55 protein-coding genes (1 of these 55 running past the window's edge) are annotated in these 57671 nt (G+C 67.6%); 29 read left to right on the top strand and 26 right to left on the bottom strand.

What is annotated here, in order from left to right:
• The 13 genes from OK17_RS16755 to OK17_RS16695 all read right to left on the bottom strand — a co-directional run.
• On the bottom strand, positions 1-1259 hold the 5' portion of the coding sequence (locus OK17_RS16755; protein WP_461418124.1) for a sigma-54-dependent Fis family transcriptional regulator. Its footprint begins 535 nt before the window's first position; only the first 1259 of its 1794 coding nucleotides appear in the window; the start codon lies at positions 1257-1259; its stop codon lies off the left edge, out of view.
• A 239-nt stretch (positions 1260-1498) separates the two neighbouring features.
• Positions 1499-3151 carry a chaperonin GroEL gene (groL, locus tag OK17_RS16750; protein WP_232718771.1) on the bottom strand — a complete coding sequence of 551 codons (1653 nt, stop codon included), beginning with the start codon at positions 3149-3151 and terminating at the stop codon, positions 1499-1501.
• Positions 3152-3289: 138 nt separating this feature from the next.
• Positions 3290-4315 carry an NAD(P)-dependent alcohol dehydrogenase gene (locus tag OK17_RS16745; RefSeq protein ID WP_461418123.1) on the bottom strand — a complete coding sequence of 342 codons (1026 nt, stop codon included), beginning with the start codon at positions 4313-4315 and terminating at the stop codon, positions 3290-3292.
• Positions 4316-4318: 3 nt separating this feature from the next.
• On the bottom strand, positions 4319-5113 hold the full coding sequence (locus tag OK17_RS16740; RefSeq protein ID WP_461418122.1) for an iron-sulfur cluster assembly protein: 795 nt from the start codon (positions 5111-5113) through the stop codon (positions 4319-4321).
• Positions 5110-6156 (bottom strand): amidohydrolase family protein, encoded by a 1047-nt coding sequence (locus OK17_RS16735; RefSeq protein ID WP_154882474.1) that lies wholly within the window; start codon positions 6154-6156, stop codon positions 5110-5112. The genes OK17_RS16740 and OK17_RS16735 overlap by 4 nt, the downstream gene beginning before the upstream one ends.
• 158 nt (positions 6157-6314) lie before the next feature.
• On the bottom strand, positions 6315-6662 hold the full coding sequence (gene mimD, locus OK17_RS16730) for a propane 2-monooxygenase effector subunit MimD (RefSeq protein ID WP_006866951.1): 348 nt from the start codon (positions 6660-6662) through the stop codon (positions 6315-6317).
• Entirely contained in the window at positions 6659-7777 is a 1119-nt protein-coding gene (locus OK17_RS16725; protein ID WP_461418121.1) for an aromatic/alkene monooxygenase hydroxylase subunit beta, read from the bottom strand. The genes mimD and OK17_RS16725 overlap by 4 nt, the downstream gene beginning before the upstream one ends.
• A gap of 29 nt (positions 7778-7806) precedes the next feature.
• Positions 7807-8847, bottom strand: coding sequence for a 2Fe-2S iron-sulfur cluster-binding protein (locus OK17_RS16720; protein WP_461418120.1), 1041 nt, complete (start codon positions 8845-8847; stop codon positions 7807-7809).
• Between the two features lie 165 nt (positions 8848-9012).
• A complete protein-coding gene (locus OK17_RS16715; protein ID WP_040536196.1) occupies positions 9013-10650 on the bottom strand; it encodes an aromatic/alkene/methane monooxygenase hydroxylase/oxygenase subunit alpha in 1638 nt (545 codons plus the stop codon).
• A gap of 189 nt (positions 10651-10839) precedes the next feature.
• Positions 10840-11979, bottom strand: a complete 1140-nt coding sequence (locus OK17_RS16710) for a LuxR C-terminal-related transcriptional regulator (protein ID WP_461418119.1) — start codon at positions 11977-11979, stop codon at positions 10840-10842.
• A 32-nt stretch (positions 11980-12011) separates the two neighbouring features.
• On the bottom strand, positions 12012-13394 hold the full coding sequence (locus tag OK17_RS16705; RefSeq protein ID WP_461418118.1) for an FAD-binding oxidoreductase: 1383 nt from the start codon (positions 13392-13394) through the stop codon (positions 12012-12014).
• A gap of 213 nt (positions 13395-13607) precedes the next feature.
• A complete protein-coding gene (gene acmB / locus OK17_RS16700; protein ID WP_461418117.1) occupies positions 13608-14819 on the bottom strand; it encodes a methyl acetate hydrolase AcmB in 1212 nt (403 codons plus the stop codon).
• Positions 14820-14888: 69 nt separating this feature from the next.
• A complete protein-coding gene (locus OK17_RS16695; protein ID WP_461418116.1) occupies positions 14889-16082 on the bottom strand; it encodes an aminotransferase class I/II-fold pyridoxal phosphate-dependent enzyme in 1194 nt (397 codons plus the stop codon).
• A gap of 60 nt (positions 16083-16142) precedes the next feature.
• Here OK17_RS16695 and OK17_RS16690 point away from each other — a divergent pair, with 60 nt between their 5' ends.
• Positions 16143-16616: an NUDIX hydrolase gene (locus tag OK17_RS16690; protein ID WP_461418115.1), complete on the top strand. Its 474-nt coding sequence runs from the start codon at positions 16143-16145 to the stop codon at positions 16614-16616.
• Between the two features lie 87 nt (positions 16617-16703).
• Positions 16704-16898 carry a hypothetical protein gene (locus tag OK17_RS16685; RefSeq protein WP_461418114.1) on the top strand — a complete coding sequence of 65 codons (195 nt, stop codon included), beginning with the start codon at positions 16704-16706 and terminating at the stop codon, positions 16896-16898.
• 18 nt (positions 16899-16916) lie between these two features.
• Here the strand turns inward: OK17_RS16685 and OK17_RS16680 are convergent, their stop codons facing one another.
• Entirely contained in the window at positions 16917-17564 is a 648-nt protein-coding gene (locus OK17_RS16680) for a hypothetical protein (protein ID WP_461418113.1), read from the bottom strand.
• Positions 17565-17958: 394 nt separating this feature from the next.
• Between OK17_RS16680 and OK17_RS16675 the strand changes: the two genes are divergently transcribed.
• The 7 genes from OK17_RS16675 (at position 17959) to malQ (ending at position 25721) form a co-directional block, all read left to right on the top strand.
• A complete protein-coding gene (locus tag OK17_RS16675) occupies positions 17959-19332 on the top strand; it encodes an oxygenase MpaB family protein (RefSeq protein ID WP_232716306.1) in 1374 nt (457 codons plus the stop codon).
• A 74-nt stretch (positions 19333-19406) separates the two neighbouring features.
• Positions 19407-20273: a ParA family protein gene (locus OK17_RS16670; RefSeq protein ID WP_461418112.1), complete on the top strand. Its 867-nt coding sequence runs from the start codon at positions 19407-19409 to the stop codon at positions 20271-20273.
• A 123-nt stretch (positions 20274-20396) separates the two neighbouring features.
• Entirely contained in the window at positions 20397-20837 is a 441-nt protein-coding gene (locus OK17_RS16665; RefSeq protein ID WP_461418111.1) for a lipoprotein LpqH, read from the top strand.
• 206 nt (positions 20838-21043) lie between these two features.
• Positions 21044-21313 (top strand): GlsB/YeaQ/YmgE family stress response membrane protein, encoded by a 270-nt coding sequence (locus OK17_RS16660; RefSeq protein WP_461418110.1) that lies wholly within the window; start codon positions 21044-21046, stop codon positions 21311-21313.
• A 127-nt stretch (positions 21314-21440) separates the two neighbouring features.
• The gene (locus tag OK17_RS16655) at positions 21441-22094 is read left to right on the top strand and encodes an NAD(P)H-binding protein (protein ID WP_006360113.1); all 654 of its coding nucleotides are present in this window, start codon (positions 21441-21443) and stop codon (positions 22092-22094) included.
• Positions 22095-22098: 4 nt separating this feature from the next.
• Positions 22099-23496, top strand: a complete 1398-nt coding sequence (locus tag OK17_RS16650; RefSeq protein ID WP_461418109.1) for an FAD-binding oxidoreductase — start codon at positions 22099-22101, stop codon at positions 23494-23496.
• Positions 23497-23570: 74 nt separating this feature from the next.
• On the top strand, positions 23571-25721 hold the full coding sequence (gene malQ / locus OK17_RS16645) for a 4-alpha-glucanotransferase (protein ID WP_461418108.1): 2151 nt from the start codon (positions 23571-23573) through the stop codon (positions 25719-25721).
• Here malQ and OK17_RS16640 read toward each other — a convergent pair.
• On the bottom strand, positions 25684-26934 hold the full coding sequence (locus tag OK17_RS16640) for an MFS transporter (protein ID WP_461418107.1): 1251 nt from the start codon (positions 26932-26934) through the stop codon (positions 25684-25686). The two genes, malQ and OK17_RS16640, sit on opposite strands and share 38 nt — an antisense overlap.
• 113 nt (positions 26935-27047) lie before the next feature.
• Between OK17_RS16640 and OK17_RS16635 the strand changes: the two genes are divergently transcribed.
• Positions 27048-28238 (top strand): ATP-grasp domain-containing protein, encoded by a 1191-nt coding sequence (locus tag OK17_RS16635; RefSeq protein ID WP_461418106.1) that lies wholly within the window; start codon positions 27048-27050, stop codon positions 28236-28238.
• Between the two features lie 72 nt (positions 28239-28310).
• The gene (locus OK17_RS16630; RefSeq protein ID WP_461418105.1) at positions 28311-29807 is read left to right on the top strand and encodes a flavin-containing monooxygenase; all 1497 of its coding nucleotides are present in this window, start codon (positions 28311-28313) and stop codon (positions 29805-29807) included.
• 21 nt (positions 29808-29828) lie between these two features.
• On the opposite strand, the gene OK17_RS16625 is transcribed toward OK17_RS16630, so the two are convergent.
• Genes OK17_RS16625 through OK17_RS16615 form a run of 3 tightly spaced genes read right to left on the bottom strand, consistent with a single transcriptional unit; the run spans position 29829 to position 32265 of the window.
• A complete protein-coding gene (locus OK17_RS16625; protein ID WP_461418104.1) occupies positions 29829-30443 on the bottom strand; it encodes a TetR/AcrR family transcriptional regulator in 615 nt (204 codons plus the stop codon).
• Between the two features lie 17 nt (positions 30444-30460).
• Positions 30461-31141, bottom strand: coding sequence for an ABC transporter ATP-binding protein (locus OK17_RS16620; RefSeq protein ID WP_232716291.1), 681 nt, complete (start codon positions 31139-31141; stop codon positions 30461-30463).
• Entirely contained in the window at positions 31138-32265 is a 1128-nt protein-coding gene (locus tag OK17_RS16615; RefSeq protein ID WP_461418103.1) for an ABC transporter permease, read from the bottom strand. The genes OK17_RS16620 and OK17_RS16615 overlap by 4 nt, the downstream gene beginning before the upstream one ends.
• Before the next feature lie 139 nt (positions 32266-32404).
• On the opposite strand from OK17_RS16615, the gene OK17_RS16610 reads away from it, so the two are divergent.
• On the top strand, positions 32405-33433 hold the full coding sequence (locus tag OK17_RS16610; RefSeq protein WP_461418102.1) for a zinc-binding alcohol dehydrogenase family protein: 1029 nt from the start codon (positions 32405-32407) through the stop codon (positions 33431-33433).
• 1 nt (position 33434) lies between these two features.
• Here OK17_RS16610 and OK17_RS16605 read toward each other — a convergent pair whose 3' ends face one another.
• Complete coding sequence (locus tag OK17_RS16605) at positions 33435-34211, bottom strand: SOS response-associated peptidase (RefSeq protein WP_461418101.1); 777 nt, start codon at positions 34209-34211, stop codon at positions 33435-33437.
• Between the two features lie 37 nt (positions 34212-34248).
• Positions 34249-34743, bottom strand: coding sequence for a Cys-tRNA(Pro) deacylase (gene ybaK, locus OK17_RS16600; RefSeq protein WP_461418100.1), 495 nt, complete (start codon positions 34741-34743; stop codon positions 34249-34251).
• A 266-nt stretch (positions 34744-35009) separates the two neighbouring features.
• Here ybaK and OK17_RS16595 point away from each other — a divergent pair, with 266 nt between their 5' ends.
• Positions 35010-35720 carry a sigma-70 family RNA polymerase sigma factor gene (locus OK17_RS16595; RefSeq protein ID WP_406566971.1) on the top strand — a complete coding sequence of 237 codons (711 nt, stop codon included), beginning with the start codon at positions 35010-35012 and terminating at the stop codon, positions 35718-35720.
• Positions 35717-36004, top strand: coding sequence for a mycothiol system anti-sigma-R factor (gene rsrA / locus OK17_RS16590; RefSeq protein WP_005195223.1), 288 nt, complete (start codon positions 35717-35719; stop codon positions 36002-36004). Before OK17_RS16595 ends, rsrA begins: the two co-directional genes overlap by 4 nt.
• 122 nt (positions 36005-36126) lie before the next feature.
• Here the strand turns inward: rsrA and OK17_RS16585 are convergent, their stop codons facing one another.
• On the bottom strand, positions 36127-36201 hold the full coding sequence (locus OK17_RS16585; RefSeq protein ID WP_369758845.1) for a 50S ribosomal protein bL37: 75 nt from the start codon (positions 36199-36201) through the stop codon (positions 36127-36129).
• Positions 36202-36354: 153 nt separating this feature from the next.
• On the opposite strand from OK17_RS16585, the gene OK17_RS16580 reads away from it, so the two are divergent.
• Both OK17_RS16580 and OK17_RS16575 read left to right on the top strand, forming a co-directional pair.
• Positions 36355-36570, top strand: coding sequence for a biotin/lipoyl-binding carrier protein (locus OK17_RS16580; RefSeq protein WP_461418099.1), 216 nt, complete (start codon positions 36355-36357; stop codon positions 36568-36570).
• Positions 36571-36615: 45 nt separating this feature from the next.
• Positions 36616-38121, top strand: coding sequence for a sensor histidine kinase (locus OK17_RS16575; protein ID WP_461418098.1), 1506 nt, complete (start codon positions 36616-36618; stop codon positions 38119-38121).
• 115 nt (positions 38122-38236) lie between these two features.
• Here OK17_RS16575 and OK17_RS16570 read toward each other — a convergent pair whose 3' ends face one another.
• Positions 38237-38491, bottom strand: a complete 255-nt coding sequence (locus OK17_RS16570; RefSeq protein WP_004023450.1) for a WhiB family transcriptional regulator — start codon at positions 38489-38491, stop codon at positions 38237-38239.
• A 496-nt stretch (positions 38492-38987) separates the two neighbouring features.
• Here OK17_RS16570 and OK17_RS16565 point away from each other — a divergent pair, with 496 nt between their 5' ends.
• Entirely contained in the window at positions 38988-40169 is a 1182-nt protein-coding gene (locus tag OK17_RS16565) for an MFS transporter (protein WP_461418135.1), read from the top strand.
• Here OK17_RS16565 and OK17_RS16560 read toward each other — a convergent pair.
• Positions 40088-41023: a diacylglycerol/lipid kinase family protein gene (locus tag OK17_RS16560; RefSeq protein ID WP_461418134.1), complete on the bottom strand. Its 936-nt coding sequence runs from the start codon at positions 41021-41023 to the stop codon at positions 40088-40090. The genes OK17_RS16565 and OK17_RS16560 overlap by 82 nt on opposite strands.
• 129 nt (positions 41024-41152) lie before the next feature.
• On the opposite strand from OK17_RS16560, the gene OK17_RS16555 reads away from it, so the two are divergent.
• Entirely contained in the window at positions 41153-41599 is a 447-nt protein-coding gene (locus OK17_RS16555; protein ID WP_461418097.1) for a hypothetical protein, read from the top strand.
• Positions 41600-41708: 109 nt separating this feature from the next.
• Positions 41709-42497, top strand: a complete 789-nt coding sequence (locus OK17_RS16550) for a ParA family protein (protein ID WP_461418096.1) — start codon at positions 41709-41711, stop codon at positions 42495-42497.
• Between the two features lie 18 nt (positions 42498-42515).
• Here OK17_RS16550 and OK17_RS16545 read toward each other — a convergent pair whose 3' ends face one another.
• Positions 42516-43790, bottom strand: a complete 1275-nt coding sequence (locus OK17_RS16545; protein WP_461418095.1) for an Rv3212 family protein — start codon at positions 43788-43790, stop codon at positions 42516-42518.
• Between the two features lie 18 nt (positions 43791-43808).
• Complete coding sequence (locus tag OK17_RS16540; RefSeq protein WP_461418094.1) at positions 43809-45431, bottom strand: DEAD/DEAH box helicase; 1623 nt, start codon at positions 45429-45431, stop codon at positions 43809-43811.
• Positions 45432-45769: 338 nt separating this feature from the next.
• On the opposite strand from OK17_RS16540, the gene OK17_RS16535 reads away from it, so the two are divergent.
• Together OK17_RS16535 and OK17_RS16530 are read left to right on the top strand one after the other, a co-directional pair.
• Positions 45770-46462 carry a ferritin-like fold-containing protein gene (locus OK17_RS16535; protein WP_006866914.1) on the top strand — a complete coding sequence of 231 codons (693 nt, stop codon included), beginning with the start codon at positions 45770-45772 and terminating at the stop codon, positions 46460-46462.
• Between the two features lie 112 nt (positions 46463-46574).
• On the top strand, positions 46575-46805 hold the full coding sequence (locus tag OK17_RS16530) for a DUF3107 domain-containing protein (RefSeq protein WP_232716270.1): 231 nt from the start codon (positions 46575-46577) through the stop codon (positions 46803-46805).
• A 105-nt stretch (positions 46806-46910) separates the two neighbouring features.
• On the opposite strand, the gene OK17_RS16525 is transcribed toward OK17_RS16530, so the two are convergent.
• Positions 46911-47591: a TetR/AcrR family transcriptional regulator gene (locus OK17_RS16525; protein WP_232716269.1), complete on the bottom strand. Its 681-nt coding sequence runs from the start codon at positions 47589-47591 to the stop codon at positions 46911-46913.
• A gap of 66 nt (positions 47592-47657) precedes the next feature.
• Here OK17_RS16525 and OK17_RS16520 point away from each other — a divergent pair, with 66 nt between their 5' ends.
• The 8 genes from OK17_RS16520 (at position 47658) to OK17_RS16485 (ending at position 57626) form a co-directional block, all read left to right on the top strand.
• On the top strand, positions 47658-48701 hold the full coding sequence (locus OK17_RS16520) for a DUF3152 domain-containing protein (protein ID WP_232716267.1): 1044 nt from the start codon (positions 47658-47660) through the stop codon (positions 48699-48701).
• Positions 48702-48773: 72 nt separating this feature from the next.
• The gene (moeZ, locus tag OK17_RS16515; protein WP_232716265.1) at positions 48774-49970 is read left to right on the top strand and encodes an adenylyltransferase/sulfurtransferase MoeZ; all 1197 of its coding nucleotides are present in this window, start codon (positions 48774-48776) and stop codon (positions 49968-49970) included.
• Positions 49971-50062: 92 nt separating this feature from the next.
• Complete coding sequence (locus OK17_RS16510; RefSeq protein WP_232716263.1) at positions 50063-50917, top strand: TIGR02569 family protein; 855 nt, start codon at positions 50063-50065, stop codon at positions 50915-50917.
• Positions 50918-51156: 239 nt separating this feature from the next.
• Positions 51157-52620 (top strand): nitrate/nitrite transporter, encoded by a 1464-nt coding sequence (locus tag OK17_RS16505; RefSeq protein ID WP_461418093.1) that lies wholly within the window; start codon positions 51157-51159, stop codon positions 52618-52620.
• A gap of 50 nt (positions 52621-52670) precedes the next feature.
• Positions 52671-55253, top strand: coding sequence for a nitrite reductase large subunit NirB (gene nirB, locus OK17_RS16500; RefSeq protein WP_461418092.1), 2583 nt, complete (start codon positions 52671-52673; stop codon positions 55251-55253).
• Positions 55250-55675, top strand: a complete 426-nt coding sequence (locus OK17_RS16495; protein ID WP_232716257.1) for a nitrite reductase (NAD(P)H) small subunit — start codon at positions 55250-55252, stop codon at positions 55673-55675. The genes nirB and OK17_RS16495 overlap by 4 nt, the downstream gene beginning before the upstream one ends.
• Positions 55672-56847, top strand: coding sequence for a uroporphyrinogen-III synthase (locus OK17_RS16490; protein ID WP_232716255.1), 1176 nt, complete (start codon positions 55672-55674; stop codon positions 56845-56847). Before OK17_RS16495 ends, OK17_RS16490 begins: the two co-directional genes overlap by 4 nt.
• Before the next feature lie 20 nt (positions 56848-56867).
• Positions 56868-57626 (top strand): sirohydrochlorin chelatase, encoded by a 759-nt coding sequence (locus OK17_RS16485; protein WP_461418091.1) that lies wholly within the window; start codon positions 56868-56870, stop codon positions 57624-57626.
• Positions 57627-57671 lie beyond the last annotated feature (45 nt).

Here is a 57671-nt window from a genome sequence, read left to right as displayed (position 1 = left end):
AACTCGTCGACGTCGCGCAGGATGATCGCGAAACCGTCCGTGTCGAGCTCGGCTGCGAAGCTGTCGAGCGTGTCGGCGTCCTGGAAGTCCTCGGCGGCGTACACGCGGATCGTCCCGCGCCGGCACCGTCCCGCCGCCGCGCGGAGAACCGCGGACCGGCCCGAACCCCGTTCGCCCGAGACCGCGATCCAGTGACCGTCCCCGATGTGCTGGACGATGCGGTCGCATGCCTGACGCCACGATGAGCTGCGTCCGACGATCCCGGGCAGCACCGAGGGCTTCGACGGTCGACGCTGTGGTGGGGCCGCGGTGGCCGAATCCATCAGGTGGACATGGAAGATCGCGATACCGTCCTGGGCGTCGGAGAACTCCGTGACCGGTGCCAGCCGTACCGAACGCCCGCTGGGCAGCGTGTTCACCCGACGTCCCGCGGCCACCTCGAGGCTCTGATCGACGGCGTGCTCGAGCATCGACACCTGATCCTGCGGGTCGATGCTCTGCCGGAGGCGCCGGTTCATCAGAACGACGTCGGCGGCGATGGCGAGGACCATCATCTGGGGCGCGCGCCGGCAGGTTGCGAGATAGGCCGACAGGAGCCGGGATTCGCGTTCGCTGGCGTTCGCCAGCATCTGCTGTTCGATCTGCACGGTCGCCGACTTGGCCAGCGACAGCAGCAGGGAGCCGCCCTCCTGGACCCACCCGGTGAGATCGAGGGCGCCGACGAGTCCGCCGGAGAAGGGATTTCGGATGGGCACGCCGGCGCAGCTGAGCCGGGCGAGGCACCCCGCGTAGTGCTCGGCACCGGTGACGAGGGTGGCCTGGCGGGTTTCGAGGGCGGTCCCGATCCCGTTGGTGCCGGCGTGCTCTTCGCTGTAGCTGTAGCCGGGGGCGAGTGACACGGCGTCGAGCTGGCCGAGGAGCTCGCCGCAGCCGGCGGCGCGGGACAGCACCACGCCGTCCGGCGAGGTGAGGATGATGCTCACCGGCTCGGCCGACAGGTCCGCGGCGAGTTGGTCGAGCACCGGCCGGGCGGCTGTCATCAAAGGGCTGTCCGTGTTCGGCTCGCGCACGAACGGGAGTTCCAGTCGGTCGGTCTGCACCTTGAACGAGCGCGAGCGGCGCCACGAGGTGGAGATCGCGTCGCGGACGGCGCCGGACAGGCGATCGTCGACGACGCCGTCGTCGCTGAGGAACCTCTCCCGCGCCCGGGCGACGTGGGCGACGGGTTCTCGGGTGTGGTCTGTTGGCTTCGGCTTCACCGGGACCGTATCTCCCTACTGTGATGTAGGTCTCATTCCAGGGCAGTGTAACGGACACAGCAACGTTCACGCGTGTGAACGAACAGGTGTTTTCGTCCGAATTCGTACTGGTCAGGGCTCGATACAGGCAGCCGGAAGTGGGCCGGTCGCGATCCACGCCGAGAACGAATCTGCAATCGCGACCGGCCCCCGTCGCCGCTGCAGCGACGACGTCCCCGCCGGGGTCTGGGAGGGGTGGGCTAGTAGATGTTGGAGGGCCGCACCATCCCCTCGGCGAGATCACCGAATCCGGGGGCCTCGATCGCACCCGGGTGCGTGAAGACCTCCTCGACGACCGCGGTCTCGGTGGTGATCAACAAGGCGGCGATCGAGGCGGCGCTCTCCAGCGCGGCCTTGGTGACCTTGGCCGGGTCGATGACGCCCTCGTCGAACATGTCGCCGTAATCGCCTGTCATCGCGTTGAATCCGTGACCCAGGGGCAGGCCGCTGACGACCTTGACCACTTCTTCGCCGTCGAAGCCGGCGTTGGTGGCGATCCAGAACAGCGGTTCGGCCATCGACCTACGGACGACGCCGATTCCGGCGCCTTCGTCACCAGCCACGTCGCCGAGCGCGTCGAGAGCCCGATGAGCCTGTGCCAGAGCGGTTCCGCCGCCGGAGACGATGCCGTCCTCCACCGCCGCCCGCGTCGCGGCCAGGGCGTCCTCCACCCGGAGCATGCGTTCTTTCAGTTCGACGCTGGTCACGCCGCCGACGCGGATGACCGCCACTCGGCCGGTGAGGCGCGCGATCCTCAGCTCCAGGCTGTCCCGGTCGGCGTCGATCCGCGCACGTGCGTGCTGCGCCTCGAGTTGCGCGACGCGGGCGTCGACGAGGGTCTGGTCGCCCCGTGCACCGACGATCGTGGTGAAGTCCTCGGTGACGGTCACTCGGTCGCACTGTCCGAGGTGTTCGAGGGAGACCTCGTGAAGTTCGAGGCCGGTGTCCTTCGCGATCACGTGACCGCCGAGGGCCACGGCGAGATCCTCGAGTTCGGCGACGCGGCGATGACCGAAGCCGGGTGCCCGGACGACCACCGACTGCATCGTCTTGTGCATGTTGCCGCCGACGAGCAGCTGCAGGGCGGGACCGTCGACGTCCTCGGCGAGCACGAGGAGCGGACGGTCGGCGCGTTTGGCCGCCTCGACGCTCGGCATGATCTCCTGCACCGAGGTGATCTTCTTGTTGGTCAGCAACACCACCGGGTTGTCCAGAACCGCTTCCATCCGTTCGGGATTGGTGACCATGTATCCGGAGATGTAGCCGTGGTCGAACTCGATGCCGTCGACGACATCCACCGACAGGCCGAGCGTGTCGCTCTCCTCGGTGGTGATGACACCGTTGCGGCCGACGTATTCGACCGCGGCGGCGATGGCCGAACCGATGACCTCGTCGTCACTCGCGGCCAGGGTCGCGATGCGTTCGAGATCGCTGCGGCCCCCGAGCGCGACGGACTGTTCCGACAGCGCGTCGATCACCGTCGCGATGGCCCGTTCGATACCGCGGCGCACCCGCATGGGATTGGCACCCTGCTCGACGGCGCGCAGACCTTCGCGAACCATGGCCTGCGCCAACACGGTTGCGGTGGTGGTGCCGTCACCGACGACCCCGTTGGTCTTCATCGCCACTTCCTTGACCAGCTGTGCGCCCATGTTGGCGAACGGATCGCGCAACTGGATCTCGCGGGCGATGGTCACCCCGTCGTTGGTGATGGTCGGTGGGCCGGTGAGCTTCTCGAGGACCGCGTTGCGGCCCTTCGGTCCCAATGTCACCTTGACCGCGTCGGCGAGTGCGTTCACTCCTCGCTCGAGCCGCAGTCGCGCTTCGGCGTTGTAGCGCAACTCCTTGGCCATGGTTGTCCTGCCTTTCTGTGGTGTTCTCGGCTGGGTAATACGGAGGCTCCTACCGCTCCCTGAGGTGCGAGGAGCGAGGGCGGCGGCCCGCCGTTCGCTCCCTGAGGTGCGAGGAGCGAAGCGACGAGCCTCGAAGGGTCAGGGCACAAGAATCGCTCGACCGCGTACGCGGCCGGCGTCGAGATCGTCCAGTGCCTGCTGGAAATCGGCGAGGGCGTAGGTGCTGGTGTGCAGCGTGACCTTTCCCCGGGCGGCGAGGTCCATCAACTCACCGAGGTCGTTGTAGGAACCGACCAGGTTGCCGATGAAGTTGATCTCGGTGGAGATCACGTCGATGGTGGGGACGTCGATGTTCTCGCCGTAGCCGACCACGAAGAAGCTGCCGGCGCGGCGCAGCATCGCTGTCCCTTCGGCGGTCGCCCCGCCCTCGCCGACGAAGTCGAGCACGGCCTCGGCGCCGTGTCCGCCCGTCAGGTCGAGGACCTGTTGCACATGTGTTCCGTCGGCGACGATGCCGATCTCGGCACCGACCTGTTTGGCGAGTTCCACCGCATCCGGGTTCCGGTCGACGACGACGATCCGCAGGGCGGAGATGGCCGCGAGGACCTGGATTCCGATGTGCCCCAGACCTCCTGCGCCGATGACCACGCAGGTGTCGCCGGGTCGCGTCATCCGTGCGACCTTGGCGGCCGCGTGGTACGCGGTCAGACCCGCGTCGGCGAGTGCCGCCACGTCGGCGGGTTCGAGGGAGTCGTCGATCTTCACGACGCTGCGCGCCGTGGTCTTGAGGAACTCCGCGTAACCGCCGTCGGTGTCGATGCCGGGGAACTGGCTGTTCTCGCAGTGGACGTCGTCGCCGAACCGGCAGGCCCGGCAGAGTCCGCAGGTGATCAGCGGATGCAGGATCACCTTGTCCCCGACGGCGACGTTGGTGACCGCGTCGCCGATGGCCTCCACCCAGCCTGCGTTCTCGTGACCGATCGTGTAGGGAAGTGCGACACCGCTCTTCGCCTCCCACTGGCCCTCGAGGATGTGCAGGTCGGTGCGGCAGACACCGGCGCCGCCGATCCGGACGATGACGTCGTGCGGCCCGGTGATCTCGGGGGCCGGGACCTCGTTGAGTTGCAGTTTGTCGTGGTAGCCGACGACCTGGACTGCGCGCATGGCTTACTCCTGTTCGCTTCGGGGGTGTGCGCGAGGGGTTTCGCGGAGGTTGGTGATGACCGGGCCGCTGGCCCCGTCGCATTGGTCGTCGTCGGCGTAGCGGGTGGCGAGCAGTCCGCGGCAGAAGTGGCTGTTGCCCTCCATCGAGATGCGCACGGACCGTGCGAATCTCAGCCGCATCGGGATCTGGTCGGCCGGCAGCGCGTGCCCCTCCTCGTCGACGACGACGAGGCTGTTGGGGCAGATGCTGAGACCCAGCTCCATCCGCCGTCGCAGGAGCGCCGCCTTGTGGTGCCCGCGTGGCAGGTCGCGGAGCGCCAGCCGATCGACGTCGGCGACCGTGACCCGCCCGGCGGCGATCTCGGCGGCCACACAGCGTTCCATCGCGGCGGTGTGGGCCTTGCGCTGGAAGGTCAGACGCAGCTCGTCGAGGCTGTCGAGGGCTTCGACGCCGAAGGTGCCCTTGTACCCGGCGCGGGCGTCGAGTCCGGCGTTGATCTTGTCGCTGTCGTGGTGATCGTCGAGCAGCACCCGGACCTGGCCGACGCCGTTGACGTCCTCGAGCGCATCGAGTGCGTCCGATCCCATCAGGTAGGCGAAGTTGGGCGAACAGAACGACGTCGGGAGCCGTAGGTGCACGGTCACCCCCGACTCGTCGATCAGGATCGATCGCACGAACTTCAGTTCGGTGATCGGCTGGTCGAGTTCGGGATCGAGGACGGTGTCGAGTGCGGCGAGGACGTCGTGCTCGAGTGCCGTGTCGGTGACGTACCCGGGATGGGGAGCGACCGCGGTCATGCCGTCACCGCATCCTTCGCGCCGGCGGCCACCTCGACCTCCGGATCGGCCGCGCTGGTCGGGAGCTTGAGTTCCTCGGGGACCTCGATGTGCGGGTACAGGGCCGCCGCGTTGAGACCGAGGATCTTCTTCTTCTGTTCCACGGTGATCGGCGCGTATTCGGTCATGTCCTCCGGGATCTGGAAGTCGACGAACCGCTCGACGAGCCACTGGGGCGTCCACAGCGCGTAGTCGCTGGCGAACAGGATCTTGTCCTCACCGATCCAGTACAGGAGTTCGCCGATGATCTGGGCGAAGTAGCGGGGCCGGGTGTGGATGAAGGGGAGGGCCACGGCCAGACCGCCGAACACGTTGGACTCCTGGGTGGCGATCCAGCAGAAGTCCTCGAGCCGCGGCAGGCCGACGTGCTCGATGATGAAGTTCAGATCGGTGTAGTCGGTGGCCACCTTGTCGACGTCGGCCACATCGAAGGCGTCGCGGTCGAGTGGTCGGATGGTGGGGCCCTTGTGGATGTGGACGTTCTTGATGCCCAGCTTGATGCACTCCTCGAGGTAGCGGCGAGACCATGCATCGTCGAGCTTGTAACCCCGTGAGTCTCCGAACCATTCGGCGGTGTAGAGCTTCACGCCCTTGAGGTTCATGATGTCGGCGTCCTTGCGGAGCTGCTCCAGGCCGGCCTCACCGTGACGCGGATCGTAGGCGTGGTTGTAGGTGAGCAGCCCCGGGTTGTCCTCGCACAGCTTGAGCGAGTCGTCGACCTGGGCGAAACCGTTGACGTAGAAGTCCTTCAGGATCGTCGCCTGGAAGATCGCGTGGTCGGCCGGGCCCTCCTCGAACAGGTCACGCATCAGCCGGTCGGGACCGTAGTAGGTGTAGGTGTCGTAGTCCCAGACCTCTTCCTCGGGACTGAGATTGCGGTGGTAGTCGTAGAAACAATCGATGAACTGCTTGCCGTGGATGTTGCGCTGATTGGATTCACGGGCGTCCCAGAGGTGGACGTGTGCGTCGACGATGAAGTACTTGTCGCCATTCTTCTCGTACATCGATGACTCCTTGATCGTTCTCGGTGGAAGCGGGCTGCATCCGATGGGGTTGGCGGGGATCGAGAGTTGTTGTCGGCGGGGGATTCCTGGGGTGCGTCGTGGCCGCCGGGGGGGTGCTCGCCGGCGGCCACGACGCAGATCGGGGGTCGGGCCTGCGCTCAGCTCGACGCGGTGAGATCGAACCCGATGAACTCGGCGGCGTCCTCGGGGCTCGCGAACAGGTAGGTCCGGTCGTCGAGGTGCACCATCCGCCCGTAGTGGGTGGAGCTGATCTCCTCGAAGACCGATCCGTCGAACTCCTGACCCAGGGCGTCGGTGAGCTCGTCGTAGTCGAACTCGAGCCGATTGACGCCGTCGACACGGATCATCGACGGGTACTCGGTGAGTTCGACACCTTCCTTTGCGCCCATGACGTCGGCGACGACGCGGCCGACAGGCGTGTTCATCAGGGTGACGCCGCACATGTTGGAGAACTCGGTCTGTGCGCCGAATTGCATGGAGGTCATCGGTTCAGCTCCTCGGGGATGTCGACTTCGATGGCTTTGAGTACGTCGCGGAACTTCTCGGTCGCCGCGTCGAGGCTCGTGGCGAAGGTGACCGACTTGTCCGCCGGCTGCGACCAGATCGGTTGCAGCCCACGCGCCGCGTCGAGGCAGCGCGGCACCCACTCCGAGAGCCACTCGCCGAACAGTGCGCGGTTCTGCGCGCCGTACTGTTCGTCGCGGGAGAGCATCAGGAACAGGGCCCGGGTGTAGTTCAGGTCGCGGTCGTAGTCGTACTCACCGGTGCCCACGATCGTCGGGGTGATGTAATCGCCGTTACGCGCCGCGACCTGCATGATCAGCTCGGTCCGGAACAGCGACCCGACGAGCTGCTCGAAGACGATGTTGGTGCAGAACAACAACTTCGCCCAGTCGCCGATCGCGGTCAGCCGCTCAACGGCCTCGCGGGTCGGCTGCCATTCCGGCGCCGACTGCCAGACCTCCTTGTGTGCCGAGCCGTCGAAGGCCTCCTCGGCCTCGGCGAGATCGAGGTTGAACAACGCGAGATCCTGGGCGAAACGCAGCTTGTGCGCCGCGCTGACCGCGACCGCGTTGTTGATCATGTTGGTCGGGGCCGACCGCTGGATCGAGGTGAACACGTGCAGGCCCATGCCGCTCTCGGCATGCATCCAGGCGCCGAGGTTGCGCTCGATGAACTTGAGCCACGAGGGATTCCAGCCGTCGTACACGCGGGCACGCTTGGCATTCTGCAGACACAGATTGACCTGGTGGACCACCGCCGAGTTGTTGCGGAAGATGGTTTGTTCCCACTCCTCGTTGGGATCGAGGAAGGCATGCCAGTTGCTCGATCTCGCGGCCGTCCACTCCTGCGGATAACCGCCGGGACCGTTGCCGAAGCCGTAGATCCAGCCCTGGGTCAGGTGGCGTTCCGGGTCGGGCTGCACGTCGACGGTGACGTCCTCGTAGACCGTCGCCCGCTTCTTGGCCGGCTGATAGTAGTTGTACTTGCGGCTCTTGCTGCTCGGGAATTCCTTGGCGCCGGCCTCGGCGTCGGTGAATTCGATGCTCGGGAAACTGCGTTCGCGCTGTGGTGATTTCGGCGCGGTGGGGGCGGACATACCTGTCGTTCCTCCTCGTTCGGCGACTTCTAGTCGAAAGCCGGGCTGGTGAACTTGTCGTAGAAGGTCTGGTCCCGGGGGACCGAATGCTGGTCGGCGAGAGCGAGAGCCGCATCGACCATGGGCGGGGGGCCGCAGAAATACACCTCCGTTCGGGCGAGATCGGATTCGTGTGAGTTGACGATGTCGGTGACGTTCCCCTCGGCGACCTCGACGCCGTCCGGGGCGCCGTCGGCCGACTCCGACAGGCAGGCGACGAACCGGAAGTCGGCGATCTTCTCGCCCAGTGCGGCGATCTCGTCGAGGTAGAACAGATCCGCCGCGGTCCGGGCCCCGTAGTAGAAACGCACCGGCCTGTTCAGACCGGTCTCGCTGATGTGGCGCAGCAGCGAGAGCAGCGGGGCCATTCCGGCCCCGCCGCCGATGCAGACGATCGGCAGTACATGGCCGTTGCGCAGGGTGCACGACCCGTACGGGCCGTTGATCATGATCTCGTCGCCGGGGGAGAGGCCGTCGGAGAGAAGGCCGGCGAACAGGCCTCCCGGGTACTTCTTGATCAGGAACTCCAGCTTGTCCGGAGTGGCCTGGGTGGTCGCGATCGAGAACGAACGCTTCTCCTCGGTGCCGGGGACCGAGAGATCCACGTACTGACCGGGTTTGAACTCGAAGGTCTCCGGTTCGACGACGTCGAGACGAAGTGACACGATGTCGGCCGTCACCGGCTCGATCGCGGTGACCCGGGTGCGCACGTCCTGTATCGGTGCGCCGCCGAGCAATTCGTCCTCGTCGAAGTTGAGGAGCTCGATCTCACAGTCGCTGTAGGCGTAGGACCGGCACAGCAGCACATAGCCCTCGGCCTCCTCCGCCTCGTTGCAGGCGAAGGTGGAGTAGTTGTCCATCTGGACATCCCCATCGAGCATGTACGACTTGCAGGCCGAACACCGGCCCTCGCGACACCCGTGCATGAGGTGGATGCCCTGTCGGAACGCTGCGTCGAGGATCGATTCGTCCTCGGCGACCTCCATCTCGATGTCGACCGGGACGAAGTTGATGTGATGTGTGTCGGCCACGGAAACTCCTGTCTGGAAAAGGGAGGTGCTGCGCTCCTCAGGGAGCTGGGGGAGGCGATGGCTTGCGGTCATCACCGCTCCCTGAGGAGCGAGCTCGCGAGCGTCTCCTGCTCCCTGAGGAGCGAGTTGCGAACAACTCGGAAGGGGGCGCCCACCGGCGTGCCGTCAGGCCGGCACGGCCCCGTTGGGATTGGCGCGATACGCCGCGATGTGCGCGTCCCGCTCGGTGTCGGACATCTCGTTGAGCAGCACGTTGGGACTGTTGAAGACGTTGCCGCGGACGTCGTCGAGCGTCCACATCTTCTTCGGGTCCAGGTTGAGGTGCGGCTGCGGGATGAGGGTCTTGCCGTCGTCTCGGACGTAACCCAGATCCTTGATGATGTCGGCGAGATCCTTGCCGTGATGCAGGGTCTCCCATTCGCGGAACCCGGTGAGGCGTCCCATGTTCGGGGTGTCCCGGCCGTCGTACTGATCGCGGAAGGCGACCGCGTCGGTCCAGTGGCAGGTCTCCGAGCAGTAGGTGCGCCACTGGTCGTCGACCTTGTCCACGATCATGTCCTCACGGACGAGGCACGGCACCATGCAGGTCCAGCAACGGTGCGGGTACTCGTAGTCGACGTCCTCGAAGGCGATCGGCTTGTTGCGGCCCGGGTAGGCGAGACGGTTGTAGTTCTCCCACCACTTGCCGAACTTGTTGTACCACCCGGGGTACTTCTCCTCGAACCACTCGAAGTCCTTGTCGGTCATGGCGTCGATGCGCCAGTAGTTGACCGGCCAGCCGGTGGCGAAGAAGCGCGCCACCTCGTGGACGTAGTGCTTGTTGGTGATCCGGTTCCAAGCCTCCTCGACCAGATCGTGCGGGATGGTGAGCCCGTACTTCTCCAGCGGCAGAAGGTAACTGCGGTAGTAGTCGTCGTAGATCCACCGGCGCCACATCTCCGCGTAGCTCTCCCGGTCCTTGCGGCGGTCCTTGGTGCCGTACTCGATGAAGGTGCCGATCGCGGCGTCGACGACGCAGTGGTTGTTCCACCACGCGTACCGCAGATCACGTTCCAGCAGAGGACGATTGCGCTCGTCGGCGAGCGCCATCAGCAGGATCGAGTAACCGTTGGAGATGTGCCGCGACTCGTCGGACTGCACCGAGTGGAAGACGGTGGGGAGCAGGTAGTCGCCGTTGGCGGCGGCTTCGTCGGGCATCGCGACGAACAGCGTGTTGGTGAATGCGGTTTCGGCGACCACCGTGAGGTAGATGTTGGCTGCCGTGATGGCGTCACCGGTGATGAACCCCTCGCCGAACTGTCGGCCGATGGTGCCGGCGTAGTTGTTGGCGAATGCCTTCTCGGTGATGTCGAAGCCGGCCGGGTCGATGTAGTTGTTCATGTACAGCTTCTTGAGGTTCATCTGGATCGTCGAATGACGGACCTCGTCGATCATCTGCACGGCCAGCCCGTTGTGGATCTCGGGGTTGGGGACCGCGTCGATGGCCATCGGCATCGCGCGGGCCGCCGAGATCTCGGGGAACGGGATGATCGACAGGAACAGCTTCTGCCACTCCAGCCAGCGTTCCTGGACCTGGCGGAACATGTTGCCGCGGATGGCGCCGTCCATGGCGCCGTACACGCGGTTGTCCTTCTCCTCCTCCATCGGGAAGTAGGACCGCATGATCTGCTTCAGCGGGTCCTTCTTGGGGGCCTTCTCGAAGGTGTAGTCGGTTCCGAATCGAGTGGCCGGGGTCGCGAATGTGGGCTCCCAGGACAACTCGGTGATCTTCGCATGGGCTTTGGTCAAGCTCTGCCTGCTCAAAGTGCGCCTCCTCTTTTGAGGGAGCCGGCGGGTGTGCCGGCCCGCATGGACTGGAGCGACTTCGATACAACCGTGTGATGCAGGTAACAAACGTCTCACTGTGAGACGACTGACCAAGTCGCCGGTCTTCCGACGACAAAAGGGGCCCGCGATGCGGGCCCCCGGGGGGAATGTGCAGGTGAGGTGTGGTTATTCGGCCGACGCGTAGGAGCCGGAGGGGGTGAGCGGATCGTTGAGACGTTGCGCGTACTGGTCGAAGTACACCCGGGCGATGAGTTCGCGACGGCTCCGGACCCCGGCCTTGTCGAAGATCGACTTCAGGTGATCCTGCACCGTGTACGCGGATACGTGCAGGGTTGCGGCGATGTCCTTGGTGGCGACGTTCTGCAACACCATCTGGGTCACGTCACGCTCACGGGCGGTGAGTCCGAAGGCCTCGACGACGAGCGGGATGATCTCCGGCGGACGCGCCTCCTCGATCGTGATGACGACCTCGCCGGGCCGGCCGTCGACCGAGGACAGCGGGGACGCGTTGATGACGAGCCACATTCCCGATCTGCCGCGGACCCGCAGGCGTGGCGGTACCTGCGTCTCGCCGGCACCGTAGCGTCGTGCGGCACCGATCAGGCCGTAGATGGGGTTCACGGCCGCCGCACTGTTCGGCCCCGCCGCGAGGTCGTCGATGCGCTCCTGGCTGCCGGCGCTCATCTGCACGATCTCGTTGTTGCGATCGATGATCAGGACGGCCGGCCCGCTGTTGATCGACGGCCGTTGTTCGGCGACGACCGTGCTGAGCAGCCCGATCCGAACCCCGTGTGCGAGTGTCTGGGACAGCGAACCGAGGAAGTCGATCTCGTCCTCGGTGAACGGGCGGCAGCCCGCGCCGCTGCGGAACATCGCGATCCCGGCCCACACCCGATCCCCGTCGCGGAGCACGACGCGCGCCTCGTCGTGGAAGCAGTATTCCGGGATCATGAGCCGCGTCATGCGTTCGGACTGCTGGGTCCGACCCCGGGTCAGGAGATTGAGGCCGACGGCATCGCGCTTCTGCGCCACCAGTTCTCGGTAACTGGACGGTTCGACCTGCCCGTACTCGAGAAGCCCCCATTCCGGGTCCTTGTGATCCTGACCGAGCAGGTCCCCGTACTTCCGAGCCGAGGTCAGCATGACCGTGTTGGGGTCGAAGGTGCCGATGCAGGCGGCATCGACGGGTACCGCACGACGCAACGACTCCACGGTTTCCGCGAAGAAGTCGTCGAGGCCGAGACCGGCGTGCGCCACGACTTCGATGTCGCGGCGCACACGCTCGGCGGTCAGGCTCGATGTCATCTGGCAATCATGTTCCTGAGCTGCATCGATGTCTATCCCACAAAGCTGGGATCATCCACCCGGAGGACCCCGGCCGGGTCGTGACGGCGGCGGATCGTCTCCAGGCGTACCCGCTGTTCGGGCGTCCAGAGCTGCTCGCGTTCGGCGGCGCCGAGTCCGCAGAAGTTCAGCAGTGCACCGGCCGACCACGGCGCGACGGCCCGGGTGACGGCGGCCAGGTGTGCGCCGACCTGGTCGCCGAGGGGGCCGGCCGGCACGCCGATGGCGACGACGTTGAAGGCGCCGTGGCGACCGGCGACCGCGTTGGGTACGCGCTGCGGTTGCGTCAGCGCGCCGCCCATCAGGCGGACCTCGACGATGGCCAGGGGGCTCGCGACGTGCGGTCCGGCGACCTCGAGAAGGGCGTCGACGGCCGACGCCGGGAACTCGCGCAGGATGCTGCCGCGTTCGGCGGAAGGCATCGGTCCGGGCGGGTCCATGTGCACGGCGTCGAGAGCGGCGGTCGGGAGCACGTCGATGTTCTCGAGCAGGATGGGGCCGGCCGAGCGCATCGGGGCGAGAAGCGCTGCCGCGGTGGCCGGGTCGCCGGTGTGGGTGTAGCGGACATGCACCGCGATCTGGCCCTGCAACGGGGCCGGCAGGTTTGGGTCCGGCGGGAGGCGCAGGACCGCGACGGAGGTGCCGGCCTCGTCCGGCAGGGTCGGCGCCCACTCACGCCAGGTGTGGAGCACGTCGGCCGCCGCCGAGCCGGCGAAGAAGATGCCGCCGCCGTACACGGTGGGGAGCTCGAAGAGTCCGAACTCGATGGCGGTGACGATGCCGAAGCCGTCGCGTCCGCCGAGGATCGCCCAGTACAGGTCCGAACCGGCCGAGGGGTCGACCGTTCGGATGATCCCGTCCGCGGTCACCAGTTCGATAGACCGGACATGGTCTGCGGCCCAGCCGAATCGGCGTCCGAGCGGGCTGAGCCCTCCGCCGAGGTGGTAACCGACCACGCCGACCGACGACGCCGAGCCGACCAGACCGGTCAGTCCGTGAGGTGCGGTCGCCGCGGCGAGATCACGCCAGCGGACACCGGCGCCGACACGGGCGGTCCTGGTGACCGGGTCGACGACGATGTCGGTCATCCGCGAGGTGGTGACGACGACCGTGCCGCGGCCCTCGATCGGGGCCCCGTGCCCGGTGGCCCGGGCACCGACACGCAGTCCGTTCGCCCGCGCGTATCGCACTGCGGCGGCGACGTCTTCGGCACCGGTTGCGCCGACGACGACCTGCGCGGCCGGGATGGCCACCAGGTTGAAGCCGGTCAGTTCGGCGCTGTAACCGTCGTCGGTCGGTGTCAGGACCGGGCCTGCGACGGTGGTGACGAGGGCGTCGAGGTCGGTGAAGTCGATCGGTTCGGAGGTGATGGACACGGTGTGGTTCCTTCGCGGTTCGGTGAGCGGAGCGGATGGTGAAGCGGGGCCGGGTGCGGTGTTCCGCACCGCGGGTCCCGATGTGTTCATGGCACTCAGAGTCGCTGAGCACCTTTTGTTCCCGCCATCCCTCGAACGCCGGAGATGTCGCGGCGGAACCTCTGGAACCGATGCGCCCCCAGATTTCTGGGAGTCCGGTCGGCAGGTTCCGGGTCAGACGCTGAGCGCGCGGTAGACCGCGGTCTCGAAGTCGAGGTATCCGCCCATGGAGGTCGGGTCGGCGAAGGGGAGGATCTGGGTCGCCCAGACACCGCCGATCTTGTCGATCGGATCGATCCAGCAATAGAGATTTCCCAGGCCGGCCCAGGACTGGCAACCGGCCGGTCTGCCGGTGGGCACGTCGACGTCGTTGATCATGAAGGCGTAAGACCAGGATTTCGTTGTGCCGGGGAAGAATTCGGCATCGTTGGACAGTTCCGGCATCACCCCGGGCAGCTTCTTCACCTTCAGGTCGCCGATGTGGTTCCGCAACGCCAACTCGACGATCTCGGGTCGGAGGACCTGGTCTCCGGAATCGGATTCGCCGTCCCGCAACCACATCCGCAGGAACCGGAGGTAGTCGGGGACCGTCGAGTACAGACCCTGACCGCCCATGTGGACCTCGGGGTCGCGGGTTCGCTCCCATCGGTGATCTGCGATGAGGGTGTCGTCATGGCGATGGTGCATGATCGCGCGGCGGTGCCGGGTGTCGCCGGAGAGCGTGAATGCGGTGTCGGACATGCCGAGTGGTGACAACACGCGATCGCTCATCACGTCACCGAGGCGGCGGCCGGTGATGCCCTCGATGACCTGGCCGACCCAGTCGATGTTGGAACCGTACTCCCACGCGGTGCCCGGATCGAACAGGAGCGGTGTGCGCAGTGCGGCGTGCGTCGACTCGGAGATGGGCGGCTGCCGGTGCTCGGTTTCGAGCCGGCGGTAGGTCTCGTTGAAGAAGGAGTATCCGAAACCTGCTGTGTGGGTGAGTAGTTGGTGAGTGGTGACCGCGGAGGCGGGTGGGCGCAGCCGTGGGTTGCCGTCGTCGTCGAATCCCTCGATCACCTCCAGGCCGGCGATGGCCGGTGCGTACTCGCTCGCCGGCGCATGCAGGTCGAGCCGCTTCTCACCGACGAGTTGGAGCGCGACCGTGGCGGTGATCGCCTTGGTCATGGAGAACAGGGCGAACACCGAGTCGGTGGTCATCGAATGATCGGCGTCGGCGGCCCTGAGCCCGACCGCCTCGAGGTAGGCGGTCCGCTGGTCCGTGGTGACCCCGGCGACGACACCGGGGACCCGGGGCTCGCCGGTCGTCCGCTCGCGCAGGACCTTGCCCGCCTCTTCGGCGATCCGTTTCGGGTCCACGGTGTCGAGATCGGCGATACTCATGCGACGTCTCCTGGGCTCGAAGAGTGTTGCAGATCACACTCTATCCGCGAGGCTGACGTCAGGTGCGGGTCACGCGGGGTTCGCGGCCCCCACGAACGTGCCGAGCCGATCGATCGCCAGAGCGAGATCCTCCGTCGACGCCGCGTAGGACAGCCGGACGAAGCGATCGGCGCCGGCGAACCCGAAATCCTTGCCCGGCGTGAGGGCGACGTGTGCCTCGCGAAGGGCACGGTCGCAGAATTCCGCCGAGCTCAGCCCAGTCGGACTCACATCGATGTAGACGTAGAACGCCCCGTCGGGGACGACCGGTACGTCGAGGCCGATGCGCGCGAGCCCGTCGATGACGAGGTGCCGACGACGTGCGAACTCGCGCCGGTTGTCCTCGGCGACGGCCAGGGACTCCGGGGTGAAGCAGGCCAGCGCTGCGTACTGGGACGGGGTGGGCGGGCAGACGTAGAAGTTCTGCGCGAGGCGTTCGATGACCCCGACCAGCTCGTCGGGCACGATGCACCAGCCGAGACGCCAGCCGGTCATGCCGAAGTACTTGGAGAAGCTGTTGATCACGACCGTCTCGGCTGTACCCGCGGTGTCGGTGGCGAGGATGCTCCGCGGCGCGCGCCCGTCCGGATCAGGGTCGGAGAGGCCGAGGTAGATCTCGTCGACGATGGACCAGCCGCCGCGCGCGGCGACGAGATCGGTCATCGCGACCAGCTCGTCGTACGGCATCGAGGTGCCGGTGGGATTCGACGGGGTGGCGACGATGACACCGCGTGTGGTGTCGGTCCAGGACCTCTCGACGTCATCGGTCGTCAACTGGAAGCGCGATTCCGCGGTGGTCTCGATCAGGTCGACCCGCGCACCGAAGGCGTGGGCGAACTGGCGGTTGCACGGGTACGAGGGATCACCGATGAGCACCCCGTCGCCGGGATCGATGAGTGCGGCGCACGCCATGAGCAGCGCGGCCGAGGCTCCGGAGGTGACCGCGACCCGTCGAGGGTCGACCTCCGCGCCGAAATGGTGCCCGTAGAAGTCCGCGATCGCGGACCGCAACTCCGGGAGACCGAGTGCGCCGGTGTACGCGAGAGGCCGGCCGTCGCTGACCTCACGGGCGGCCGCGAGAACCGCAGGCGGCGGTCCGAAATCGGGTTCGCCGATGTTGAGCTTCACCACGTGGTGGCCCTGCGCCTCCAGCTCGGCCGCGTTCCGCGCGAACTCCATGGCGTAGAACGGAGCGATCTCTTCGGCTCGTCGGGAGATCTTCATGGATCACATTGTGCGCGCCACCGCCGCACGCCCCGAGGCCCGGGCGGGCAGGATGTGGGGATGCCCATCCCCGACTTCATCCGCGACCTGCGTGCCCAGGTCGGTCATCGCGAGCTCTGGCTGTCGGGTGTCAGCGTGGTCGTCCGCGACGCCGACGGCCGTCTGCTGCTCACCCGGCGCGTCGACAACGGACAGTGGGCGGTCGTGTCCGGGGTGCTCGAGCCCGGTGAAGAGCCTGCCCGTGCGGCGCTGCGTGAGGTCGCCGAGGAGACGGCCGTGACCGCCGAGATCATCCGCCTGACCAGTATCGACGTCACCCCGATGATCACCTACCCCAACGGGGATCAGACGCGCTACCTCGACGTCTGCTTCCTCGCGCGGTACGTCGACGGCGAACCACATGCGGCCGACGACGAGAACTCCGACGTCGCCTGGTTCGCGCCCGACGATCTGCCCGACGACCTCACCGACACCTCGCGCCTGCGGATCTCCAAGGCCCTGAGCGGCAATCCCGAGGCCTGGTTCCAGCGCTAGGGACGGGTCTCAGGGATCTCCCTGAACTTCGCCCCATATACGGGCTGACCTGTGGCTTTTCGCGAGGTGCCGGCGGAGACTCGGGGCATGAGCACATCAACGAATTCGTCAACCACGTTCTGGAAGGTCCTCGGGATCATCGCGGTCGTCCTCATCGCGCTGGCGGTGATCGGGCCGCTGCTCAAGGGGCTCTTCTGGATTGCCCTCATCGGACTGGCCCTCTACGGCGGGTACATGCTGTTCCGCTCGAAGTCCAGGGACAATCACCCGACGCCGCTGTGACGCCGCATCGGTGAGCGATCAGGATCTCGGCAGCGGGTAGCAGGCCCACGGGGCGCAGATCTGCTCCGGGATCTCGATGCCGGGGAACCCGGGGACCGTCGGGCGAGCCGGTGTCGTGGGCGCCTCCGACCGGGGTTCCGGCGTGGCCGGCCCCGCGCCCGTCACCGTGACGCGGACCGGCGCCCCGGCGGTCGGGGTCATGTTGGTCAACGGCGGGTTGGTGCCCCAGAACTGCTCGCGGGCGGAGCCCGGCGGCAGGGTGATGGTGGCGCAACCCCAGTAGATGTCGTAGGTCCCGTTCGGGATCGTCGTGGACCCGGTCGGCCTCGGCGGGTTGCCCGCGGTGACCCGCATCGGCACATCCTTCGACGTACCGGGCGAGATCAGGGCGCCGAGTTCTTCGGGGGTCTGGTAACCGAAAGCCACGGCCGACGCGGCCGGCGGGGTATTCGCCTTCACGCCGAAGATCTCGCAGCCGATGCGTTTGTTCGCTTTGTTGCTGACCTTGAGCGTGATCGTGTTCCCGGACACCGTTGGTGAGACGGTGACATCGGCCGGAGCGGCCGACGCAGGGGGTGTGAGGGCGGTGCCGATCGCTGCCGCCGCGGCGAATGCCATTCCGGCGGAGAACCTTCGGAGACGGTGGGTCATGGGGCTGATGGTCATGACTGTCCTCAACTCGCGGAAGTCGGGCCGCCGCGTTCGGTGAATCGGTATCACGTGGAGCCAGGGGATTGCGGACTGTCGCGCATTTCCTCGGTTCATGAAATGTGCCGTGGTGTCCGTGCGGTCTCGGCGTGAAATGTCCGGCGACGCCCATTCTCACAGATTTCGACAATGCCGGCAGAGTCGGGGTCGCCCTAATTACCGCGTTCTCCCGAATCATGATCATCGGTGGAAACGTCAGGGCGGGCCGGCCGCGATGCGGGGACTGGTGCGCGGGACGGAACCGCGGGGTTCGGCGCGGAGGCGGCTTCGTATACGGAACCGCTCCGGACGGGCATCTAGTTGGCTAACCTAGATTACTAAGTAGCCGGACCTCGGACCGTACGGAGACACCATGACCGTCCTCGACGATCAACTCGACGCCCTCGCCCCGCCGCCCGCCCCCGACGCCCCGATCGATCCGGTGCTGGGGCGCCCGCTGCGACCGGCACCGCCCGCGCGGCCGACGTTCAACCCGGACTGGACACCCGCCCGTCATCGACTGCTCGACGGCTGGGTCGACGTGCAGGATCGGCTCCCCGACACCGGCGGCATCGTCGCCCGCGCCAAAGACCATCTCTGGGTCGGTGATCCGGAGATGGACGCGGTCGTGCAGATGTTCCGCAGACTGCCCCCGCGGACCGGACGGCAGATGTTCGAAGACGCCCTCGACAACGGGCTGGAGACCATCGACGATCCGCCGGAGGAACTCGTCGCGCTCTTCGAGCACATCGACAACCCGCCGTCCTGGATCACCAGGGAGCGCGTCGACCGGGGCGCGATCGTCGCCAACAGCGTGAGCCCGGCGGGCAAGGCGTCGCTGATCTTCCTCAACACCCTGGTCACCGTCCAGGGAGGTTCGGTGGGCGGCGCGGTCGGAACCATGGGTCGCATGCAGCGCAACATGGTCAACCGATCGCTGGAGACCGCCGAGTTCTGGGTGCACCTGCCCGCACCGGGGGCGCTGGACCGCTATGGCACCGCGTTCAAGAACGCCGTCCGGGTACGACTGATGCACGCGCAGGCGCGTGTCATGCTGCGCAAGAAGTGGGGGGAGGAATGGGTTGCCCAGCACGGTGTGCCGATCTCCAATGCCGAGATGTCCGGCGGCATCCCGTCGTTCGGGGTCGCCAACCTCATGTACGACATCAACTACGGTCGTCACTACGACTATCGGGACCTCGAAGACCTCAACATCTTCTGGTCGTACATCGGTCACATCCTGGGTATCCGAGAGGCGATGATCCCGCGCACCTTCGGCGAAGCGGTGGAGCTCCTCGACTACGGCTATGCGGTGATGGAGCCGCCGTCGGAGTTCTCCGAGGCGCTCAACGACGTCTCCGAGATGATGCTCAACACGCTGATGGACAAGGTCAGGGTGCCGTTGATCGACGCGCAGGTGAAGTCGGCGCTCCACCAGACCCTGCACGGCCTGTATTTCTTCATCGGCGGCACGTTCCTCGGCAAGCGCATCACCGGTACTCCCGAGCCGACCCGGATCGGACGCGTCGCACCGAAACTCATCGCCGCGCAGGCGCGCCTGGCGAATCTGGATCGACGTATCCCCGGCTATTGGAAGCGGGCCGACAGGCGTCGCGCGAACGGCGACACCTACTGGGCCGTCATGCACGACGCCTTCACCAAGCTGGCCGCAGAGCAGGACGGCGGGCGCGGTCCCACCTTCGCCCACCACGACCAGAGGGTCGAGGCCCTGGGCAAGACCGGCTGAGAGTCGCTGCGCCGCGCGTTTCTCCCGGTTAGTCTGACTCGCGACGCAGGCCCACCGAACAGACCGGGGACACCATGCCGACGGTGATCGCGACGATCAGCCTCAAGGGCGGGGTCGGGAAGACCACGCTCACGGCCGGTCTCGCCGACTTCCTCGCCGGCGCCTTCGGTGAGAGGGTGCTCCTCGTCGACCTCGACGCCCAGACCAACCTCACCACGATGATGATCGGGGAGAAGGGTTGGGAGGCCTGTAATGCGCGCGGGCACACCGTCGCGACCCTGTTCGCCGACGTCCTCGACGGCACCAGCCGGTTCGACCTGGAGAGCACCGTTCAACGTGACGTGTCGTCGGTCGACGGGGTCGCGGGGATCGACCTGCTCCCGTCGTCGCTCGATCTGATCTACCTGCAGGAGGAGATGAGCGCGCGCCGCGTCGCCGCCGACGACCATCTCGCCGCCGTCGAGGTGCTCCGGGGTGCGCTGGCCCCCATCATGTCCCGCTACGACTACGTCCTCGTCGACTGTCCGCCGAACGTCGGTCCGTTCAGTCTCAACGGATTGTTCATGGCCGGTGGATATCTCATCCCGACGATCCCGGACGTGTTGTCCACATACGCGATTCCGCACATCCAGCGACAGGTCGCCGACTTCGGTGCCGAGATCGGCCGCACCATCGTCGAATTGGGTGTCGTCATCACCAAGTACCGGGCGTCGTCGTCGCTGCACCGGGACACCGTCCACCGCCTCCGACGCGATCCGACGATCCAGAACATCCTGCCCGCATATCTCCACGAGGCCAATGTGATCGGCGCGGCCGCAGACCACACGCGGTGGCCGAGTCTGCACGCCAAGTACGGCTATCACGGGCACTACGAACAGTTCCGCGATCTCACCCGTGCAGTGATGATCGAGGCCGACGTGAAACTGCCGTCGATCGCCTGAGACCCACTGCGGTGCCGAAGGACCCGGGATTAGGGCATTTCTGTGCCAACGCGCAGCTCAACGGCTAGATTCGTCTGGAGTCCGCCGGCCGGCGGCGTTCACGACTGCCCAGGAGTTCTCGTGATGAACAAGGTGCACACCGCTTCAGTCCTCGGCGCGGCGGCACTGGCCGTCGCCGTGACCGCATGCGGCTCGGACGACTCCAATAGCACCGACGCGGAGGCCAAGGTGACCGTCGACGGCCAGGAGGTGGATCTGGCGGACAAGTCCGTCGGCTGCACCGATGCCGCCGGGAAGGTGACGATCGGGATCGGTTCCGGATCGGGTACCTCGGGCATCGGCGTCGTACTGTCCTCGGGGGATTCGCCGGAGGTCGAGTCGGTCGGGCTCGGTTCCGTGGACGGTGTGACGCTCGGCTATCAGAAGGGTGTGGGTGAGGGCAGCGCCGAGGTCGACAAGGACGGCTCCACCTACAAGATCACCGGTGAGGCGTCGGGCGTCGATCTCGCGAACCCGACCGAGAAGGTGACCAAGTCCTACGAGATCGAGGTGACCTGCCCGTGATTCGGCCATAGCCGCAGGTCGGGCCGCGCCGCCGCCGGAGAAGGTCTCGGCACGACCGTCGCACGGGTCTCGATGTGCACACAGATCCGTGCCCGCAGGTTTGGACCCGGAATTCCTGGGTACGTTCGGTCTTGTAGCAAATCGCACGATCTGGACGATTCGGACGATTTACGCACGCAGGAGCAACAACGACCTAGGAGGCAGACATGTGGGCGATCATTGTGTGGATCGTGATCGGCGGTCTTGCTGGTTGGATTGCCAGCAAGATCATGGGAACTGATGCGCAGCAGGGGATCATCCTCAACGTCGTCGTCGGTGTTGTCGGTGGCCTGCTGGGCGGCTGGCTTCTCAGTGCACTATTCGATGTTGAGGGTGGTGGAATTTTCTTAACGTTCATCACCTGTCTGGTCGGCGCGTGCATCTTGCTGTTCCTGGTAAAGCTCGTGACCGGGCGCGGCAGGCGTACACGCGTCTGATCGCAGCACCCACGGCGAACCCCGCCCCGGTTTCCGACGCACCTCGCGTTCGGGCCGGGGCGGTGTCGTTCGTGGGTCGGTACGTTGGAGAAGAACGAGTGACGTCGACCGCGAAAGTGAGCAACCAGTGACCCGAGTGGCCATCATCGGCGGACACGGCAAGATCGCGCTGCGCCTGGCGAAGATCCTGACCGACCGAGGCGATCAGGTGACCTCGATCATCCGAAACCCAGAACACGCGCAGGACGTCGCGGAGACCGGCGCGGTACCCGTCGTCGCCGATGTGGAGACCCTCGACACGACCGGGATCGCCACGGCGATCTCCGAACACGACGCCGTGGTCTGGTCGGCGGGCGCAGGTGGGGGTGAGCCGGCACGGACCTACGCCGTCGACCGGGACGCCGCGATCCGCTCGATGGACGCCGCGGCGAAGGTCGGAATCCACCGGTACGTCATGGTCTCCTACTTCGGCGCCGGTCCCGATCACGGCGTGCCCGAGGACAATTCGTTCCACGCGTATGCCGAGGCCAAAGCGGCCGCCGACACCTATCTGAAGTCGGGCGACCTCGACTGGACGATCCTCGGACCGAGCAAACTCACCGACGAGCCGGGGACGGGCAAGATCGCCATCGGCGGCACGCGCGGCGGTGGCGACGAGGTCAGTCGCGACAACGTGGCCGCGGTCGCCGCAGCGGTTCTCGCACGACCCGAGACGGTGCACAAGGTCATCGAGTTCAACGACGGGCCCACGCCGGTCGTCGACGCGGTCGCACAGGTCTGACGCCGTGTCCGCGCATGCGGACGCCCTGCTGACACAGTTGCGCGCGGTGGTCGGCGCGGGCAATGTGCTCACCGATCCCGAGGCCATCGAGGGTTTCCTCGTCGACTGGACCGGCCGGTACCGGGGTGAGGCGGATGCGGTGGTGCGGCCGCGTACCACCGAGGAGGTCTCCCGGGTCGTCGGCGAGTGCGCCTCCATCGGCGCCCGGATCTGCGTGCAGGGCGGGAACACCGGACTCGTGGGTGGTTCGGTGCCGCCACCACGCGACGACACCGGACGGCCGGTGATCGTGTTGTCGACGGCCCGTATGACCGACATCGACGAGGTAGACGCGGTCGGCCGCTGCGTGGGTGCCCAGGCCGGTGCCACCGTCGACGCCATCGACGGTCGGGCCGCGGACGCGGGCTTGGCCTTCCCCGTCGACCTGGCCTCCCGCGAGTCGGCCACCGCGGGCGGGGTGGTCTCGACGAATGCCGGCGGCATCCGCATGATCCGCCGTGGCAACACCCGTTCCCAGGTCCTCGGGATCGAGGCGGTCCTCGCCGACGGCCGCGTCCTGCGCCGGTGGACCTCGCTGGTGAAAGACAATGTGGGATACGACCTCCCGGCGCTCCTCGCCGGTAGCGAGGGCACCCTCGCGGTCATCACCCGCGTGCTGTTCAAACTCGTCGTCCCGCCGTCGGCGGCGACCGTCGCGGTGGCCGCGGTTGAACACGTCGAGGACGCGATCGGACTGATCGGCGCCGCATCGTCGCGCGGGCTCACCGTCGAGGCCGCCGAACTCATGACCGAGGCCGGCATCGAACTCGTCCACGAACACGGACAGCGCCGGCCGACAGCCACACCCGGGCCGTTCTACGTCCTGCTCGAGGTGTCCGGGGTCGGCGACATCGAGGCGACGATGGCCGAATTGCTCGACGGCACCGACGGACTCGTCGACGCCGTCCTCGAACCGGCGCCCGCGCGAGCACTCTGGGGAGCACGCGAGAGTCACACCGAGACGATCGCGAGGTCGAGCGCGACGCCGGTCGTCAAACTCGACATCTCCGTTCCCATCCGCGCGTTGCCGGAGGCATTCGCCGAGCTGGCCGAGGTCGGCGCGACAAGCGAATTCCCCTGTCGCCCCATTCTTTTCGGGCACGTGGGTGACGGGAACATCCACGTGAATCTGCTCGACGTCCCCGAAGAACACGCCGGGATCGTCACCGACCGGGTCTTCGGCATCGTCGCGGCCAACGGCGGGTCCATCAGCGCCGAACACGGCATCGGCCGCGCCAAGACCGCCTGGACGCACCTGGGCCGGTCCGACGTCGACCTCGACACCATGCGCGCCGTCAAGGCGGCCTTCGACCCGCAGGGGTTGCTGAACCCGGGTGTCATCTTCGGTCCCTCCGCTCCCTGAGTAGCCCGGAGCTTGCGGAGGGCGTATCGAAGGGACGTAGCGCGGACTCGCCCGAATCCTGAGACGATGGCGAGGTGGCTGACGTGATCCCCGAGAGGTTGACCGAACTGGCGCATCGTCACGGTGTGGCCACCAGCTATGTGGGCTGGGACGAGGAGACCCACGACGTGAGCGCGGAGACGCTGGTCGCCGTCCTCACCGCACTCGGCGTCCCCGCGGACTCGCCCGAGGAGATCGACGAGTCGATCCGGGAGGTCGACGAGCGGCCGTGGCGCGAGTTCGTCCCGGCGGTCACCGTCGTGACCGAAGGCGGCGACAACACCTTCTGGGTCCATGTCCCGCACGGGAACCTGGTCAAGGTGTGGATCGCCACCGAGGACGGCCGCGACGTCGCGCCGGAACAACTCGACGTGTGGGTGGACCCGCGGGAGATCGACGGTGCGCTCGTCGGGCGGGCGACCTTCGCTGTTCCCGACGACCTCGAACCCGGATACCACCAGATCAAGGCCCTCGACCTCGACGACTCGACGGCGTCGAGCGCGCCACTGATCGTCACCCCGCGCCGGCTGCACACCGCGGACCGGCTGCTGGGGCGGCAGCGGTGGGGCCTCGCCGTCCAGCTGTACTCGATCCGTTCGGCGGACTCGTGGGGCGTCGGCGACTTCGCCGATCTGACCGGCATCTGCGAGGTCGCGGGCAGTGCGTACGGTGCTGATTTCGTGCAGGTCAATCCGCTGCATGCGGCGCAACCGCACCCTCCGATCGAGGCCTCGCCCTATCTTCCGGTCACCCGCCGCTTCCTCAACCCGATCTACATCCGGGTCACCGACATTCCCGAACTCGACGGATTGTCGAAATCGGAGCGCAAGTGGTTGGACAAGCTCGCCCGCGGGTTCATGGGCGAGAACACCGCCACCGACCGGATCCGGCGCAACAAGTCCTACCGGGCGAAGCTGGAGGCACTCGAACTGATCTACGGCGTGCCTCTCAGCCCCGCACGCAAGACCGCCCTGCGGGAGTTCCGGAAGCGGGAGGGCAAGGGCCTCAAGCGATTCGCCACCTGGTGCGCACTGGCCGAGCGCTATGACGCCGACGACCCCCGCTGGCAGGACAAGGCCCTCGACCCGACATACCTGAAGAAGAAGCGCCGGAAGCTGGCTCGGCGCATCGACTTCCACATCTGGTTGCAGTGGATCTGCGACGAACAGCTCGCCACCGCGGCACATGCCGCGGAGTCCGCGGGGATGTCCATCGGCGTGATGGCCGACCTCGCCGTCGGCGTCGGCCGGCACAGCGCCGACGCCTGGGCGCTCGGTCACGTACTCGCCTCCGGTGCGACGGTGGGCGCACCGCCGGATGGCTTCAATCAGCAGGGCCAGGGCTGGGATCAGCCGCCCTGGCATCCGCGCCGACTGGCCGAGGCCGGTTACGAGCCCTACCGCGACATGATCCGCACCGTGTTGCGTCATGCGGGCGGCGTCCGCGTCGACCACATCCTGGGACTGTTCCGGCTGTGGTGGATTCCCGACGGCATGGGCCCGGCCCGCGGCACCTACGTGCACTACGACAGCGAGGCACTGATCGGCATCCTGGCCCTCGAGGCCCAGCGGGCCGACGCGGTGGTCGTCGGCGAGGACCTCGGGGTCTTCGAGCCGACGGTGCAGGACACGTTGCGCGAGCGCGGAATCCTGGGCACCTCGATCCTGTGGTTCGAGCAGGACCGCAAGGCGGCGATCGCGCCGGAACGTTACCGCGAACTGTGTCTGACATCCGTGACGACCCACGACCTCCCGCCGACGTCGGGTTACCTGGCCGGTGACCACATCGCGCTGCGCGCACGGTTGGGTCTGCTCGAGACCGGGGAAGAGGCCGAACGGGAGCGCAACGAGCGCGAACGCGACGCCGTCCTCGAACTCGCCTACGAGCGCGGACTGCTGTCGCGGGACACCCCGCTGTCGGAACCGGAGGTCGTCGACGCCCTCTACGCCGTCATCGCACACACGCCGTCGGTGCTGTTGAGCGTCGCTCTCGTGGACGCTGTGGGGGAGAGGCGGATTCAGAACCAGCCCGGCACGAGTGCCGAGCAGTACCCGAACTGGTGCATCCCGCTCGCCAACGCCGACGGTGAGGTGGTGCTCGTGGAGGACCTGGTCAGCAGCGTGCGTTTTCGGCAGCTGGTGAACGTGCTCAACGAGAACGGGGTCCCGGACGCCTCACCACGATGATCGTCAGGATCAACGCCACCAGCGCGAGCACCGCGACGCCGATGTTGAAGGCGATGCCGGCCGGCCGCAGTCCCCACTGTTCTGCGGCCACCCCCTGCCCGACGATGGGCAGTGAGATCGCGACGTAGGCCACCACGAAGTAGGTCGACGTGACCTCGGCGCGCCGATCGGCCGGGCTGGCCGCGACCACCGAAGCGAGTCCCTTGCTGAACGACATACCCTGCCCCACCCCGCACACCACCGCGCCGCCGAGCAGCGCTGCGGTCGACACGGCGACCAGGCCGACAACGGACAGGCAGGTGCCGCCGATCAGGATCGCGCAACCGGCGATCAGTGCGGGCTCGGTGGGCATGCGACGCACCACGATCTGCGTGACCGCCGAGGAGGCGAACAGCACGAAGACGAGCAAGCCGGTGAACGCGCGGTCGTCGACGCCGAAGACCTGCGTGACGAACGAGGGCATCACGCCGGTGAACGTGCCCATCACCGCGAAGCCCGCGAAGGCGGCGATCGACGCGCGGAGGAACACGCCGCGCATGTCGGCCGGTACGGAGAGTCGTTGAACACCAAGACGGGCACCGGGTTTGACGTCGACCGTCTCCTGTAGTCGCCAGATGCCGGCGAACGCGAGTGCCAAGAGGACGAGGTCGAGGAAGAACGGGGTGTGCAGGGGATCGGGCGCGTACTCGGCGAGCACGCCGGCGATCAGCGGTCCCATCCCGAGTCCGCCGATGTTGGCCGCGGTCGCGACGGCGGGTGCCCGGCCCCGCCACGACGGCGGTGCGAGTTCGATGACCGCGGTCGTCGCGGCGCCGGCGTAGATCCCCGCCGACAACCCGGACAGCACCCGGCCCACCAGCAGCTGCCAGACCGGTCCGGCGGTGAGGAAGACGACGGCGCTGGCCACCGAGAGCAGGGCGCCGGCGATGAGCAGCTTGCGTCGCCCGATCACATCGGACCAGCGACCGAAACCGATCAGTGCGGCGATGACGCCCGCCGCGTAGACACCGAAGATGACCGTCGTCGTGGCGACACCGAAGCCGAGCTTCTCGCCGTAGAGCGAGTAGAGGGGTGTCGGCAGTGTGGTCCCCAGCATGACGACGGCGAAGGCGTAGACCGCCGCCAGGAAGGAGGTGGTGGTCGAACGGGGCGCGGCCGCTGCCGATGCACCTCGGGTGGGACGGGACGACGGGGCGCCGGATCGATCAGTCATGAGACTGCCAAACTACCGCCGGGGCGGTCGGGAGTGCCCAACGGGAACAAATCCTCGCCATCTGTCCGTCATCGCCGGGCCGGAAGCCTTCTCGTCGCTTATCGTCTGCAGCCATGCAGGCCTCTGAACCGCACATCCTCGTGACCACATCCCGGATGCCGTTCGCCGTCGACGAGATCCACAAACTGGGGGACACCGGGCGGGACGTCACCGCTGCGGACACCTTCGCCTCGGCGCCGGGGAGTCACTCGCGCGGCGCGCGACGGCATCTCGTGCTCCCCGCACCCACCCAGCAGACCACCGCCTTCGTCGACGCGGTGATCGAGGCGATCGGCGAGCACGACATCACCTGCCTGCTCCCGATGTTCGAGGAGGTCTTCTACCTCGCCAAGCACCGCGACCGCATCTCCGCGGCACATCCCGACGTCGAGTTGTTCTTCCCCGATTTCGAGACCCTCGCCCGCGTTCACGACAAGGTCGGGTTCACCGCCCTCTGCCGCGAACTCGGGCTCCCGGCCGCGGAGTCGGTGACGACCACGAGCCGTGAGGAGTTGCGCGAGGCCACCGGGCAGTGGCCGCACTGGTTCGCCCGGGCCGCCTTCGGGCGCGGCGGACTCGACATCCTCACCAACACCGGGCCGCTGGCCGGGGAATCGTCGGTCGACGACATCACCCCGACGCCCGACGACCCGTGGCTCGTCCAGGAGTACCTTGCGGGTGTCGACCGATGCAGCTGGAGCGTCGCCCACCACGGCGAGATCGTCCTGCACTCCTGCTACGAGCACCCCCTCGCGATCGACGACCGCGGCGGCATCGTCTTCCAGTCCGTCGACTCGCCGGAATCCCTCGCCGCAGCCCAGACCATCGCGCGAGAACTCAACTGGCACGGACAGATCAGCTTCGACTACCTCGTCACCGACGACGGGGTCCACCACATGGTGGAGTGCAATCCGCGACCGACCGCCGGTTGCACCGTGGCAACGTCCGAGGAGTTCGACACCGCGCTGTTCGACCCGGGCGAACTCGTCGTCGTCCCGGCGGGGCGCAAGAAGATGATCAAGGCGGCGGTGCTGCGCGACGCACTCAAGCACCCGTCTCATCTCCGCCGGAACCTCGCCGCGGCCAAGGGGGCGAGCGGTGTCTACGACCAGCCGCACGACCACCTGCCGCTGCTGTATTCGGCGTTGTCGTTGCAGCACATCCTGGCCTACCGCAAGGAACTCGGGTTGGATCGCAACAAGAGCGAGGAGCTGATGGCCACACAGTTCTTCGACGTGCTCTGGGACGGCACCGCGATCGCCTGACCAGGGAGTTACGCACACCCGCGGTGTGTGCTAGGTTACAGTAACTGTCGGTTACAGTTATTGGGGTCTCTCATGCAACCTGCACATGACGCGCCTGCTCACGAGGTGCTGATCGTCGGCGCCGGATTCGGCGGAATGGGTGCCGCCATCGCCTTCAAACGCCTGGGCGTCGACGACATCGCGATCCTCGAGCGGGAGGACGATCTCGGCGGGACCTGGCATGTCAACCACTATCCCGGTCTCGCGGTCGACATCGCCTCGGTCACGTACTCGTACTCCTTCGAGCCCAACCCGAACTGGTCGCGTCTGTTCGCGCCCGGACCCGAGCTCAAACGCTACGCCCATCACGTCGCGGACAAATACGACCTCAAGCGGCACATGGAGTTCGGCACGACCGTCGACTCCGCCGAATGGGACGACGCCGCGCGGCTCTGGCGGGTACGGACCGGTGACGGAACCCAGCGAACCGCCCGCTACCTCGTCACCGCGACCGGCTTCCTCTCCCAGCCCCATGTCCCGGACTTCCCGGGGATCAAGAACTTCCAGGGCAAGATCCTGCACACCGCGGCGTGGGAGGACGGCTTCGACTTCACCGGCAAGAAGGTGGCGGTCATCGGCACCGGGGCGACGGCGGTCCAGCTGATCCCGGAGGTGGCCGAGCGTGCCGATGCGCTCACCGTCTTCCAGCGGACACCGATCTGGGTCGTTCCCAAGATCGACTTCGCGATCCCGTCGGCGGTGCAGCAGCTGTTCCGGCGGATCCCGTTGACGCAGCGGGCGGCTCGCCTGGTCAACACCTCGCTGCTGGAACTGCTGATGGTCTCCGGCGTCCTGCATTACAAGCAGCTCAAGCCCGGCAACAAACTGGCGGCCCGATTGGCCAAGGCCCACCTGCGGTCCCAGGTCCCCGATCCCGAACTCCGTCGGAAGCTGACGCCGGACTATGACTTCGGCTGCAAGCGGCCGACCTTCTCCAACACGTACTTCGCCAGCTTCACCAGGCCGAACGTGACCTTGCAGACCAGCGGCATCGCCCGTCTGGAGGCCGATGGGATACTGGCCGGCGACGGCACGAAGACCGAGATCGACACCCTTGTGCTGGCAACCGGATTCAACCTGTGGGACGTCAACTTCCCGGCCTTCGACATCGTCGGGCGGGAGGGCCGCAACCTCGGGAAGTTCTGGCGCGAGGGCAGGTTCCAGGCCTACGAGGGCGTCACCGTGCCGAAGTTCCCCAACTTCATCTCACTCAACAGCCCGTACTCCTACAGCGGGCTGTCGTACTTCACCACGATCGAGGGGCAGATGAAGCACATCAGCCGACTCTTCGGTGAACTCCGACGCCGCGGGCGGGACACCTTCGAGGTCACCGAGACCGCCAACGACGCCTTCCTCGACGAGGTGACCGATCGCCTGCAGTCGTCGGTCTTCTACAACGGCAACTGTGTGAGCTCGCGGAGCTACTACTTCAACCAGCACGGGGAGGCCACGCTCCTGCGGCCGGCCTCCACGCTGCGGACCCTGCGGGAGATGGACTCGTTCCCGCTGAGCGACTACGCCTTTCGCTGAGAGGGGGCGTGATCGCCGGCGTCAGGCGTCGGCGAGCCCGAGGTAGCTGCCGATCAGACGGCGGATCATCGCGGTGATCTCCTGAGCACTCCCCTCGGGGGGCGGCTGCGCCGAGGTCGCGGAGTGCTCGCCCCCGAGGGATCGACACGCCTGGACGATCATCGAGTCGATGAGCTGGGCGACCTCGAGCGGCCGCGGTTCGCCGTGCGCGACGAGGGCTTCGACGAGCGGTTCCTGGAGTTCGCGATGGAACCGCTGCATCGGCTCCTGCAACACACTCGGGTCGACCACGCGGGTCAGCGCATTCGCCACGTCCTGCTCAGAACCGACGAACAGTTCGACATTCGCGCCGATGTAACCCCAGATCTGTTGTCCGGGTTCACTTTGTGCCGTGACCCGATCCCGGACGAACCGGACCCAACTGGGGAAGAGGTCGGCCACCACCGCGGCCAGGAGCTCTTCGCTCGACGAGTAATACTGGTAGACACTGGAGCGGGCCAGCCCGACGCGCTTGCCGACTGCGGCGAGGGTCGGGACCTGGCCGGTCTCGGCGAGAATCGCCTTCGCGCCGGCCAGGATCGCCTGCTCCTGCTGTCGCCGGTGCTCGGCGACGGTGGGCGCTTGGATGCGTGGCAAACGCCCACCTCCTCAGCTCAGCTGGACGCCGGGGAGCCCGGGTTCAGTTGTCCGTCGATCATCTCGTACACCTTGTCACAGTGTATGAGAACGTCCTGGTCATGGGTCACCATCACGGTCGCGACGCCGTGCTCGTGCGTCTCGCGCGCGAGCAGTTCGACGATCTCGTGACTGCGCCGCCGGTCGAGGGCCGCGGTGGGTTCGTCGATCAGGAGGACATCCGGTCGCGTCATCAACGCCCGCGCGATACCGACGCGCTGCCGTTCACCGCCGGACAGCTGATGGGGACGCCGCTTCGCCTTGTGCGACATCCCGACTCCGGCGAGCAGTTCGGCCGGTGAACGGGATTCGGCGACGCGACCGAAGGTCAGAGGCAGACGCAATTGGTCCTCGACGGTCAGCGCGTCGAGCAGGTTGCCGCTCTGGAACACGAACCCAATGTGTTCGCGACGGATCCTGGTCAGATCGCGCTTCGACGCGGTTCCCAGGTCGGCGTCGCCGACGGTGACCTTCCCCGATGTCGGGGTGATGAGGCCGCCCGCGACCGCGAGCAGGCTGGACTTGCCCGATCCGGACGGGCCGACGACGGCGACGAACTCGCCGGGGGCGACCTCGAGGTTCACCGCGTCGAGGGCGGTGACCACGTCTTCCCCGTCGCCGTGGACGAGAGTGACGTCGTTGAGTGCGAGCGCGGTCATCGGTTGCCTCCCAAGGCGGTCAGGGGGTCGACCCGGGTGATGCGGAGCACCGCGACGGCGGCGCCGATCATGCCGAACAGGATCAGCAGCCCGCCGGCTGCGGCGACCGAACCGGTCTCCAGGGCGAAGGGCATCGGGGTGGAACCGATGGCGGCACCGAGGCCGACACCGATCCCGATACCGATTCCGGCAGAGACGAGCAGCAGGATGAACGACTGCATCAGCGAGTCACGCAAGAGGTAGCCGGTCGAGGCGCCCATGGCGCGCATCACGGCGATCTCCTGCCTGCGCTGGATGGTCCAGACGGTGAAGAACGCGCCGACGACGAGGGCCGAGATCGCGTACAGAAAGGCCTGGATCAACGAGAGGGTCGAGGTCTCCGCGGTGTAACCCGGTGAGGCGCCGAAGGATTCGTCGAGCGTCAGTGAGGTGGTGTCCGCGGCGGCGTCGCCGGCGGCGAGGTCCACGGACTTGTCGGCCTTGACTGCGACGGCAGTGATGTCGTCGTAGACGCGCGGCGGCACCGGCTCGCCGGGACGAGCACCGGCGCGGATCTCCTGCCACGTCTCCAGCGGCACGAACGCCACGTCGACGTGACCGAAGGTGCTCTGGCCGTCGAGGATCCCAACGACGCGCAGCTCCGTGCCGAGCGGTTCGACGGTGACCGTGTCACCGATCGACAGCCCGTCGTCGGCGGCGGTCTGGCTGATGACGAGCTCACCGGGGGTGTTCGACAGCGACTTGCCCTCGGAGGCGGTGGGGCTGACGAAGCTGCCCGGTTCCACCCCGAAGAGGGCGAGGTCGATGTCCACGCCGGTGTTGGTCCGGCCGTTGATCAGGGTGTTGCCGAAGGGTGCGGCGTCCTCGACGCCAGGCTGCTCGGCCCATTTCCCGACCGCCGACGTCGGGACCAGGGAGCGGGAGAAGGCGGAGTCGGTCGCGATGTCCTTCTGGAAGGCGAAGGAGGTCACCGGCAGTTTCTTCAAACCGGAGACGCCGTCGTTGACCAGACCGACCGACAGACCGCTCAGCAGCACCATCAGGATGGCGATGAGTGCGACCACCGATCCCATCAGGGCGAATCGACCGCGTGCGAAAGAGAGTTCTCGAAGGGCAAGGAACATGTCACTGCCCTCGCATGTTTACCGACACCATGTCGGCAACGATACCGACACTGCGTCGGGAAGGTGTAGTCCGATCGGTGTGAGACCGGTCATGCGCAACACCACGCCGCACCGCGCGGGCGGGTTTAGCCTGAGGTACATGCGCGCTTGGGCGGTGAGCGAGCCGGGGCCGATCGACACCCGACCACTGCGGCTCGTCGACAAACCGGAACCGCGGCCAGGGGCCGGCGAGTTGCTGGTCCGGGTCCGCGCCTGCGGTGTGTGCCGGACGGATCTCCACGTCGCCGAGGGTGACCTACCGGTCCACCGTGCCGATGTGACGCCCGGACACGAGGTGGTCGGGGAGGTCGTCGAACTCGGTCCGGACGCCGACGGCTTCTCCCTCGGAGACCGCGTCGGCGTCGCCTGGCTGCACCGCACCGACGGGACCTGCGATCGCTGTCTCCGCGGTGCCGAGAACCTTTGTGCGGCATCTGTGTACACCGGATGGGACGTCGACGGCGGTTATGCCGAGCTGGTCGCCGTGCCCGCGGCCTTCGCCTATCCGCTGCCGGCCGGGATCGACGACGTCTCGATCGCGCCGCTGTTGTGTGCCGGCATCATCGGCTATCGCGCACTCCGGCGGACCGGCCTCCTCGACGATCTCGGGGCGGAGCCCGGGCGTCCGAAGAGGCTGGGACTCTACGGTTTCGGCGGTAGTGCTCACCTGTGTGCGCAGTTGGCGATCGCCCTCGGGATCGAGGTACACGTCCTCACCCGCGGAGAGAAGTCCCGGCGCCTGGCCGGTGATCTCGGTGCGGCGTCGGTCGGCGATGCCACCGACGTGCCGCCGGTGCTGCTCGACGCCGCGATCACCTTCGCCCCGGTCGGCGAACTGGTCCCGGTGGCGATGCGCGCACTCGACCGCGGCGGCGTCCTGTCGATCGCCGGCATCCACCTCACCGACGTACCCCCGCTCAACTACGAGCGGGAACTGTTCTACGAGAGGGAGATCCGTTCGGTCACCGCCAACACCCGCGCCGACGGTGCGGAGTTCCTGACGCTGGCCGCCCAGCACGGGGTCCGGGCGACCACCCACGAGTACCCGATGTCGCAGGCCGACCGTGCCCTCGCCGACTTGGCCGCGGGACACTTCGACGGGGCTGCGGTCCTCGTCGCCGACCTCTGACTCAGAGTGGGTTGAGCAGCTCCGGCCCGTTGTTGGCGACGCGGTTGACCAGCGGGGCGACCTCGCGGATGTCGATCGCCTCGGCGAGGGGTTCGGCGGGCGGCGCGAACAGGTCGTCCGGCGCCCGGTGGTCCGGATCGAGCCAGGCCTCCCAGTTGTCGTACGGCATGATCAGCGGCATCCGGTCGTGGATGTCGCGCAGTTTGCCGACCGCATCGGTGGTGAGGATCGAACAGCTCAGCAGCGGTGGGGCGTCGTCGGAGTTCTTGTCGTGCCACACCGACCACAGCCCGGCCATGAACAGCCGGGTCCCGTCCTGCGGGGACATGTAGAACGGGATCTTGGTGGGCTTGCCCTTGCTGTCGGGCGGACCCTTCTTCCACTCGTACCAGCCGTCCATCGGCACCAGGCAGCGCTTGGACTTCACCGACGCACGGAACGAGCTCTTCTCCGCGGCGCTCTCGGCGCGGGCGTTGAACAGCAGCGGACCCTTGCCGATCTCCTTGGTCCACGGCGGTACGAGCCCCCAGCGCATGGCGCGGATGCGCAGCAGCGGATCGTCCTCGGGATCCTCCGGGGAGTGCCGCTTGACCACGGTCATCACCGCGGTCGTCGGCGCGACGTTGTAGTTCGGGCCGAGGGCGCGAGGTGCGGGGGTATCGAGGTCGAGGGCATCGGGATCGGCAGGTTCCTTCGCCGGCTCGGGTACCTCGTTGACCGCGTCGATCTCCGCCGCCAGCTTCGCCGGATCGGTGGTCACCGCATAGCGTCCGCACATGGTCACCATGCTGCCATTCGCCTGTGACAGAGGGGCCTCACACGGCGATGTCGGCGACCACGGCCTTCGTCACGGCGACGAGATCCGCCGGTGCCAGAGCGATCTCGAGACCGCGCTTGCCCGCACTGCAGAGGATCCGGTCGAACTCGAGTGCCGAGGAGTCGACGACCGTCGGCAGGGCCGTCCGCTGGCCGACGGGGGAGACGCCGCCGAGGACGTAACCGGTGCTGCGGGTGACGGCCTTGGCCTCGGCCATCTGTGCCTTCGACGCGCCGAGTGCGGCGGCGGCCGCCTTCACCGACAGCTTGCGGGGGACCGGGACCACGGCGACGGCCAGACCCGGGCGGCTGCCACCGGACAGCTCGACGACCAGCGTCTTGAAGACCTGCTCGCCGACCACCCCGAGCGCGTCGGCGAGGGCCTCGACCGCCTCGGCCCCGTAGGCCTCCGATCGCGGGTCGTGGTCGTAGCGGTGCACGGTGTGGGCGATCTTCGCGCGTTCGAGGGCAGCGATCGCGGGTGTTGCCGCCATGGTCGGGTGCCTCCCGGTGGGACTGGGGCCGGATGTGACGTGGTGAGCGTATGCGACGCCGCGGGAACAAACTGCCCGTCCCACCCTGTTGTGACTGGTTGCGACAGAAAGATCGGGAGCGCATGCGAGGAGGTAGAACCGAGATGAGCACAGCGGCGGTACTCGAGCCACCGGTACTCGTGGAGGCGACGCACCTCCTGTCCGGGCCGGGGTCGGTAAGCTTGACCGGCAACGTCCCAGTGACGCCTCTCATCGAAGGGATCGTAGTGGCCGAAGCCGAGTCAGCCGACACCGAAGCAGCCGGTACCGGGTCCACCGCGACCGGTTCCGCTGCGGGCGTGTCCGCCGAGAAGGGTGCGCCGAGGCGCGCCGATCCGAGCGAGTCCCCCGAAGAGCTCACCGAACGGTTCGAACGCGACGCCCTGCCGTTGCTCGACCAGATGTACGGTGCTGCGCTGCGGATGACCCGCAATCCCGCCGATGCCGAGGACCTGGTCCAGGAGACCTACATCAAGGCGTTCACGGCTTTCGCGTCGTTCCGGGAGGGCACCAACCTCAAGGCGTGGCTCTACCGGATCCTGACCAACACCTACATCAACGGCTACCGCAAGAAACAGCGCCAGCCGGCGCAGTACCCGACCGACGAGATCACCGACTGGCAGCTCGCGTCGACAGCCGAGCACACCTCCCAGGGGCTGCGCTCGGCGGAGATCGAGGCCCTCGACGCCCTTCCGGACGACGAGATCAAGGCCGCGCTGCAGGAGCTTCCGGAGGATTTCCGGATGGCCGTGTACTACGCCGACGTGGAAGGCCTGCCGTACAAGGAGATCGCCGAGATCATGGACACCCCCATCGGCACCGTCATGTCCCGACTCCACCGAGGACGCCGTCAGCTGCGTGAGCTGCTGGCCGACGTCGCCCGGGAGCGTGGTTTCCACCGGTCCGCCACGGCAAAGGGTGCGGAGGTGGCGCGATGAGCGACATCGATCCGGAACTCACCCAGCTCGACTGCTCGGCGGTCATCGCCGACGTCTGGCTGCTGCTGGACAACGAGTGCGACGAGAACGCCCGCAAGCGGCTCCAGGGTCACCTCGACACCTGCCCGTCGTGCCTTGCCCACTACGGCATCGAGCGGCAGCTGAAGGCGCTGGTCAACCGTAAGTGCGGCGGCGACCAGGCACCCCAGGGCCTGCGTGATCGTCTGCGGGTGGAGATCCGCAAGACGGTCATCATCCAAGAGGTCGCCGAGACCGACCGCTGAAACCCTCGTCACCCCCGGCTGATCCGGGGGTGACGACACGAAAAAGCCCGGGTTGGCCATGATGGCCGTACCCGGGCGTTTTTCTTGGTGCTCGTTCGCCGAACCCCGCCGTGAGGCGAAGATCAGGCGTTCGGACGCTTGCCGTGGTTGGCAGCGTTCTTCTTACGAGCGCGCTTCTTGCGTCCGCGCTTTCCCATGACGCATCTCCTTTTGCCGGCGGATGGGGACATCACAGTGTCTCAGGCATTCTCCCACGTGCCAAAACCCGGTCGGCCACCGACCGGTCGCGATCGGTCCCGACCCGGCCCCGACCCGTCGTCGCCGGTCACCTCGTGGGCTAACTTATGTGCATGGCTGAAGACGTGGTGGCAGAGATCGTCGCGAGTGTCCTCGAGGTCCTGGTCGCACCCGGACAGCAGATCGAGGTCGGCGACACACTCGTGCTGCTGGAGTCGATGAAGATGGAGATCCCCGTCCTCGCCGAGGAACCGGGCACGATCGCCCACCTCAAGGTGAAAGTGGGCGACGTCATCCAGGCCGGCGACGTCATCGCCACCTTCCGGTAGCCCGACAACGCCCGACCGTCGGTCCGCGACCCCGGAGCCTGCCCCATGTCGACCCTTGCCGACCTGCTCGCCGAGCACACCACGCTGTCCGACGCGGCCGCCGCACACCTGCAGCGCCTCGTTGCCGAGTGGCAGCTGCTCGCCGACCTCTCCTTCGCCGATTTCCTCCTGTCGGTGCGCACCGACGAGGGGGACGTGGTCACCGTCGCGCAGTGCCGCCCCAACACCGCGTCGACCGTCTTCCCCACGGACGAGGTGGGCCGGGTCATCGACACCTCCGTACATCCGCAGGTGCTGCGCGCGTTCGATTCCGACAAGGTCCTCCGCGACGAGGACCCGACATGGTTCGGGGCCACCGCGATGCGACAGGAGGCGGTCCCGGTCGGCTTCGAGGGTGCGGTGATCGGCGTGCTGACGCGCGCCGTCGACCTCACTCATCCGCGACTGCCGTCGCCCCTGGAGCTCGCATATCAGGACTCGGCGGACGATCTGTGCCAGATGGTCGCCGACGGCACGTTCCCGCACGAGGAGGGCAATCCGCGGGGATTGTCGACGCCTCGCGCCGGCGACGGTTTCATCCGGCTCGACCGGACCGGCACGGTCACCTATACGAGCCCCAACGCGCTCTCGGCGTTCCACCGCATGGGCTGGACCGCGGAGCTCAACCACACGCGGCTCTCCGATGTGGTGAAACAACTCGTCACCGAGCCGTTCGAGGCCGACGACGTCGCGATGATGCTCGACATCGCGGCCGGGGTGGCCGAGGTGCCGACCGGCCCGTACCGCGACATCGGCATGCGGGTGGAGGCCGACGCCCGGCGCGCGACGGTCCTCATCCGGGCGGTTCCGCTCCGCCCGAAGGGGGAGGAGTCGGGGAGCGTGGTGCTCATCCGCGACGTCACCGAGGTCAAACGGCGCGACCGCGCGCTGATCAGCAAGGATGCGACCATCCGGGAGATCCACCACCGGGTGAAGAACAATCTGCAGTCGGTCTCTGCGCTGCTGCGTCTGCAGGCTCGGCGAACCTCGAACACCGACGCGCGGGAGGCGTTGAACGAGGCCGTGCGCCGCGTGGCGTCGATCGCACTCGTCCATGAGCTGCTGTCCGGCAGCGTCGACGAGGAGGTCGATCTCGACGAGGTCGTCGACCGTCTCGTCCCGATCCTGGTCGACGTGGCGTCCAACGAGTCACGGGTGACGGTGCGTCACCGCGACCGGCTCGGCGTTCTCACCGCAGAGCTGGCGATGCCTCTGGTGATGGTGCTCACCGAACTGATCCAGAATGCGATCGAGCACGGCTTCGACGGTTCGCCCCGATCCGACGCGGAGATCGCGGTGATCGCCGAACGTGACGTGCGCAACCTTCGTATCGCGGTGCGAGACAACGGCTCCGGACTCCCCGAGAACTTCGACCTGGCGACCTCCGATCACCTCGGACTGCAGATCGTGAAGACACTGGTGTCGATCGAACTCGGCGGCGAACTCGACGTCCGGCCGAACCCGGAAGGTGTGGGAACCGAAGTCGGAGTGCACATTCCGCTGCGTTCCTGATGCGGCGTCCCTGACGCGGTACGGACATACGTGTGTCGAAAGCCGTTGCCGGACACGAAAAAACCCGGCCGTGGCCGGGTATTTTCGAATCCGGCGAGCGCCGGCTCGGAGGAGCCTAGACGCTGCTACGGGTGCGGGTACGTGCGGTACGACGCTTCAGTGCGCGACGCTCGTCCTCGCTCATGCCGCCCCAGACGCCTGCATCCTGGCCCGACTCGAGGGCCCACGAGAGGCAGTCAGCGGTGACCGGGCACCGTGCGCAGACGAGCTTTGCGTCGGCGACCTGCGCGATGGCCGGACCGCTGGTTCCCACGGGGAAGAACAGCTCCGGATCCTCGTCGCGACAGATGGCCTTGTGACGCCAGTCCATTCCACTACTCCTTCAGGCGCGTTTCCGCGCACCACTCGATTAGTTGATTGCTTGCTGATTGTTTGGCTGGTAACTCTCAGTTCACGCGGCCGCACCAAATGTTTCCGCGTTGTTGCTTGTGAATACTTTCACGAATCCAGCCGAAGTCAATGGTTCTCGGTTAACACGTGGGCAACATCACGTCCCGCGCCTACCACTTCAGCCAAAGCCGACCCCATGGGGGGTACGGACAGCACGTTCGCTGCCCGTGTAGTAGCCTACGCGCACTCTTGTGGGCTGTCGATGAGTTTCCGCAGGTGACGACCCTCACGCTGTCACAAAATCCCTCGTGACGTGGAGAGACGTGTCGCGTACTCTTGCTCACATGCGACGGCGATGTTGATCCACACCACTCCGATCCGGCGCTCGCGGCCGGGGTTCTGAGCGGCGTCTGGCGGGCTGCGCCGTAGGTGCCGCCCTGCTCGAGGATCTGATCCCGCTCTACCCGGTTTACGCGATTCTCTTCGCCGACCCCACGGTCCCCGGGGCTGGTTTGTCGCCTGTCGAGATCAGTGCGTTGTTCATCCTGTGGTCGCTGTCGACGGTGATCGTCGAAGTGCCGACCGGGGTCCTCGCAGACCGGGTTTCGCGACGCCGTTTGCTGGTGGCGGGGCCTCTGGTCACGGGCACCGGTTTTGCGCTCTGGACCTTCACTCCCTCCTTCCCGTCTTTCGCCGCGGGCTTCATGCTGTGGGCGATCGGTGGTTCGCTGCGTTCGGGTACGAGCCAGGCGCTCGTCTACGACGAACTGGCGAATCTCGGCCGGTCACACGAGTACGCAAGGCTTTCGGGTGCGATGCGGGCCGCGGCTGCGATCGGGGTGATCGGCGGCACGGCCCTGGCGGTGCCGCTCCTCGCGTGGGGTGGGTACACGGCGGCGGGCGCCGCGAGCGTCACGGCCTGCGTGCTCTGCGCGCTGGTCTCCGCCGGTTTGCCGGAGTCGGGCCGTGCTGGAGTGGAGACCTTCGAACAGAATCCGGCCCCGGGCGCCGGCACCACTGACCTCGACGAACCCGACGGGTGGCTCGCGATCCTCCGCGGTGGGCTGCGCCACCTGCGCGACCAGCCGATCGCGCGTCGGCTGCTGATGCTGGTCATCGCCCTGACCTGGGTGGCGGCGCTCGACGAGTACCTGCCGTTGTTGATGGAGTCGTTCCTGGGCGGTTCATCGGGTGCCATGACCCCGGAGGCCGTCGCACTGCTCATGATCGTGGTCGCCACCGGCGACATCTGCGGTTCCCTTGCGGCCCGGCGCGTCCGGAGTCCCGCTGCGATCGGCCCCGCGGTGGGCCTCGGGGCGGTGGCGCTGATCGCGGCCGCCCTGTGGGGTCACCCGGCGGGCGTCGTCGGCGTGGCCATCGCGTTCGGGGTCTTCGGGTGGGCGCTGGTCGTCGCCGACGCCGCGTTGCAGGACCGACTGGACTCCTCGTCGCGGGCGACGGTCACGTCGATCGCGGGCGTGGGGGAGGAGGTGGTCGCGATCCTCGCCTTCGCCGGATGGGCTGCGGGATCGGTACATCTCGGGCCGGCGGCGTTGTTCGCGATCGCCGCGCTGCCCTATGCGGTGGGGGCGGGTGCGATGACGGTCAGGGCGTCGCGACGATGGCGAAAACGTATGTCGCGGAACGCGCCGATGTAGTCACCGTCCATCTGCACGTCGATCGGGGCCTCGGCGATGAACCGGATGTCGTCGACGTCGTCGTCGCGGAAAAGGTGGTGCGCCTTGGGATCTGCCTGGGCCAGCAGTCGCGTGGCGAGAGGGAGGTTGCGCAGGACGCCGGTCGACGTCGCCACGAACACGCCGAGTCCGGTGTCGAAGCCGGTGGTCGGATTGGTGCGGATCTCGCGCGGCCCGAGATAGGTCCACGGACTGGTGTTGGAGACGAAACCGAAACGGGCACCTACGATCCGGTCGCGGCCGGGGATCTCGACGTCGAACGTCGCCGAGCTGCCGGCCTGCTTGAGGAAGCTGCTGACGGTGGTCCACAGGTACCGCGCGGGAGTGGCGGCCTTGCCCGCATGACGCTTGTCTTCCATCGCGTGCACCACGACGGCGTCCATGCCCATGCCGGTGTTGAACAGGAACCAGCGATCGTCGGTGTGGCCGAGTCCGATTCGACGGCTCGCCCCGGCGTCGAGCAGCGAGATGATCTGCTGGGTCGCGAGCAGTGGGTCGGGGTCGATGCCCAGGGTCCGGGCGAAGACGTTCGCGCTGCCGCCCGGGATCACGGCCAGGCTCGGCCGGCGCCGCGAGGGGTCGCTCGTCCCCGGAGGATCGAGAAGACCGTTGGTGGCCTCGTTCACCGAGCCGTCGCCACCGTGGACGACGACCGTGTCGAAGCCCTCGGCGGCCGCGCGGGCGGCGAGTTCGAAAGCGTGGCCGCGATGAGTGGTGAGCTCGACGTCGAGGTCGAAGTGAGCGCTCAGCGTGTGCACGAGAGCATCGCGCCCGGCCGGACTGGTCGCGGTGGCGAAGGGGTTGACGATGAGCATGACGCGCACGACACCCGAGGATATGGGGTAGGTGGCACAACTGCGCAATCCGCCCTGCATCGGCCAGGCTGCGGGTGGGCGCCGTGGGGTGCGCAGGCACCTCCCGATCGGCCCGAATACCCTGGACGCGTGAGCACGGAGAAGGACCGCCCGGAGCAGGACCGGCTTGAGGTCGACGTCGATCCGTCGGTGACGCCCACCCAGATCAGGGTGGCCGGCGCGGTGACCACCGTGGAGGGCCTGATCGGCGTCACGGTGGCGGTGATCCTGGTGATCCGCGGCCTCGCCGGACACGAGGAGACAGCCATCAGCGGTTATGGCACCGCGGGCTGGTTCGGCATCATCGGCGGCGGTGTTCTCGTCGGCGGGCTCGCCCTCCTGACGGGCCGGCGCTGGGGACGCTCGATCGCGATGGTCGCCCAGATCCTGCTGCTCCCGGTCGCGTACTACCTGTACACGAGCGGTTGGCCGGTGTTCAGCGTGCCGCTCGCACTGGCGGCACTCGTGGTGCTGGTCATGCTGTTCAGCCCGGCCGCCGTCCGGTGGCTCGCCGGGGACCTCGAACCCGACCACTGAACCCGGCGCGGGTCGTGGAATCGGGCATTCCGATCAGTTGATCCAGTTGTTACCACAACCCTGACTCCAATACGTCGACGTCCGGGCGGTCGCCCGTACAGTGGGGCGCATGACGCGCATCCTCGCGATTGCCAATCAGAAGGGTGGGGTCGCCAAGACCACCACGGTCGAGTCCCTCGGAGCCGCTCTCGCCGACCTCGACGTGTCGGTGCTGGTCGTCGATCTCGACCCGCAGGGCTGTCTCACCTTCTCCCTCGGCCACGATCCCGATCAGCTGGAGTCCTCGGTGCACGACGTGCTCCTGGGCGACGAGGAGATCGCCGACGTGCTCCTCGACACCGAGGACAAGGTGACGCTGCTGCCCGCCACCATCGACCTGGCGGGGGCCGAAGCCCTGCTGCTGATGCGGCCGGGACGTGAGTACGCACTCAAGCGGGCACTCGCCGAGGTCGGGCAGGACTTCGACGTCATCATCGTCGACTGCCCGCCGTCGCTGGGCGTGCTCACGCTCAACGGACTGACCGCGGCCGACGAGGTGATCGTCCCCCTGCAGTGCGAGACGCTCGCCCATCGCGGCGTGGGACAGCTGCTGCGTACGGTCCGCGAGGTCCAGCAGATCACCAATCCGAACCTCGAGATGCTGGGAGCGGTGGCGACGCTGTTCGACGCCCGGACCACACACAGCCGGGACGTCCTCTCCGACGTCGCCGATCGCTACGACCTGCCGGTGCTGAGCCCGCCGATCCCGCGCACGGTCCGGTTCGCGGAGGCCTCCGCCTCCGGAACGTCGGTCATGCGTGGGCGAAAGAACAAGGGCGCCACCGCATATCGCGAACTCGCGGAGAACCTGTGGAAGCACTGGGACGCGGGGGAGGATGTGCGGACCGTCGACTTCTGAGGCGTCGAACGGACGGGGTCAGGCCGGTCCGAAGGCCTCGACCGTCGTACCGCGCTGTTCGACGACCGTGTCGCCGATGACCCGCAGGTTCACCACGCCGTCCGGTGCGCTGCTGCGGTCGAGTGGGATCGAACGGATCTCACGACCGCCCGCGACGTCGCGCACACTGATCCCCGACGCACTCGGCAGCAGGAGTTGCCCCGCCATCACCTGACCGGGACCGAGCGTCGCCGGCACCTGGTAGATCGGCTTGAGGCTCTGCGCATCCAGCACCACGGTGGCCTTGCCGGTCCAGTACGTGACGATGCCGTTGCCCTCGAGCGGGACGCTGCCCTTCGGCGGCGCGGCATCCCCGGCGACGGTGTTCGAACCGGTGGCCACGCCCTCGGAATCGAAGCGGCGGATCGACGGTCCGCTGTCGCCGCCGAGCGCCGGCGGTTCGGCAGGACTCGCCCCACCGTCGTAGACGGCGATACCCGTCGACGACATCGCGATCACCACCGGCGGAGGTCCGCTGACGTCACCGGTGATCAGCGTCGAACCGTACTGCTCGACCCGTTCGTCGTCGTCGAGGAGGGCGCCCAGCACGGTCAGCCGGTAGCCCGGGTCGTCGGCGCACCGTTCGACGACGGACATGCGATCGCCGGTGATGGCCGAGGAGTAGATGACGCAGTCCTTGCGCTTCGCCTCGTCCTCCGGGCGCACGGGCGCCTCCACGCGGCCGTATTCGACGCCGCGGACCAGATTCGAACCCCACGTCTCCAGTCGCCCGGAGCCCTGGGCGACCACGTACCCGTAATCGCTGACGAGGCGTAGGTCGTCGTCGGCGTCACTGGTCCGGGAGCCCTTGCGGGCACCGGTCTTCGCGTCGAGCGCGGTGACCTCGGAGCAGCCCCGCGAATTGCGATAGACCGCGAGCGCGAGATCGTTGCTGGCGGTCCATGCGGTGTCGACGACGCACAGGTCGAGGTCCCGGCGATAGGACCACAGTTCGGCCCCGGACGACGGGTCGTGACCGATGACGGAGCCACCGTCGCCCGTCACGACCACCGAATCGGCGATCGCCGGGGCGACAGTGGCATCGGAGGAGGCCTGCCAGCGCGGCGCGAAGGCGTCCGGCACCGTTGCGGGCTGTTCGACCCGGGGCGGGGCGGACTGCGCCTGGACGCTGGTCGTTCCACGTACCGGGCTCACCAGCCAGGCGATCAGCCCGGCGACGGCGACGAGCACGATGATGGTCGCGGTGGCCGCGAGATCGATCGGCCGGCGCCGCTCCGGTTTGACGCGTGCCACGCGTGGACTCGTGGTGGGTTACTCGGCTGCGGACTGAGCAGAGACGGGGGTCGCGTCGCCGGCGCCCGAACCCTCGCCCGCGGGCTTGCGGTTGGCCCCACCGCGACGGCGGCGACGACGACGCGGCTTCGAGGTGCCGTCGCCGTTGTCCTCACCGGAAGCCTTGGTGTCGTTGCTCGCCGACTCGCCGCTCTCGGCGGTGGCGGTGGACTCCGCGGTGTTTGCGGACTTCGCGGTGTCGCCGGCCTCGGAACCCTGGCCGCCGCGGGTACGACGACGGGTGCGGGTCGACCGCTTGCGCGGTTCCCGGTCCTCACGTGTCTCGCGGGTCTCGTTCGGGTCGCGGGCGGGCTTGGCGGCCACGATGCGGCCGGTGGCCGAATCGGGGATCGACAGGTCCTCGCGCAGGTTCTCCGACGTCGAGTAGGTCTCGACCGGCTCGGGGATGCCGAGCCCGAGGGCCTTGTCGATGAGCTCCCAGCGGTGCAGCTCGTCCCAGTCGACGAGGGTCACGGCGATGCCGGTACGGCCCGCACGACCGGTGCGCCCGATGCGGTGCACGTAGGTCTTGTCGTCCTCGGGGCACTGGTAGTTGATGACGTGGGTGACGTCGTCGATGTCGATGCCGCGGGCGGCGACGTCGGTGGCGACGAGGACGTCGATGGTGCCGTCGCGGAACCGGCCGAGGGCCTTCTCGCGAGCCACCTGACCGAGGTCGCCGTGCACGGCGCCGACCTTGAACCCGCGCTCGGCGAGGTCGTCGGCGACCTTCTGCGCGGTGCGCTTGGTGCGGGTGAAGATCATCGTCGCGCCGCGGCCCTCGGCCTGCAGGATGCGGGCCACGAGCTCGGCCTTGTCGAGAGCGTGCGCACGGTAGGCGTACTGCTTGGTGCGGTCGTGCACCGCCGAGTCGTTGGCGTTCTCGGCCCGGATGTGAGTGGGCCGGTGCAGGAAGGTGCGGGCCAGGGTGACGATCGGGCCCGGCATGGTCGCCGAGAACAGCATCGTCTGGCGCGGGGTCGGCAGCGCGGACATGATGCGCTCGATGTCCGGGAGGAAGCCGAGGTCGAGCATCTCGTCGGCCTCGTCGAGGACGAGGATCGAGACCTTGCCGAGCACGAGGTGGCCCTGCTGGGCGAGATCGAGGAGGCGACCCGGGGTGCCGACGACGACGTCGACGCCCGACTGCAGCTCGGCGATCTGCGCCTCGTAGGGTCGGCCGCCGTAGATCGAGGTGATCTTCAGCATGCGGTTGGTGCCGTCGGCGAGGGTGACGTCGGTGTTCTTGGCGGCGATCTCGAGGTCGCTGGTCACCTGCACGCAGAGCTCGCGCGTGGGCACGATGATCAGGGCGCGGGGGGTGTTGTCGAGGGGCCGGACACCCGAGGCCTCGGCGTTGGCGAGGCGATGGAGCAGCGGGATGCCGAAGCCGTAGGTCTTGCCCATGCCGGTACGGGCCTGACCGATGAGGTCGTCTCCGCCCATGGCGAGGGGGAGGGTCAGTTCCTGGATGGCGAACGTCTGGGTCTTGCCGTCCTCGGTGAGTGCCGAGACGATACGCTCGTCCACGCCGAGTTCGGCGAAGGTGGGGGCGGTGTGGGTTTCGTCGACGATGGTCGTCTGCACGGCCGAATCGCTCATGTGCGGTTGTTGCCTTTCTGGCCAGTTCTCTTGCGCGCGTGTGATTCCTGCGCGCACGAGGAAAAAGCTCGAAAGTGCGCGCGCAAATGTCGTGGTGGTACCGGGGATTCGGCCGGGCGTCGGGCGACGAACTCTTCGATTCCGCGTGGAACTCGCTGTCTCGATCCCGCGTACATCACGGGGGTTCGTCGTCGGAACCAATCGGCCGCATCCACACGCTCGCGCCGGGGAGCAAACGATGATCACGCAGCTCGGCGGGCAGGCGCCGGGGGGTCCCGTCGGGGTGCACCGAGGTCGAGTGTACTTGGTGCTTCCTGAGAGGCCGCTACCATCACCTCATGGCGCCTGTTTCCGAACCCTCCGACATCACCCCGGTAGCTGCGATCGAGACCCAGGACCGCGTGGTCGGGAAGCTGTTCGCGGTGCTGCTGGCCGGCGAGTTCGCCGCCTTCCATCGCCTCATCGAGGAGTCGGCGATGGCTCCCGACGTGCCGAGCAAGATCGCGATCGCGCGCATGGCAGCCTCCGAGGTCGGCCACTTCGACCGCCTCGCCGAGCGAGTCGAGACGATGACGGGGCTCACCGCGGCCGAGGCCGTCGAACGCTACCGCTCGGTCTTCGATCAATACCACCGGGCCACCACCCCGAAGACCTGGTACGAGGCGTTGGTCAAGGCCTACGTCGGTGACGGCCTGGCCTCCGACTTCTACGTCGAACTGTCCGACATGCTCCCGCCCGATTCGCGCACCGTGATGGCCGAGGTGATGGCGGAGACCGCCAATTCGGCGTTCGCGCGTGAGCAGGTCCGGGCGGCCGTCGAGGCCGATCCGTCCATCAAGTCCGCGCTGGTCCTGTGGGGTCGTCGTCTCCTGGGTGAGGCCATCACCCACGCGCAGTGGGTGCTCGCCGCCGAGGAGGAGGTCACCGACCTGCTGTTCTCCGGGGCCTCCTCGCTGTCCGGGGTCGCCCACTTCTTCGACGCGGTCGCGGCCAAACACGCCGAGCGCATGGCCGATCTCGGACTCGACTGACCTCCTGCTCGTTCCCGCCGCTTTTCGCTGTCAGCGGAGCGGCTGTCCGGCCCCATGACCGCTGGACTAACCTTGTGCGGCAAGCGTTGTTGACACCGGAGGAGGGCGGCACATGGCCGTGGAAGTGAAGATCGGCATCACCGACAGCCCGCGTGAGCTGACCGTCGCGACGTCGCTGACCAGCGACGAGGCCTACGCCGAGGTCGAGGCGGCACTCGGCGGCAAGCAGCAGCTGCTGGCCCTGGTGGACGAGAAGGGCGCCCGTTACCTGATCCCGGTCACCAAGATCGCCTACGTCGAGGTCGGGGCGTCGGAGAACCGTCGCGTCGGATTCGGTTCCTGAGGCGGGACACAGACCCACGAACAAGGGTCCGGCGCGCACCGTTGCGAATAATCGCGAGGTGCGCGCCGGACCCTAGTCGTATGTCCGGGACCCGTCGTCGGGGTCTCAGGCCGGACCGGAGTCGGTGTCCTCCGCCGGCGACTCGGCGTCGGCCTGCGGTGCGGCCTGGCGCGGGAAGTGGGACAGACCGCCCCAGAGCAGTGCGACGGTGGTGTCGACGGCCGTCTGCTTGTCGACGGGACGCTTGGCCTCGAGCCAGTAACGCGCGTTGACCTGGCTGGCGCCGACGAGCCCGGAGGCGAGCATACGCGAGCGATACGGGTCGAGGCCGGAGTCGTGCATGACCAGGCCGTACACCGCGTCGACGCACGCCTCGGTCGCACCTTCGACGCGACGGATGACCGCCGGGTCGGAGGCGTCGGACGAGAAGATCAGCCGGTAGCCCGAGTTGTCCTGGTCGATGAAGTCGAAGAAGGCCTCGACCGCGGCCCGGACACGCTTCCGGTTGTCGGTCGTGGTGCGCAGGGCGGTGTTGACGTCGCTGACCAGCTTCTCGGCATGCGAGTCGACGACCGCGATGTAGAGGTCCAGCTTCGACGGGAAGTGCTGATACAGGACGGGTTTGCTCACTCCCGCGTGCACGGCGATCTCGTCCATCCCCGCAGCGTGGTAGCCGCGTTCGACGAAGATCTCACTGGCCGCATCGAGCAACTGCATGCGCCGTGCGCTGCGCGGCAGGCGCGTACTGCGTCCGGGTACCGAGGACGCGTTGGTTGCGGTCGACATGGCGAAGATCGTACTCGGGAGACCTTCCTGCGCAGTATCTGCGGTCCGCTGTGAGAAAGTTGTTTCGTGAGCCGCACAGAGGATGGCGGCACCGGCCTCGACGAGGGACCGGTGCGCACCAAGGATGTCGGCCCGAGATCGTCGGGGCGTCCCAAGCCGGACCAGCCGCTTCGGGCGCGCTGGGACCCGACCGATGACAACGGCCGTCCCCGCGTCGACCGCGATGCGCAGCCCGAATACAAGAAGCAGTCGGCTCTCGGCCGGTTCGTCTCGACGTATGGTTGGCGCGCCTACGCCATCCCGGTTCTGACGATTCTCACGATCGCTCTCATCGTGGTGACCATCCAGGACGGACGGGGTTCCGATCTGGCCCCGACCGCCGCGGTCAATCCCGACTCGGCTGCCCGCAACACCGACATCAGCACCGAGACACGCCCGATCGGTGCGCCGACCGGTGACATCCAGGCCGCGGCACTGCCCGCCGGCACCCTGCCGCAGGGCGGCCCGTTCACCACACAGGGCAAGCAGACCTTCCGGGTGCTGCGCGGAGCGGGTCCGAAGGTCGGCACCGGCGGCCAGGAGTACACCTACACCGTCGAGGTGGAGAACGGCCTGAATCCGCAGGACTACGGCGGCGACCCGACCTTCGCGAAGATGGTCGACATGACGCTGGCCAACCCGCGCAGCTGGATCGGCGACGGGCGCGTGAGCTTCCGCCGCATCGACCGCGGCGAGCCGGACCTGCGCATCACCCTGGTCTCCACCGGCACGACCCGCGAACTGTGCGGATACCAGATCAAGCTGGAGACCTCCTGTTACTACCCGCCGCAGGAACGGGTGACGCTCAACGAGGCCCGCTGGGTGCGCGGTGCTCTGTCCTATCAGGGTGACGACATCGCCTACCGCCAGTACCTCGTCAATCACGAGGTCGGACACGGACTCGGCTACGCATCGCACGAGCCGTGCCGCGAGAACGGGGCGCTCGCGCCGGTGATGATGCAACAGTCCTTCGGCACCGCGAACTCCGAGATCATGGCCCTCGACCCGGACATGAAGGCCAATCGCACGTTCGTCTGCCGCCCGAATCCCTGGCCGTTCCCCAAGCGCTGACCCCGGGAATGAGCGGGCGACTCCGGTGGTTGTGCCAAGAGTCCGTGTACTCGCCGATTACTGGAGGCGTTCGTGTCGTCGCAAGGGTCGCTCACCGGGTCGCTGCCACCCCTCGTGGAGCCGGCAGCCGAACTGAGCAATGAAGAGGTGGCCCGTTACAGCCGCCATCTGATCATCCCGGATGTGGGGATGGACGGGCAGAAGCGCCTGAAGAACGCGAAGGTGCTCGTCATCGGCGCCGGTGGACTCGGTTCTCCGACGCTGCTGTACCTTGCCGCGGCGGGTATCGGCACCATCGGCATCGTCGAATTCGACATCGTCGACGAGTCCAATCTGCAGCGCCAGGTCATCCACGGCCAGTCCGACATCGGACGCCCGAAGGCCGAGAGCGCGCGGGACTCGATCCTCGAGATCAACCCGTACGTCACCGTGAACATCCACGATCAGCGACTCGAACCCGAGGGCGCGATCGAGTTGTTCTCGCAGTACGACCTCATCCTCGACGGCACCGACAACTTCGCGACCCGTTATCTGGTCAACGACGCCGCGGTGCTCGCGCACAAGCCGTACGTCTGGGGATCGATCTACCGCTTCGAGGGCCAGGCGTCGGTGTTCTGGGAGGACGCCCCCGACGGCCGCGGCATCAACTACCGCGACCTCTACCCGCAGGCCCCGCCGCCCGGGATGGTGCCGTCGTGCGCCGAGGGCGGTGTCCTCGGCATCCTGTGCGCCTCGATCGGATCGATCATGGGCACCGAGGCCATCAAGCTCATCTGCGGTATCGGTGAACCGCTGCTCGGTCGCCTCATGGTCTACGACGCCCTCGACATGACCTACCGGACCATCAAGATCCGCAAGGACCCGGAGGGCGAGCGCATCGCCGGCCTCATCGACTACGACGACTTCTGCGGTGTGGTGTCCAACGAGGCCTCTGACGCCGCGGCCGGCTCGACGCTCACCGCCGCCGAGCTCAAGCAGAAGATCGACGCGGGAGAGAAGCTCGCGATCATCGACGTGCGCGAGCCGGTGGAGTGGGACATCGTGCGGATCGAGGGCGCGACCCTCATCCCCAAGGGCGAGATCCTCTCCGGCGAGGGCCTGGCGAAGGTCCCGCAGGACCGTCCGACCGTCCTGTATTGCAAGACCGGCATCCGGTCGGCCGAGGCGCTCGCCGCACTCAAGCGAGCCGGTTTCGCCGACGCCACCCACCTGCAGGGTGGGGTGACCGCCTGGGCCAACCAGGTCGACAAGACGCTGCCGGTCTACTGAGCACCTTCTCACCGCAGTGGGGGCATCCGTTCCCGGGTGCTCCCACCGCGTGCCTTCTCGAATCGGTCACCGGCGCTCGGTAATCTGACCTGGTGAATACCGTCGAGCCGCCCGAACACGTGCTGAACACGTTCGGGCTCACCTCCCATCCGCCCGTCGCCATGGGCGAATCATGGATCGGTGGCTGGCGCGTCGGTGAGGTCGTGCTGTCGCTCGTGCCCGACCACGCGCGCGCCGCCTGGTCGGCAGCCGTCCGCGAGACGCTCTACGTCGAGGGCATGCGGATCGCACGCCCGTTCCGTGCCACCGACGGCCGCTATGTCGTCTCGGGGTGGCGGGCCGACACTTACATCGCCGGAACACCCGAACCACGCCACGACGAGGTCGTCCTCGTCGCCGACCGTCTACACGAGGCGACTGCGTCCCTCGAACGCCCGCGGTTCCTGCTGCAGCCGCCCGCGCCGCCACACACCGACGTCGACGTCTTCACCGCCGCCGACCGGGCCGCGTGGGAGGAGGTGCCGCTGCGCTCGGCACGTGCCGCGGGCATGGTCGAGCCGACCGCACCCGACGGCGTGCAGAGCGTCGAGATGCTGAGAACGCTGGCGAAGCTCCGCAAGCCGGTCGACCTGCCGTCTCAGGTCGTGCACGGTGATCTGTTCGGCACCGTGCTCTTCGCCGGTGCCGCGGCACCGGGCATCACCGACATCGTCCCCTACTGGCGGCCTGCCCCGTGGGCGGCCGCGGTGGCCGTGGTCGACGCCCTAGCCTGGGGCGGCGCCGACACCGAACTCGTTCAGCGGTGGTCGGATCAACCGGAGTGGCCGCAGATGATGCTGCGGGCGACGATGTTCCGTCTGGCCGTCCACGCCCTGCACCCGCGCTCGACGGCCGGCGCACTGCCCGGGTTGCAGCGGGTCGTCGAGCTGGTACGTTTGCTCGTATAACCGCAGCTCACAGCCCTGATCGCGGTTTGTCCGAGTTCTCACACGGCCTGCGTGCCGAAGTGAGAACAACGTGACGGTCCGGTCACCTCGCGGAAAATCCGCGCAACACGTCCCCGGGATGCTTGGTCTCAGTCGCACGACATCGGTGTCGGCGTCCGATATGACAGCGCGCTGTCGTGTCGAGAAGACAGCCCGCACTGCTCGTGCAGTGACCACCAAGCATCGGAAGACGGGGACGCATGGCATTCGCAGACCTCAGAGCACAGCTCAAGCGTGACCACACCATCACCGACTGGGACCCCGAGGACCGGGTCGCCTGGGAGAACGGCAACGCCGCGATCGCCAAGCGCAACCTCGTGTGGTCGGTGATCTGCGAACACGTCGGTTTCTCGATCTGGTCGCTGTTCTCCGTGATGGCCCTGTTCATGGGCCCGGAGTACGGCATCAGCATGGATCAGAAGTTCGTCATCGCCGCGACCGCGACCCTCGTCGGCTCGTGCCTGCGCATCCCCTACACCCAGGCCACCGCGAGGTTCGGCGGACGCAACTGGGCGATCTTCTCCGCCATCGTCCTCCTCGTCCCCACCGGCCTGACGATGATGCTGATGATGAACCCGGGCGAGTTCGGGTTCGGCTGGTTCCTCGCGGTCGCGGCCATCACCGGCTTCGGCGGCGGCAACTTCGCCTCCTCGATGACCAACATCAACGCCTTCTACCCGCAGCGACTCAAGGGCTGGGCGCTCGGCCTCAACGCCGGCGGCGGCAACATCGGCGTCCCGGTCGTCCAGGTCATCGGCCTGCTGGTCATCTGGCTCTTCGCCGACCAGCCGGAGATCGTCTGCGCGATCTACCTCGTGGCACTCGCGGTCGCGGGCATCGGCGCGGCGATCTACATGGACAACCTCGACCACCAGACCGCCAGCGGCAGGGCGATGATCGACTGCCTCAAATACCGCGACACCTGGCTCATCTGCCTGCTCTACATCGGCACCTTCGGCTCGTTCATCGGTTTCGGTTTCGCGTTCAGCCAGGTCCTCAACATCAGCTTCACCTCCGCCGGTGCCTCCAAGCCCGCGCTCGCGGCAGCGCAGATCGCTTGGATCGGACCGCTTCTCGGTTCGCTGGCCCGCCCTTACGGCGGCAAGCTAGCCGACCGTATCGGCGGCGGCAAGGTCACGCTGTACTGCTTCATCGCGATGGCCGCCTCGGCCTCGATCCTCGTGATCGCGGGTATGTCGGCCGACGCCAACGGCAAGGTGATCAGCGGCGGTGTCCTCGCGGCCTTCATCACCGGCTTCATCCTGCTGTTCCTGATCTCCGGCATCGCGAACGGATCGGTGTACAAGATCATCCCGACGATCTGGGAGCACAAGGCGCAGACGCTGTCGGGGCTGAACGCCTTCGGCAAGTCGACCTGGTCGCGCAGCATGTCCGGTGCGCTCATCGGCATCGCCGGTGCGGCAGGCGGTCTCGGCGGTGTCGGCATCAACCTGGTGCTGCGGTCCAGCTACAAGTCCAATCAATCGGCGACGCAGGCCTTCTGGGTGTTCCTCACCTTCTACGTGGTGGCCGCGGTGGTCACCTGGTGGTTCTACGCACGACGCCCGATCGTCGTCGGCGAGACCACCGATCTGCCGGTCGCGGAGGCCGCCGGAACCACCGCAGGTACCGGCGAGCCGGCCACCAGGGAAGCACTGGCCTGAGTTCGCCCGCGGCGCAACTCGACCATCAGGCAAGGCACAGGGAGTAGACAATGAGCAGCGAGACCAACACCGGCCGCAACACCGTCGTCGTGGTGGGTCACGGCATGGTCGGCCACCGCTTCGTGCAGGAGATGCGCAAGCGTGACACCGAGAACCGGTGGCGCGTCGAGATCGTCTCCGAGGAGCGCGATCCGGCCTATGACCGCGTGGGTCTGTCCTCCTACGTCGGTGCGTGGCAGCGTGATTCGCTCGCGCTGGACGGCAACACCTACGACGGCGACGATCTCGTCGTCACGCATCTGGGAGAGGCCGTCACCGGCATCGACCGCGTGCATCGACGCGTGGTGACCTCCGGTGGCTGTGAGATCGCCTATGACGCACTCGTTCTCGCGACGGGTTCGTACGCCTTCGTGCCGCCGGTGCCGGGTCACGACAACTCGAAGTGCTTCGTCTACCGCACGCTCGACGACCTCGACGACATCCGGGCAGCCGCCGACGCGGCCGGCCCGGGGGCGACGGGCGTCGTGGTCGGAGGTGGTCTGCTCGGGCTCGAGGCGGCCAACGCGCTCAAGCTGATGGGCCTGAAGCCGCACGTGGTCGAATTCGCACCGCGGCTGATGCCGATGCAGGTCGACGCCGGGGGCGGCGCGATCCTGAAGAACCTCGTCACCGACCTCGGCCTCGAGGTCCACACCGGCGTCGGCACCTCGGAGATCGCCGACGCGGAGAACGGCGGCCTGCGTGTCACGCTCTCCGACGAGTCGCTGATCGACGCCTCGCTGGTCGTCTTCTCCGCGGGCGTCCGGCCCCGAGACCAGCTCGCCCGCGACGCGGGCCTCGCGGTCGCCGAGCGCGGCGGTGTCCTCGTCGACACGAACTGCGTCACCGACGACGAGCACATCTTCGCCATCGGTGAGGTCGCCGCGGTGGAGGGCCGCTGCTACGGACTCGTCGCCCCCGGCTACTCGACCGCCGAGGTCGTCGCCGACCGTCTCCTCGGCGGCTCGTCGACCTTCCCCGGCGCTGACATGTCGACCAAGCTGAAACTGCTCGGCGTCGACGTCGCCAGCTTCGGCGATGCGTTCGCGACCACCGAGAACGCCCTCGAGATCACCTACCACGACGCGGTCGCGGGCAAGTACGCCAAGATCGTCGTCAGCGACGACGCGAAGACCCTGCTCGGCGGGATCCTGGTCGGCGACGCGTCGGCGTACGCCCTGCTCAAGCCGATGGTCGGTCGCGAGATCCCCGGCGACCCCGCGGCCCTGATCGCCCCGGAGGGCGGCACCGGCGTCGGCATGGACGCGCTGCCCGACGATGCCGAGATCTGCTCCTGCAACGGGGTGTCGAAGGGCTCGATCTGCTCGGCCATCGCCGACGGCGCCTGCGACATCGCCGCGATCAAGGGCTGCACCTCGGCCGGCACCACCTGCGGCGGTTGTGTGCCCAGCATCAAGCAGCTGCTCTCCGCGTCGGGCGTCGAACTCAGCAAGTCGCTGTGTGATCACTTCGCCCAGTCACGCGCCGAACTGTACGAGATCGTCGCTGTCACCGGCATAAGGACCTTCTCCGATCTCATCGACCGTTACGGCACCGGCCAGGGCTGCGAGATCTGCAAGCCGACCGTCGCCTCGATCCTCGCCTCGACGTCGAGCGATCACATCCTCGACGGCGAGCAGGCCGGACTGCAGGACACCAACGACCACTTCCTCGCGAACATGCAGAAGAACGGGTCGTACTCGGTGGTGCCCCGCATGCCGGGCGGTGAGGTCACCCCCGAGCAGCTCATCGTGATCGGCGAGATCGCCCGTGACTACGGGCTGTACACCAAGGTCACCGGTGGCCAGCGCATCGACCTGTTCGGTGCCCGCGTCGACCAGCTGCCCGAGATCTGGCGACGCCTCGTCGACGCCGGGATGGAGTCCGGGCACGCCTACGGCAAGAGCCTGCGCACGGTGAAGAGCTGCGTCGGTTCCACCTGGTGCCGCTACGGCGTTCAGGACTCGGTCGGCATGGCGGTCTTCCTCGAGAAGCGGTACCGGGGCCTGCGGTCGCCGCACAAGATCAAGTTCGGCGTCTCCGGGTGTGCCCGCGAATGCGCGGAGGCCCGCGGCAAGGACGTCGGCGTGATCGCCACCGAGAACGGCTGGAACCTCTACGTCGGCGGCAACGGCGGTCAGAGCCCCAAACATGCGCAGCTGCTGGCCAGCGGAGTGGATGACGACACCCTGGTCGCCTACATTGATCGGTACCTCATGTTCTACATCCGTACCGCCGACCGGCTGCAGCGCACCGCGCCGTGGCTGGAGTCCCTCGAAGGCGGTCTCGACCACCTCAAGGCGGTCGTCTGCGACGACAGCCTGGGACTCGCCGCCGAACTCGAGGACGCGATGGCCCGGCACGTCGCCGGATACCGGGACGAATGGGCGGCGGTGCTCGACGACGAGGACAAGTTGAAGCGGTTCGTGTCGTTCGTGAACGCACCCGACGTGGTCGACCCGACCATCCGGTTCGCCGAGTACGAACGTAAGGTGCCGGTGCTGCTCGACATGCCGCAGGTGCGTCCGGGAGCGGAGGAGAACACCGGGTCGGTTGTGACCGCAGCGCCGGTGAAGGAAGGAGTGCCGACATGACCATCGCACCAGACGAGACCGGGCAGCGGTCGGGAGCCGACGCGTCGGGGCCGGTCGAGGGAGCCTGGGTGAGGGCGTGCCCGATCGACGACCTGATCATCGGACGCGGAGTAGCGGTGCTCGGACCACGCGGTGAGCAGGCGGCGCTGTTCCGTCTGCCGGCCGCGGAGACCGATCGGGAGGCGGCTCCCGGCCGCTCGCGCCTGTACGCCATCGGCAACATCGACCCGTTCGGTCGCGCCGCGGTGCTCTCGCGCGGACTCACCGGTGACCGTGCCGGCGAGCCGACGGTGGCCTCGCCGCTGGGCAAGCAGGTCTTCGCGCTGCGGACCGGTGTCTGCCTGGACGACGAATCGGTCTCCGTGCCGAGCTACGGCGTACGCGTCGTCGAGCGGATCGTCGAGGTGTTCTTTCCCGCGTGAACACCATCAATCTTCCCGGTGATGCGGCCGAGTCCGACCCGTTGCCACTCACCGGATTCACCATCGGCATCACCGCGGCGCGTCGTGCCGAGGAGTTCGCCGTACTGCTGGAACGACGCGGTGCCCGGGTCGTCCAGGCTCCGACGATCCGCATCCTGCCGCTCGTCGACGACACCGAACTCGAGCGGGTGACCGAGGAGATCATCGCCTCGCCGCCGCAGATCATGGTGGCGACCACCGGCATCGGATTCCGCGGCTGGATCGAGGCGGCCGACGGTTGGGGCAACGCCGAGGACGTGCTGCGTTCGCTGTCGCAGAGCAGGCTGATCGCTCGCGGCCCCAAGGCGAAGGGCGCGATCCGCGCCGCGGGCCTGCGGGAGGAGTGGTCGCCGGAGAGCGAGTCCTCCTCGGAGGTGCTCGATCACCTGCTCGCCGAGGGCGTCGAGGGTGTGCGGATCGCCGTACAGCTCCACGGTGCGACGAGCGAGTGGGAACCGTTGCCGGACTTCTGCACCGTCCTGCGGGCCGCGGGCGCCGAGGTCGTGCCGATCCCGGTCTACCGGTGGAACATGCACCCGGACGTGGCGCGCATCGACAAGATGATCGCGCAGGTTCTGCGCGGCGACCTCGACGCGATCACCTTCACCAGCGCACCGGCCGCGGCGTCGATCCTCACCCGCGCCAAGGAACTGGGCAAACTGCAACAGTTCGTGCACGCACTGCGCACGGCGGTCCCGGTGATGTGCGTGGGATCGGTGACCGCCAGTCCGCTGGAGGCGCTGCAGATCCCGACGACGTACCCGCGCCGGTTCCGGCTCGGAGCGCTCGCGCGCCTGATCACCGACGAACTACCGCGCCGCACCCACGTGCTGCGGGTCGCCGGACACGACACCGCGATCCGCGGCCAGGCCGTCGTCGTCGACGGCGAGCTGAAGGATCTGTCGGCGACGGGTCTGCTGCTGCTGAAGCTGCTCGCACGCAACCCCGGTCGGGTGGTGTCGCGGCAGGAGATGCTCGCGGTGCTGCCCGGCGACAGCTCCGACACCCACGCCGTCGAGGTCGCGGTCGCGCGACTCCGTGCGGCACTGGGGGATTCGAAAATGGTCCAGACCGTCGTCAAACGCGGTTACCGCCTGGCCGTCGACCTCGAGTACGACGCCGAAGACGAATGACCACGTCCAGGGGAGGACACATGCGAGACAACGTCCTGCAAGATGGCACTGTTCGGCTCCCGCACGGCGACCGCCTGCGCGACGTCAGTCCTGTGCTGGTCGCTCACGGCACCCGTAACCCGCACGGCGTCAACGTGATCGCCGAGATCGCCGAGGCCGTCAGCGCGCGGATCGGACTCACCCGCACCGCTTTCGTCGACGTGCTCGGGCCGACACCCTGCGAGGTCATCGCCGACCTCGACAAGCCCGCGGTCCTGGTGCCGGCCTTCCTCGCATCGGGGTACCACGTCCGCAAGGACATCCCCGAACACGTCGCGCTCGCCGGCCGCTCCGACACAGTCGTGACCCGAGCACTCGGCCCCGACCCGGCGATCGCGGCGGTCGCCCGCCTGCGGCTCGCCGAGGCCGGCTGGGAGCCGGGCGACGCGGTGGTCCTGGCCGCCGCCGGGTCGTCGGACTCCAGTGCCTGCGGCCAGGTGCATCTGGCCGCACGGCAACTGGAATCCCTGATCGGCGGTCGCGTGGAGGTCGGGTTCATCACCACCGCGCAACCGTCGGTCCCGGAGGCGATCGAGAAGGCGCGCCGCACCGGACGCCGCGTCGTGGTCGCGAGCTACCTGCTCGCACCCGGGCTCTTCCACCAGCGTCTGGAGACCTACGGCGCCGACGCCGTCGCCGCACCCCTCGGCCCGGACCCGCGCATCGTCGACCTCATCGTCACGCGTATGCGGGCCGCGATCAGCCCGTACCGACGCACCCCGGTGCCGCGGCTCGTGTGAGCTGCGTCGGCTGGCTTCGATACGGCTCGTCGCAAGCTCCTCGCC

Source organism: Gordonia sp. GN26 (assembly GCF_054823965.1).
Note: the sequence above shows the minus strand (reverse complement) of the source record. Positions and strands in the feature narration are given on the sequence as shown.

Bases quoted from the DNA above. Each gene is read 5' to 3' on its own strand.
- groL (WP_232718771.1), bottom strand. From the start codon at position 3,151: ATGGCCAAGGAGTTGCGCTACAACGCCGAAGCGCGACTGCGGCTCGAG.
- OK17_RS16745 (WP_461418123.1), bottom strand. From the start codon at position 4,315: ATGCGCGCAGTCCAGGTCGTCGGCTACCACGACAAACTGCAACTCAAC.
- OK17_RS16740 (WP_461418122.1), bottom strand. From the start codon at position 5,113: ATGACCGCGGTCGCTCCCCATCCCGGGTACGTCACCGACACGGCACTC.
- OK17_RS16735 (WP_154882474.1), bottom strand. From the start codon at position 6,156: ATGTACGAGAAGAATGGCGACAAGTACTTCATCGTCGACGCACACGTC.
- mimD (WP_006866951.1), bottom strand. From the start codon at position 6,662: ATGACCTCCATGCAATTCGGCGCACAGACCGAGTTCTCCAACATGTGC.
- OK17_RS16725 (WP_461418121.1), bottom strand. From the start codon at position 7,777: ATGTCCGCCCCCACCGCGCCGAAATCACCACAGCGCGAACGCAGTTTC.
- OK17_RS16710 (WP_461418119.1), bottom strand. From the start codon at position 11,979: ATGACATCGAGCCTGACCGCCGAGCGTGTGCGCCGCGACATCGAAGTC.
- acmB (WP_461418117.1), bottom strand. From the start codon at position 14,819: ATGAGTATCGCCGATCTCGACACCGTGGACCCGAAACGGATCGCCGAA.
- OK17_RS16695 (WP_461418116.1), bottom strand. From the start codon at position 16,082: ATGAAGATCTCCCGACGAGCCGAAGAGATCGCTCCGTTCTACGCCATG.
- OK17_RS16690 (WP_461418115.1), top strand. From the start codon at position 16,143: ATGCCCATCCCCGACTTCATCCGCGACCTGCGTGCCCAGGTCGGTCAT.
- OK17_RS16685 (WP_461418114.1), top strand. From the start codon at position 16,704: ATGAGCACATCAACGAATTCGTCAACCACGTTCTGGAAGGTCCTCGGG.
- OK17_RS16680 (WP_461418113.1), bottom strand. From the start codon at position 17,564: ATGACCATCAGCCCCATGACCCACCGTCTCCGAAGGTTCTCCGCCGGA.
- OK17_RS16675 (WP_232716306.1), top strand. From the start codon at position 17,959: ATGACCGTCCTCGACGATCAACTCGACGCCCTCGCCCCGCCGCCCGCC.
- OK17_RS16670 (WP_461418112.1), top strand. From the start codon at position 19,407: ATGCCGACGGTGATCGCGACGATCAGCCTCAAGGGCGGGGTCGGGAAG.
- OK17_RS16665 (WP_461418111.1), top strand. From the start codon at position 20,397: ATGAACAAGGTGCACACCGCTTCAGTCCTCGGCGCGGCGGCACTGGCC.
- OK17_RS16660 (WP_461418110.1), top strand. From the start codon at position 21,044: ATGTGGGCGATCATTGTGTGGATCGTGATCGGCGGTCTTGCTGGTTGG.
- OK17_RS16640 (WP_461418107.1), bottom strand. From the start codon at position 26,934: ATGACTGATCGATCCGGCGCCCCGTCGTCCCGTCCCACCCGAGGTGCA.
- OK17_RS16635 (WP_461418106.1), top strand. From the start codon at position 27,048: ATGCAGGCCTCTGAACCGCACATCCTCGTGACCACATCCCGGATGCCG.
- OK17_RS16630 (WP_461418105.1), top strand. From the start codon at position 28,311: ATGCAACCTGCACATGACGCGCCTGCTCACGAGGTGCTGATCGTCGGC.
- OK17_RS16620 (WP_232716291.1), bottom strand. From the start codon at position 31,141: ATGACCGCGCTCGCACTCAACGACGTCACTCTCGTCCACGGCGACGGG.
- OK17_RS16615 (WP_461418103.1), bottom strand. From the start codon at position 32,265: ATGTTCCTTGCCCTTCGAGAACTCTCTTTCGCACGCGGTCGATTCGCC.
- OK17_RS16610 (WP_461418102.1), top strand. From the start codon at position 32,405: ATGCGCGCTTGGGCGGTGAGCGAGCCGGGGCCGATCGACACCCGACCA.
- OK17_RS16605 (WP_461418101.1), bottom strand. From the start codon at position 34,211: ATGTGCGGACGCTATGCGGTGACCACCGATCCGGCGAAGCTGGCGGCG.
- ybaK (WP_461418100.1), bottom strand. From the start codon at position 34,743: ATGGCGGCAACACCCGCGATCGCTGCCCTCGAACGCGCGAAGATCGCC.
- rsrA (WP_005195223.1), top strand. From the start codon at position 35,717: ATGAGCGACATCGATCCGGAACTCACCCAGCTCGACTGCTCGGCGGTC.
- OK17_RS16580 (WP_461418099.1), top strand. From the start codon at position 36,355: ATGGCTGAAGACGTGGTGGCAGAGATCGTCGCGAGTGTCCTCGAGGTC.
- OK17_RS16575 (WP_461418098.1), top strand. From the start codon at position 36,616: ATGTCGACCCTTGCCGACCTGCTCGCCGAGCACACCACGCTGTCCGAC.
- OK17_RS16570 (WP_004023450.1), bottom strand. From the start codon at position 38,491: ATGGACTGGCGTCACAAGGCCATCTGTCGCGACGAGGATCCGGAGCTG.
- OK17_RS16560 (WP_461418134.1), bottom strand. From the start codon at position 41,023: ATGCTCATCGTCAACCCCTTCGCCACCGCGACCAGTCCGGCCGGGCGC.
- OK17_RS16550 (WP_461418096.1), top strand. From the start codon at position 41,709: ATGACGCGCATCCTCGCGATTGCCAATCAGAAGGGTGGGGTCGCCAAG.
- OK17_RS16540 (WP_461418094.1), bottom strand. From the start codon at position 45,431: ATGAGCGATTCGGCCGTGCAGACGACCATCGTCGACGAAACCCACACC.
- OK17_RS16535 (WP_006866914.1), top strand. From the start codon at position 45,770: ATGGCGCCTGTTTCCGAACCCTCCGACATCACCCCGGTAGCTGCGATC.
- OK17_RS16530 (WP_232716270.1), top strand. From the start codon at position 46,575: ATGGCCGTGGAAGTGAAGATCGGCATCACCGACAGCCCGCGTGAGCTG.
- OK17_RS16525 (WP_232716269.1), bottom strand. From the start codon at position 47,591: ATGTCGACCGCAACCAACGCGTCCTCGGTACCCGGACGCAGTACGCGC.
- OK17_RS16505 (WP_461418093.1), top strand. From the start codon at position 51,157: ATGGCATTCGCAGACCTCAGAGCACAGCTCAAGCGTGACCACACCATC.
- nirB (WP_461418092.1), top strand. From the start codon at position 52,671: ATGAGCAGCGAGACCAACACCGGCCGCAACACCGTCGTCGTGGTGGGT.
- OK17_RS16495 (WP_232716257.1), top strand. From the start codon at position 55,250: ATGACCATCGCACCAGACGAGACCGGGCAGCGGTCGGGAGCCGACGCG.
- OK17_RS16485 (WP_461418091.1), top strand. From the start codon at position 56,868: ATGCGAGACAACGTCCTGCAAGATGGCACTGTTCGGCTCCCGCACGGC.